The organism is Actinoallomurus liliacearum, from assembly GCF_039542035.1.
In the GTDB taxonomy this organism is placed as follows: Bacteria; Actinomycetota; Actinomycetes; order Streptosporangiales; family Streptosporangiaceae; genus Actinoallomurus; species Actinoallomurus liliacearum.
In genome coordinates this window covers 55,616-99,346 of sequence record NZ_BAABHJ010000009.1, presented here as the reverse complement: position 1 = coordinate 99,346, position 43,731 = coordinate 55,616, and the positions used below count along the sequence as shown (strand labels likewise).

Here is a 43,731-nt window from a genome sequence, read left to right as displayed (position 1 = left end):
GATGAGTTCGGTGGTGAAGGCGATCTCCTCCAGGCCCCACTCCCGTACCTTCGCAGCGCACTTGGCCCGTACCGAGGGGACCGCCGCCGCGTCGACCGGGACGTCCCACTCGGCCACGTGTGAGCGTGGGAACAACCGGGTGCGCGCCACGAGCAGCGCTACGTCATCGGCGGGGTGCGGCGGCGCGACGGAGTCGATCACCGCTTGGCACGTGTCCTCCGGACTGAGTCCCTCCGTGCGCTCCAACGTCCGGCGCAGTTCCTCCAGGCCGGCGTCGATGTCGCGGGTGCGGTCCTCGATGAGCCCGTCGGTGTACAGCACCAGTCGTGAGCCCTCCGGCAGGTGCAGCTCGGTGGTCTCGAAGGGGTAGCCGCCGAGTCCGAGCGGAGGTGAGGCCGATACGTCCGGATAGGTGACTGTTCCGTCCTGGTACACCACCGCCGGGCCGGGGTGTCCGGCGCGGGCGAGCGTGAAGGTGCCCGCCACCGGGTCATAGATCCCGTACAGGCACGTCGCGCCCGTGACCCCGTCGCCGCCGTGACCTTCCCCGTCGCCGCCGTGACCTTCCGCGTCCTGGCCGGTGTCCTCCTCACTGTCCATCCGCGCGACCAGTTCGTCCAGGTGCCACAGGACCTCCTCCACCGGGAGGTCGAGGGTGGCGAAGTTGTGGGCGGCGGTGCGCAGTCGGCCCATCGTCACCGCGGCGTGCATCCCGTGACCGATGACGTCGCCCATCACCAGGGCCACGCGTGCCCCCGGCAGCGGGATCAGATCGAACCAGTCCCCGCCCACCCCCGCCTCGGCGGGCAGGTACCGCCAGGCCACCTCCAGCGCGTCCTGCTCCGGCTGCCGACGCGGCAGCAGACTCCGCTGCAGCGTGACCGCCATCGCGCGTTCCCGGGTGAAGCGCCGCGCGTTGTCGATGGCCACCGCCGCCCGCGCGGTCAGCTCCTCCGCCAGCAGCAGGTCGTCGTTCTCGTACGCCGGCGAATCTCCCACCCGGTAGTAGCTCACCACGCCCAGCGGGACGCCCCGCGCCTGCAACGGCACGGCCACCAGCGAGTGCAACCCGTCCTCCAGCGCCTTGTGGGCGCGTACCGGATCCTGCTCCTGCCACCCTCGGGCCTGCCGCAGGTCCGCCTGCAGCAGGCCGTGCCCCTGCTCCAGCGCTCGTATCTGCGGCGCCGCCGGTGAGAACCACACCTGCTCACCCACCGGCCACAGCGACGACGTCGAGAACCGGCCGCCGATCGCGACACGCCGCATCGGCAGCGCCTCCTCCGCCGGTTCCTTGCCCCGCAGCACCGCATCCGACAGATCCACCGTGACGATGTCGGCGAACCCGGAGGCGGCCACCTGGGCCAGCTCCTGGGCCTCACACGCCACATCCAGCGTGCTCCCGATCCGTATCCCCGCCTCGTACAGCAGCTTCAACCGCTCCCGCGTCGCCTGGGCCCGCCCCGACACCGCCGCCAGTTCCGTGGTGTCCCGCAACGTCACCACGCTGCCCGTCTGCGCCCTGCCCGGGAACGTCGGCCGCTTGTTCACCGCCAGCAACCGGTCCTGCGCCAGGTGGACCTCATCGGTCACGCAGTCTCCCGACAGGAGCAGAGTCGTCATCTGCTGTGGCAGCCCCAGTTCTCCCACGGGCCGCCCCTCCGCGTCGTCCGGCAGGCCCAGCAGCCGGCGCGCCTCGTCGTTGGCCACCAGCAGTCGCCCGTCGGCGCTGGTGATCAGCACCCCTTCCCGTACCGAGTGCAGGACCGCGTCATGGTGCTCGTACATCCGCGTCATCTCCGCGGGGCCCAGTCCGTGCGTCTGCCGTCGCAGCCGCCGGGACACCAGCGCCGTCCCGGCCGCGCCCAGCGCCAGCGCGGCCACTCCACTCCCGAGGGTGATCGGGAGCTGCGGCGTCCAAGCTCTCGCCACGTTCTTCACCGTGATCCCGGCGGCGACCACGCCGACCACGGCGCCATGGTCGTCGGTCACCGGGACCAGCGCCCGAACGTCCGTTCCGGTGCCCGCCGGCAGGGGCGGCCCGCCTCCCTCCTGGATGACGGCGCGGCCTTCCAGCGCCGGTCGGATGTCAGTGCTGAACTTTCGCCCGATGTACTTCTTGTAGGGGTACGTATAGCGGATGCCGTGGGTGTTCAGGACGACGATGTAGTCCACGCCCGCTCTCTTGCGGGCCGCTTCGGCGCGCGGCTGCAGCACCGCCGTGGGGTTCGGGCCGCGCAGCGCCTGCACCACCCCGGGGGCGTTCGCGAACGCCTCGGCGGCCACGAGCGACTCTCGGCCCCCCTGCCGCATAGCTTCATGCGCCGCCTGGAACACCTCGACCGCCACCCATGCCGCGATCAGCAGGGCCACGATCACGACCTGCAGGAGGAACATCTGCCCGGCGACACTGCGCAGGCTCAGCAAAGACACCCGCCGATCGGGCGGGCCCCCGGCGGGCGGATGGCGGGAACGCTTCCGCTGCCGCCGGAAAAATGTTTCCATACCATATTAATAACACCACCCTGTGTGTCCAATCGGATTCGCCCGGTGCCGCCGTTCCCGGCTTCGGCTCGCCCTATCGGAGACAGAGCTCCAGACGCCCACCAGGTCGGACGAAGTGCCGTTCGTCTCGGATCCGAGACGGTTCGTGGAAAAGGGTTCTTGCGGGACACAGGGCGTGGGCGTGAGGGTGCGCACATGGCAAAACAGGAGGTCAGCGGCGGCTCGCGAGTCGCCGGCGGACAGGCGGAGGGCGGTGCGCTCGGGGTCGAGCGGCGATCGATCGACTTCGTCCCGCCCGAGGAGCGGCACGGGTCGGTGCGGAGCCTGTTCACCGTGTGGTTCGGCGCGAACATGCAGGTGACCACGGCGGTCACCGGTGCGCTGGGAGTGATCCTCGGGCTGCCCCTGCCCTGGGCGATCGTCGCCCTGGTCCTCGGGAACCTGCTCGGCGCGATCTTCATGGCCCTGCACTCGGCGCAGGGGCCGAAGCTCGGCATCCCGCAGATGATCCAGAGCCGGGCGCAGTTCGGGTTCTACGGGGCGATCGTTCCGCTGCTGCTCGTCGTGCTGATGTACGTCGGGTTCTTCGCGACCAGCGCGGTGCTCGGCGGGTCGGCGCTGGCCGGCTGGTGGGGGATCGGCCGGACGCCCGCCACGATCATCGTGTCGGCCCTCTGCACGGTCCTCGCCGCGTACGGCTACCGGCTCATCCACCAGTACGAGCGATGGATCAGCCTCATCGCCGCCATCGGGTTCCTGTACCTGACGTACCGGCTGCTGACCGACCACCACGTGGGCCGCGTCTGGCACTCCGGGCACGTCGGGGCGGGCACGTTCCTCCTGGTCGTGGCGATCGCGGCGACCTGGCAGATCACGTACGCGCCGTACGTCGCCGACTACTCCCGCTACCTGCCGGAGTCGACCTCGGTACGGGCGGCGTTCTGGTGGACGTACGCCGGCAGCGTGATCGGCACCGTCTGGATGATGGCGTTCGGCAGCGTCTGCGCCGCCGTGGCGGCCAAGTCGTTCGAGGGCGGGTCGGTGTCGTTCGTGGTCGGCCTGGGCGGCCCGCACTGGGCGTTCTCGCTGATCATCGTGTTGGGCATCATCGCGGTGAACGTGCTGAACCTCTACGGCATGTTCATGTCGGCGACGACGACGCTGACGGCGCTGCGCCCGATGCGGATGAACGGCGGGGTCCGGCTCGGGTTCATCATCGTGGCCGCCGTCGTCGGCACGGTCGTCGCGCTCGCCGCCAGCGCCGACTTCCTGCACAACTTCGAGAACTTCATCCTGTTCCTGGCGTACTTCCTGATCCCGTGGACGGCGATCAACCTCGTCGACTTCTACTTCGTCCGCAAGGAGCGGTACGACATCGACGCGATCTTCCGTCCGGACGGCGTGTACGGCGGGGTCAACTGGCGGACCATCGGCGCGTACGCGATCGGCGTCCTGGTGGAGGTGCCGTTCGTCAGCTCGACGTTCTACACCGGTCCGTTCGTGAAGCACCTCGGCGGCGCCGACATCTCCTGGATCATCGGGCTGGTCGTCGCGTCGGTGCTCTACTACGTCTGGATGCGCCCGGTCGCCCGCGCGACGTCGGCCTGAAAGGCGAAGATCACTGGCGTCCGTCGCGCTCCGCACGGCGGCAGGCGCCAGTGACCAGGCTTCGGCGCTACGCGTCGGGGTCGCGCAGGCCCACCGCGTCGTGCCGCCAGAACGTCTCCGAGTAGACCAGCGTCCCCGTCATCCACGGCTCGAACGCCGGCAGCCGGACGGCCTGGAAGGCCGCGTCGGGGATGCGCAGCGACGGCTTGCGGAAGTGCTGCTCGCCACCGGCGGTGAATCCGAAGCGGGAGTAGTAGCCGGGCGCGCCCTCGAGGAAGACGACCGGGACGGAGCGCTCGGCCAGCACGTCCAGGCCGTGCCGCACGAGCGCCGAGCCGATGCCGCGGCCCTGCTGGTCCGGCCGTACGGCCAGAGGGCTGAGCACCTGAACGTCGACGAGCCGTCGTGGAGCGTCGAGCAGGGCGGGTGTGAACATCACGTGCCCGACGACCTGGCCCGCGTGCTCCGCGACGAGCGAGAGCCGCTCGTCCGGTGCGACGGCCGCCCGCAGCGCGTCGACCAGGCCGGCCACCACCTTCCCATGGTCGCCGAACGCGCGCAGGTGGAGGTCCCGCACGGCCGGACGGTCGTCTGGTCGCTCTGAGCGGAGGGTCATGCACGGCAGAGTAGGGAGGCGCTCGGCGGCACGCATTCCATTTTCGCCTCGAGCGGCCCGGGTCAGTGGATGTGCGTCCCGCCGTCGACGTCGACGGCACCGCGAAAAGTCGCGGGCGGGGTGGCCCCGGACACTCCGCCCGCACGATCTACAGCCTGAGGGTCAGGACGCGGCACGCTCCGCGAACAGGCCCGGCGCCTCGCCGCGGGCGGCGGCCGCGGCGGCGTCGTCCACCTGGCGGCGGGCGTGCCGCTCGGCCTCGACCTGCCGTATGTAGAGCTCGGTCTCGCGCTTGGCCGTCTCGTCGTCCCAGCCCAGCACCGGCGCCATGAGACCGGCGACCTCCACCGCGGCCGCGGCGCCCTGGTCCCACTCCTCGATCGCGGCGCGGGTGCGGCGGCGCATGACGTCCTCGACGTGCAGCGCCCCCTCGTGCGACGCCGCGTACACGACCTCGGCCCTCAGGTAGTCCTTGGCGGCGCCGAGCGGCTCGCCGAGGGAGGGGTCCTCCTCGATCAGCTCCAGCAGCTCGTGGACGCACGAGCCGTACCGCTTCAGCAGGTGCTCGACGCGGGCCACGTGCAGGCCGCTGCGTCGGGCGAGGCGGTGCCGCTCGTTCCACAGCACCTCGTACCCGACGGCCCCGATCAGCGGCAGCCGGTCGGTCACGGACGGCGGGACCGTCGTGGGCAGGTCCTCGGCGGCCGCGTCGACGGCGTCCTCGGCCATGACCCGGTAGGTCGTGAACTTGCCGCCGGCGATGACGGTGAGTCCGGGTACCGGCTGGGCGACGGTGTGCTCGCGGGACAGCTTGGTGGTGTCGTCGGCGCCGCCGGAGATCAGCGGACGCAGCCCGGCGTACACGCCCTCGATGTCCTCGGGCACCAGCGGGGTGCGCAGCACCGCGTTGACGTGCTCGAGGATGTACTCCACGTCGGCCTGGCTCGCGGCCGGCTCCTCCTTGTCCAGGTCGTACGCGGTGTCGGTGGTCCCGATGATCCAGTGCCGGCCCCACGGGATGACGAACAGCACGCTCTTCTCCGTGCGCAGGATCAGGCCGGTGTCGAGCCGGATGCGGTCGCGCGGGACGAGGAGGTGCACGCCCTTGGACGCGGTGACCCGGGGACCGCCGCGCGCGTGCGCGAGCCGGCCGGCCTCGTCGGTCCACACGCCGGTCGCGTTGATGACGTGCCGGGCCCGTACGGTCAGCTCCTCGTCGTTCTCCAGGTCGAGGATCCGCGCGCCGACGACGCGGTCCGCCTCGCGGAGGAAGCCGACGGCGCGGGCCCGCGTCAGCACGGACGCCCCGTAGGCGGCGGCCGTACGGGCCAGCGTCATCGTGAACCGCGCGTCGTCGACCTGCGCGTCGAAGTACTGGATCGCGCCGACGAACGTGTCGCCGCGCAGCGCGGGGGCGATCTTCAGGGCGCCGCGGTGGGTCAGGTGGCGGTGGCGCGGCATCGACCGGGCGCCGCCGATCGTGTCGTACAGGCCGACGCCCGCGCCGACGTAGAAGCGTTCCCACATGCGGTGGGTGAGCGGGTACAGGAACGGCACCGGGCGTACGAGGTGCGGCGCGAGCCGGTTCAGCAGGAGGCCGCGTTCGCGCAGCGCCTCCCGTACGAGACCGAAGTCGCGCTGCTCCAGGTAGCGCAGGCCGCCGTGGATCAGTTTGCTGGACCGGCTGGACGTCCCGGCCGCCCAGTCCGCGGCCTCGACCACTGCGACGGACAGGCCGCGCGACACGGCGTCGAGCGCCGCGCCGGCGCCCACGACTCCGCCGCCCACGATCAGCACGTCGAACTCGCCGCCCGCCAGGTCGCGCACGGTCTGCGCGCGGTAGGCCGGTCCGAGGGATACGGCTTTCACGTTCGGGTTCTCCTCCGAGGTCGGGCGCGGGCGGGGTGGCTCGGGGAGCCACCCCGCCCGCGGGGGGAAGGGGCGTCTGCGGGGGGTCGGGCGGCGGGCGGGCGGTGCCTCAGGGGAACGGCGCACCGCTCCGCCCGCCGCAGGGGGAAGGGGGCTAGTCGACGTCGACCCAGTCGAGGGTCCGGGAGACGGCCTTCTTCCAGCCGGCGTAACCCTTCTCGCGCTGCTCGTCGTCCCAGCGGGGCTCCCAGCGCTCGTCCTCGTTCCAGTTCTGCCGCAGTTCGTCGGTCGAGCCCCAGAACCCGACCGCGAGGCCGGCGGCGTACGCGGCGCCGAGCGCCGTGGTCTCCGCGACGACCGGCTTGGAGACCGGCACGCCGAGGATGTCGGCCTGCAGCTCCATGCACAGGCGGTTCGCGGTGATGCCGCCGTCGACGCGCAGCACGTCGAGCGCGACGCCGGAGTCCTGCCGCATCGCCTCGACGACGTCGCGGGTCTGGTAGCAGATCGACTCCAAGGTGGCGCGGGCCAGGTGCGCGTTCGTGTTGTACCGGGACAGGCCGACGATGGCGCCGCGCGCGTCGGACCGCCAGTACGGCGCGAACAGCCCGGAGAAGGCGGGGACGAAGTAGACGCCGCCGTTGTCCTCGACCTGCCGGGCCAGCGACTCGCTCTCCGAGGCGCCGGAGATGATGCCGAGCTGGTCGCGCAGCCACTGCACGGCCGATCCGGTCACCGCGATCGACCCCTCGAGCGCGTACACCGGCCGCTCGTCGCCGAGCTGGTAGCAGACCGTGGTGAGCAGGCCGTTCTTGGACCGGACCACCTCGGTACCGGTGTTGAGGAGGAGGAAGTTGCCGGTGCCGTAGGTGTTCTTGGCCTCGCCGGGGGCGAAGCAGACCTGGCCCACCGTGGCGGCCTGCTGGTCGCCGAGGTCGCCGGACAGCGGGATCTCACCGCCGAGCGGGCCGGACGCGCGCGTCATGCCGTAGAAGTCCGGGTTGGAGGAGGGCCGGATCTGCGGCAGCATCTGGCGCGGGATCTTGAAGAAGGACAGCAGCTCGTCGTCCCAGTCCAGCGTCTCCAGGTTCATCAGCATGGTGCGGCTGGCGTTGGTCGGGTCGGTGACGTGCACGCCGCCGTCGACGCCGCCGGTGAGGTTCCACAGCAGCCAGGTGTCGGTGTTGCCGAAGATGGCGTCTCCGGCCTCGGCGGCCTCGCGCACGCCGTCGACGTTCTCCAGGATCCACTGGATCTTGCCGCCGGAGAAGTACGTGGCGGGCGGCAGCCCGGCCTTCTTCCGGATGACGTCGCCGCGCCCGTCGCGGTCGAGCGCCGAGGCGATGCGGTCGGTCCGGGTGTCCTGCCAGACGATCGCGTTGTAGTACGGGCGCCCGGTGCGGCGGTTCCACACGACCGTCGTCTCGCGCTGGTTGGTGATGCCGAGCGCGGCCAGGTCGCTCGCCTCGAGGTTCGCCTTGCCCATGGCGGTCTCGATGACCGCCCGGGTGCGCTCCCAGATCTCGGTCGGGTTGTGCTCCACCCACCCGGGGTTCGGCAGGATCTGCTCGTGCTCGAGCTGGTGCTTCGCCACCTCGTTGCCGCTGTGGTCGAAGATCATGAAGCGGGTGCTCGTCGTACCCTGGTCAACCGCTCCGACGAAATCGGCCATGTCTCGCCTTTCTAGACGTTCGTCTCAGGCCGTCCGGCCGGACGTGGGGGCGTCCGGCCGGACGGGTCACGCGGATCGTTCCGCGCGGGGGGAAACCGATCAGGCCTTGCCGGCCCCGGTCAGAGCTTCTCGAGCTCGGATTCGGTGGGGACGTGGCCGGGCTCCTGCTCCTCGGCCGGCAGGAACCGCCCGATGCACACCTGATAGAGGCCCGCGCCGATGACCCCGCCGATGACCGGGCCGACGATGGGCACCCAGAAGTACAGCCCGCCGTACTGGTCGCGGAAGGCGGTGCCGTATCCGGTGAAGAACGAGGCCAGCCGCGGTCCGAGGTCACGCGCCGGGTTGATCGCGTACCCCGCGTCGGTGCCCCACGCCATGCCGATCGCCACGACGATCAGGCCGACGATGAACGGCGCGAGGTTGGCGGCGGGGGAGGAGTTGCGCAGGTCGGTGACGGCGAGGATCAGGAAGAGGAGGATGGCGGTGCCGATGATCTGGTCGCGGAGCGCTCCGCCCGTGTGCACGGGCAGCGCGCCATTGCCGGGCAGGGTCGAGAAGACGCCCTGGGTCTTGATGGTGTGGCCGGGGTCGATCTTGGCCAGCACCTCGCTGTAGTTCCAGCGCACGATCAGCGCCGCGACGAACGCGCCGACCAGCTGGGCCAGCGAGTACGGCAGGACCTTGCGCCAGGAGAATCCCTTGAACACCGCCAGCGCGACGGTCACGGCGGGATTCAGGTGCGCGCCGCTGATCCGGCCCGCGACGTACACGCCGAGCGTGACGCCGAGGCCCCAGGCCCAGGCGATGCTGTCGTGGTTGCCGATCCCGCCGGCCACGACCTGGGCCACCACGCCCACGCCGAACAGGATGAGCACCAGGGTTCCCGCGAATTCGGCGGCCAGTTCACCGGCCAGTCCGGGGAGCTTGAGTCGCTCTGCCACGTCTCCTCCTAGGGGGCGATGTCCCGGCTCGGGGACACCGTGAGACACCGTCCGCGAGGAGACTGTGAGCCCCCTCACGACTGGGGGGACGCTAAGTCGCACGGTAGACCCGGTCAACAGACACCTGCCGACATTGTCGAACACCGGCCACCCGCTAATTCTAATAAGGGGCCTGAAGTGGTGATCTACCTCACAGAACACTCCGGATCACGGGTGTATCACGGTCAACCGCGCCCTCATGAGCGTCACAGGTGCCGACATTGTCGAATAGGTGCCGACTTGGACTAGCATGGCGGAGTGCCAGGTCCGGTCCAGTCGATCGAGCGAGCCGCCGCCATCCTCCGGCTGCTCGCCCGCGGTTCCGGCCGCCTCGGAGTGAGCGAGATCGCCGCCTCTCTGGGGCTGGCCCGCGCCACCGCGCACGGGATCCTCCGGACCCTGCAGGGGGTCGGCTTCATCGAGCAGGACGAGGAGACCGGCAAGTACCAGCTCGGCGCGGCACTGCTCCACCTCGGCACGAGCTATCTGGACGTCAACGAGCTGCGGTCGCGCGCGATCAACTGGGCCGACGCCCTCGCCGCCCGCAGCGGCGAGGCGGTCCGGATCGGCACCCCTCTGGACGGCAGGGTCCTCGTCGTGCACCATGTCTTCCGGCCCGACGACACCCTGCAGGCCCTCGACGTCGGCGCACTCCTCCCGGCGCACGCCACCGCGCTGGGCAAGGTGCTGCTCGCCTTCGACGCCGGCGCCGCCGCGGTGGCGCAGGAGACCGGCCTCGAGCCCTTCTGCCGGCGGACGATCACCCAACCCCGTGAGCTCGGCCGGGCGCTGGCCCAGATCCGGGAGATGGGGTGGGCGTCCGAGGTGGAGGAGTTCACGGTCGGGGAGGCCGCCGTGGCCGCGCCGATTCGCGGTCAGGGGGGCCTGGTCGTCGGCGCGATGGGCATCTCGGGGGCCGTCGAGCGGCTGTGCGATCCGAGGGGCCGACCCAAACCGCCGCTGGTGACGTACGTGCGCGACGCCGCGCGCGCCGTCTCCCGAGATCTTGGGGCCTCCCGCTGGTGAGCACCGCCCGCGGGGCCCGGAACGGCAGGACACGATGGTAGAGCGCTATGTGATGTCCGTTGATCAGGGCACGACGTCGACGCGCTGCATCCTGTTCGACCATGGGGGGCGGCTGGTCTCGGTCACCCAGCGGGAGCACAAGCAGCACTTCCCGCGTCCCGGCTGGGTCGAGCACGACGCGATGGAGATCTGGCGGAACCTCGAGCGGATCGCCCCGGAGGCCCTCGTCCAGGCCGGGGTCACCTCGGACCAGGTGGCCGCCCTCGGGATCGCCAACCAGCGCGAGACCTCCGTGCTGTGGGACCGGCACACCGGCCGGCCCGTCGGTCGCGCCGTCGTCTGGCAGGACACCCGCACCGACGCCCTCGTCGGCGAGCTGAACGCCCGCCCGGAGGCCGACATGATTCGCGAGCGGTGCGGCCTGCCCCTGGCCAACTACTTCTCCGCGCCCCGGGTCCGCTGGCTCCTCGACAACACGCCGGGCCTTCGCGAGCGGGCCGAACGCGGCGACGTGCTGTTCGGCACGATCGAGAGCTGGCTGATCTGGAACCTCACCGGCGGTCCGGCCGGCGGCCTGCACGTCACGGACGTCACCAACGCCAGCCGCACGCTCCTGATGAACCTCACCACGCTGGCCTGGGACGACGACCTGCTGGCGTTCTTCGACGTGCCGCGCGCGATGCTGCCGGAGATCCGCCCCTCCACCGAGACGTACGGCCGCGCGACGCGCGTGCTGCCCGGCGTGCGCATCGCCGCGGCGCTCGGCGACCAGCAGGCCGCGCTGTTCGGCCAGACCTGCTTCGCCCCCGGCGAGGCCAAGTGCACGTACGGCACGGGCAGCTTCCTGCTCCTCAACACCGGCACCGAACCCGTCCGCTCCGAGCACGGGCTGCTCACGACCGTCGGCTACCAGATCGCCGACGAGCGGGCGGTGTACGCCCTCGAAGGCTCGATCGCCATCACCGGCGCGCTCGTCCAGTGGTTCCGCGACGGGCTCGGGCTGATCGCCAGCGCCCCGGAGATCGAGACTCTCGCCCGCACCGTCGAGGACAACGGCGGCTGTTACATCGTGCCGGCGTTCTCCGGGCTGTTCGCGCCGTACTGGCGCAGCGAGGCGCGCGGCATCATCGTCGGGCTCACGTCCTACATCACCAAGGGGCACCTGGCCCGCGCCGTCCTGGAGGCGACCGGCTGGCAGACCCGCGAGGTCGTCGACGCGATGAACGCCGACTCCGGGCTCGCGCTGAAGGCGCTGAAGGTCGATGGCGGCATGACCGCCGACAACCTGCTCATGCAATTCATCTCGGACGTCCTCGACGTCCCGGTCATCCGCCCGATGGCAGCCGAGACGGTCTCCCTCGGCGCCGCGTACGCCGCCGGGCTCGCCGTCGGCTACTGGGCGGATCTGGAGGGGCTGCGCCGCAACTGGCACCGGGCCGCGCAGTGGCTGCCGAGCATGGACGACGACCGCCGCGAGACCGAGTACGACAACTGGCGGCGGGCCGTCGAGCGCACCTTCGACTGGATCAAACCCGGCGGCCGGTGACCGGGCGGGCCGTCAGTACCAGTGGTGGGCCTGCCACCAGCCCCAGGCCCGGCAGGGGTCGCCGTAGCGGGAGCCGATGTAGGTCAGGCCCCAGGTGATCTGGGTGATCGCGTTGGTCCGCCAGTCCGGCGCGACCGAGCCCATCTTCGAGCCGGGCAGCGCCTGCGCGATGCCGTAGGCGCCGCTGCTCGGGTTCTCGGCGTGCTCGTTCCAGCCGCTCTCGTGGTTCCACATCGTGAGCAGCGACGGCCAGCACCGGCCCCAGCCCTTCAGGGCGTTCATCTTCTTGGCGTACTTCTGGTTGTCCGCGGCGCTGGGGTCGTGGCTCATCTTCTTCACGAACGCCTCCCACTCCCGGCGCTTCCGCTCCGCCGCGGCGCGCTTGCGCGCGTCGCGCTCGGCGGCGAGCTGCGCCTTGTAGGCGCGCTCCCGCGCGGTCGCCTGGGCCTGGGCCATCATCGGGTCCATCGTGTAGCCCTCGAGGGACCGCGCGAGGTCGTTGGTGGAGACGTCCGCCGCGGCGCCGCCGGGCGGCTTGCCCTTGCCGAAGTCGAAGTTGGCGACGACGACGACCGCGACCACGACGACGAGCGTCATGATCACGCCGGTACTGCCGAGCGTACGCCGGAGGATCCGCAGCGCGCGTGAACCCGCCGGGCGTTGGGGGGTGCGGGGCATGGATTCTAGCTTGCACCAGTCGCGACAGTGGTGGCCCCGTTTGTCCACATATTCGGCTGTGACATCTGTGACGGAGCGGAGGGTCAGATCTCGGGAGACGCCACGAGCTCCGCGCGCGTGGGCGGGTCGGCGCCCCGCCGCCCGCACGTGATCGCGGCGGCCCGCGCCGCCTCGGCGCACACCTCGGTGAACACCGACCCCGGGGCGGCCCGGAGGGCGGCGCGGCGCTCGGCGCCGAGCAGCCCGCGGTCGTACAGGCCGGCGAGGACGGCGCTCATGTACGAGTCGCCCGCGCCGACCGTGTCGACGACCTCCACCGTGCGCGCCGGCAGCTGGAGCGGCGCCAGGCGGGGCGCGGCGACCAGCGCGCCCGCCGCGCCCAGGGTCACGATCACCACGGCGCCGGTCCCCTCGACCAGCCCGGCCGCGAACCGCCGCGGGTCGGCGCCGGGCCGCAGCCACTCCAGGTCCGCGTCGCTGATCTTGACGATGTCCGCCGTACGGAGGAGCGCCTCGACGCGGGACCGGGCGTCCGGTACGGCGGACATGACGTCCGGGCGGCAGTTCGGGTCGTAGCTGATCGTCGCCGTCTCCCGCGCCCGGCGGACGAGACCGGCCAGCGCCTCGGCCCCCGGCGGCAGCACCATGGCGAGGGAGCCGACGTGGAGGGCGGCGACGTCGCCGAGCGGTACGCCGGCCAGCTCCCCGGCGGTCCACTGCCAGTCGGCGGTTCCCGCGAGCCGCAGATCGTACGACGGCGGCCCGCCTCCCTCGTGGTGCACGAACGCCACCGATGAGGGCTCCGCGGCGGGCGCCACCGCGCCGGTGCCGACGCCGTTCCGTACGAGGTGGTCCCGGAGGGTCCGGCCGAACGGATCCGCGCCGATCCGGGCGATCATCCGGGTCGGCGCGCCCAGCCGGGCGAGCCCGACGGCCACGTTCGCCGGACTGCCGCCGGGCAGCGCGAGGTACGGGCCGCCGGGCTTCTCGGCGACGAGATCGATGATCGCTTCACCGGCGACCGCGACGACGCGGGCGTCAGGGATCCGCACACACTCTCCTCGGTTCGGACCGGCGGGCCGGTCAGGTCGTCCGCCCGGACGGGCCGGTTGGACATTCTGCCGAGCCGCGGGCCGGTCAGGTCGTTTCGTTATCGTTCGCGGCGCCGTCCAGGTTGCCCGGCGCCGCTCCCGTCATGATGGCAACCGCCTCGGCCATGTCCGTCTCCGCGGGGCGTACGACGGCCACCCGCCGGCCCAGGCGCTGGATGTGGATCCGGTCGGCGACCTCGAAGACCGCGGGCATGTCGTGGCTGATCAGGATGACCGGCAGGCCGCGGTCCCGGACCTGCCGGATCAGCTCCAGCACCATGCCCGACTCCTTGACGCCGAGCGCGGCCGTCGGCTCGTCCATGATGACGACGTGCCGGGCGAACGCCGCGCTGCGCGCGACCGCGACGCCCTGCCGCTGCCCGCCCGACAACGTCTCCACCGCCTGCTTCGTCGACGTGATGCCGATCTTCAGGTCCTGCATGTGGCCGCCCGCCTCGGCCTGCATCGCCTTGTGGTCCAGCAGCCGGAACACCCGGCCGAGAACGCCCTTACGCCGCACCTCCCGCCCGAGGAACATGTTGCTCGCGATGTCCAGCGCCGGCGCCACCGCCAGATCCTGGTACACCGTCTCGATTCCGGCCCGCCGGGCGTCCGCCGGGCTGTGGAAGCGCACCGGCCGGCCGTCGAGCAGGATCCGGCCCTCGTCCGGGATGAGCGCGCCGGACAGCGCCTTGATCAGGCTGGACTTCCCCGCGCCGTTGTCGCCGATCACGGCCAGGATCTCGCCGGGCCGGAGCTCGAAGTCCGCGCCCGCCAGCGCGGTGACGTGGCCGTACCGCTTGACCAGACCGCGTGCCTCCAGCACCGGCCGCGCGCCCTCTGCGTTCTCGTTCACGCCCGCCTCCTTCGGGCCAGCTGGTCGACGCTCACCGCGAGGATGACCAGGATGCCGGTGATGAGGACCTGGTAGATGGACGGGACCCCGGTCAGCTGCAGGCCGTTGCGGATCACACCGACGATCAGCGCGCCGCACAGCGCGCCGATGATGCTGCCCCGCCCGCCGAACAGGCTGACGCCGCCCAGCACCACCGCGGTGATGCTGTCGAGGTTGTCCGTCTGCCCGGCCTGCGGGTCGCCGACGGACGTACGCCCGATCAGCAGGAGCCCGGCGAGGCCGTAGATCGCCCCGGCGACGGTGTAGACGGTGAGCAGCAGGCGGCGGTCCGGGATGCCGGTCAGGCGGGCGGCCTCGCGGTTGTCGCCGACCGCGTACACGTGCCGGCCGGCCGCCGTCTGGCGCAGGACGTACCAGGCGACCGCGAACAGCGCCAGCATGACCACCGAGCCGTACGTGACGTCGGTGTTCCCGAGGGGGAACGTCCGGCCGAGGAAGGTCAGCGATGTGGGCAGCCCGGTGATCGTCTGCTCGTTCGAGTAGACGTGGGTGAGGGCGAAGGCGATGTTCCAGGTGCCCAGCGTCACGATGAACGGCGGCAGCTTCGCCATCGTGACCAGCGTGCCGTTCAGCGCGCCGAACGCCGTGCACACGGCGACGCCGATGAGGATCGCCCAGCCGCCCGGCACTCCGCCGCCGACGGCGAGCTTGGTCATGAAGATCGTGCCGAGCGCCATCACCGCCCCGTTGGACAGGTCGATGCCGGCGGTCAGGATGACGATCGTCTGGCCGACGGCGAGGGCGCCGACCACCATGACCTGCTGGACGATCAGCGAGAGGTTCGCGCCGGTGAGGAACCGGTCGGTGCGGATGGAGAAGTAGCCGCAGGCCAGCAGGAGGGCGACGAGCGGGCCCACCGCCGGGAGAGTGAGGAGCCGCGCGGCGCGGGCCGGCAGGCCGCGCCCGCCTTCGGCCTCGGTGCGGTCGGTCGCGGTGACGGTCGACATCGGCTCAGCCCCAGCAGTTGGCCAGGCCGAACTGGACGTCCTTGGAGTCCACGCCCGGCTGCGCCTTGTTCGTGATCAGGTTGACGCCGGTGTCGGTGTAGCCGCTCGCCTTCTTGCCGTTCTCGGCGAAGCCGACGATCGCGTCGACGCCCTGCGTGGCCATCTTCAGCGGGTACTGCTGCGAGGTGGCCGCGATCTGCCCGGACTGCACGGCCCTGACGCCGGTGCAGCCGCCGTCGACCGACACGATCATGACGTTCTTCTCCTTGCCGGCCGCCTTGAGTGCGGTGTACGCGCCGAGCGCCGCCGGCTCGTTGATCGTGTAGACGAGGTTGATGTCGGGCGCCTTCTGCAGGCAGTTCTCCATCGCGGTCTGGCCCTTGGCCTGGTCGCCCTGGGTGTTCTGCGCGCAGACGACGCTCGGATCGCCGTCCTTGACGCCGAAGCCCTGCAGGAACCCGTCGTGCCGCAGGACTCCGACCGTGATGCCCGGATTCAGGTCGAGCATGGCGATCTTCGCCGGCTTGGCGCCGAAGGCCGCCTTGGCGTACCTGCCGATCAGGATGCCGGCGTTGAGGTTGTTGGTGGCGAACAGCGCGTCGGACGCGTTCTGCGGGTCGGTGGGCGTGTCGAGCGCGATCACCTCGATGCCCTTCGCGCGCGCCTTCTGGATGCTGGGCACGATGGCCTTGGTGTCGCTGGGGACGATCAGGATGCCCTTGACGCCCGCCGCGACCATGTTCTCCATGGCCGTGACCTGGCTGGCGTTGTCGCCGTCGAACTTCCCGGCCGCGGTCATCAGCTTGACGCCCTTGGCCTGGGCCTCCTTCTGCGCGCCCTCTTTCATCTTGACGAAGAACGGGTTGGTGTCGGTCTTGGTGATGAGGCCGACGGTGACCTCACCGCCGGAGCCGGAGCCCTTCGCGCCCTTGCCGCAGCCGGCCGCCGTCAGCGACAGGGCCGCGACGGCGACGATCGCGGCGGTACGGCGGCGGTTCGATGCCCAGACGTCACGCTTCATGCTTCCTCCAACCCCGCCATGGACACGCCACGGCAGGTGACCGAGCTGTTGCCCCGAGGTGCGGAAACGTTTCCAGGAAACGTTTCCGCGAATGTAAGACCCGGGCGTACGGTCTGTCCAGAGCTGCGGGCACAATCGACCGGGGGCGTGAGGGGGGAGGACCGGTGGCACCGATTCCGGGCGATGAGCAGCGGCTTCCGGGCGATGAGCGGCGGCGCGGCAGGGTCACGATGCGCGACGTCGCCGACCGGGCGGGCGTCGGGCTCGCGACCGTCTCACGCGTGATCAATGGCAAGCCCGGGGTGGCGGCCGACCTGGTCGAACGCGTCAACGGCGCGGCCCGCGACCTCGGTTACCGGCACGACGTCACGGCCAGCAGCCTGCGCCGCGCCGACCGGCGGACCGGGACGATCGCCCTGGTCCTCGAGGACGTCGCCAACCCGTTCTCCTCGCTCCTGCACCGCGCCGTCGGGGACGCGGCCCGCGCGGAGAGCGTGCTCGTGCTGACCGGCAGCAGCGACGAGCAGCCCGAGCGCGAGCGGGAGCTCATCGACACGTTCACCCTGCGCCAGGTCGACGGCCTGATCGTGGTCCCCACCGGCGGCGCCGACGCCGAGTTGGCGGCCGTGCGGCGGCAGGGCACGCCCATCGTCTGCGTGGACCGCCTCGTCGAACTCGACCAGGTCGACACCGTCACCGTCGACAACCGGGAGGGCGCCCGCGCCGCCGTCCGGCGCCTGCTCGACCTCGGTCACCGGCGCGTCGCGTTCCTCGGTGACATGGCGTCGATCTGGACCGCGCGGGAACGCCACGCGGGCTACCTCGAGGCGCACGCCGGCACGGGGGCGGCGGTCGACGAGCGGTTCGTCCGCCGGGAGATCCGCAGCGCCGACGCCGCCGAGCGCGCGATCCGCGAGATCCTCGGCGCGGACGAACCGCCGACGGCCGTCTTCGCCGCGCAGAACCTCCTGACCATCGGCGCCGTCCGGGCCCTGCAGCGCCTCGGCCTGCAGGACCGCGTCGCGCTGATCGGCTTCGACGACTTCCCGCTCGCCGACATGCTGTGCCCCGGCGTCTCGGTCGTCGCCCAGGACCCCGCCGAGATCGGCCTCATCGCCGCGCGGCTCCTCCTCGGCCGCATCGGCGACCCCGACCGCCGGCCCGCCCGGCACGTCGTCGTGCCGACGACCTACATCCCCCGCGGCTCGGGCGAGATCCCGCCCGGCCGCTGAGGGCGGCGGGCCGGGTCCCGGAACGAAGATTCGATCTACCTTGTAAAGGTGGCGGCCGGCGCGCGGCATTCGTGATCATCGGCCTGCCGGTCCCGCTTTCTTTGGATAAAGGGCCAGGAAAGGCCAATAGGAGTTCCTGGTGGGCTTTCACTGCCTAGGCTTGGGCGCATGGTTCCGCAAGGCCGCCCAATGGGCATGGACGCCACGGAAGGATATGTGCTCAACACCGAGGAGGGACGTCGGCTTCTCGCGCTGTTCGACTCATTGACGACTTTGAGTCCCTGGCGTCTGACCGGCAGGCCGTTCCCGGTGGTCGCCCTCGAGTCCGCGGACCCGCAGGCCGACGTCGGCGCCTACATCGACGCGCTGGAACAGGCGGCCTTCGAGGCGCGCATACCGCATATCAGTCCCGGACTTGAACCCGCCGCGGAAGACGCCGACCTCCGTCTTCTCGACAAAATGTCCGAACCCGGCGCCTGGCGATCGCTCCGCCGTGAGTTCGGGCGGCTCAAGTTCCCCCGTTCGGATCTGGTCAAGTCACTCGAACAGGCCATCGCACGCGCCGAGGCGAACGACACCAGCCCCGCCGACGAGTGGAACACCGCCGCGGCCTCTTTCTCTCCCGCCTTACGACCGGGCAGGGCGCCGGTCTGGTGGTGGTCGGTGGTCGGCGTCACCGCGACGGCGATGCTGGGTGGTTTCATGCAGGGGCTGGCCGACAAGGTGACGCTTCCGACCCTGCTCATCGGCGCGGCCCTGCTGGTGGTCCTGCTGGCATTCCTCGTCGTACTCCTGCGGCCGCGGTCCTGGCTGGCGATCCTCACCAGAGTGGGATTCGGCAGCCGGTACCGGTGGTTCGCCACCTCGTCCTTCTTCAGCGTGCTCGGCGGGGAGGGGTTCGACGGGCGGCTCAAACGAGTGCTCGGCCGGATGACCGCCAAACGCGGAGCCGACGAGTTCCGGCTGCAACTGAAGTGCTTCGCGTTCCTGGAGGACGTGCGGGCGGCGCACAAGAGGCTGTCGCCGAATCTGCGGGGGTTCAAGCGTCCCGGGCCGCCCGTCGTCCTCCTCAAGGGCATCACGAAGGACAACGGCGGGATCGAGCTGCTGTCGGCGATGAGCGACATCCGCAGCCGCCGCAGCGAACTGCACCCGCTGCTGGTGATCGCCTCGGTCGACCACGTGCACCGCCACGAACTCGACGATCTGGCGCCTCCGCAGCACGACATCGACGTCTCCATCGACGACCGTTACGACGACTGGGAGGCGTCCCTGGGAATCGCGCAGGCGCCCAGCCAGCAGGTGGCGCTGCCCTGGGTGCTGCGGCTGCCGATCCCGGCCAGGCGGCCGGGCCGTAACCCGCCCGCTCCGCTGCCGGTGCGGCACCGGCCCCGCTGGACGTGGGCGTGGTCCGCGCGATCCCTCATCGTGGCCCTCCTGGTGGCGGCGGTCGGAGTGCCGTACCTGCACCATCGACTGGCCACGAGGTACTGCGAGGTCGGGTTCCCCTTCGCCGCCAACACCGACTCGCGGCTGCTCGTCGATCCGGAGGGCAGCCGGGAGTGCGTCGGCATCGCGACCAGGGGAGTCCGCTTCGAACGCGGGGTGACCAGCATCGGTGTCGACGGCAACCGCATGCCGCCGCGCGAGACCGCGGACCTGGCCCTCTCCCAGGGCAGGTTCAGCCTCGCCGACCTGGAGAGCCGGATCGACCGCGAGAACAAGACGATCACGCGGTTGCGCCAGCCGTACGTGACGGTGCTGTACGCCGGGATCCTCACCGCGGCCGAGGGAAACGACCAGAGCGTGGTGAGCGGCATCCGCGCGCTGGCCGGGGCCTACCTCGCCCAGGTGGGCAACAACCGGACCGGTCAGCCCGGCGCGGTCGGGAACCGGCTGAAGATCCGGCTGCTGCCGGTCAACGTCGGTGAGGACATGAACTTCTCGCGGCAGGCGAGCGACGCCATCCTCGCGCTGGCGCGGCGCGACCCGACGGTGGTCGGGGTCGTCGGCATGGAGCGCAACACCGACGCCTCACAGGCCGCGATAACGCGACTGAGCGACGCCGGGCTGGCCGTGCTCGGCACCGTCAACTCCTCGGACCGGCTCCCGCAACTGCCCCACTACTACGGGCTCGCCTCCACGGACCATGACGAGGCGTCCCTCGCGTCCTACGCGGCCCACCAGGCGCTCGGCGGCCGGTCCTCGCTGCACGCGATGATCGTCTCGCGGGACCCCGGCGAGACGAAGGACCAGTACAGCGCCGAACTGGCCGCCGATGTCGAGCGGCAGTTGCGTTCGGCCCGCGTCTCGACCGTCCGCTACAGCGGCGCGGACGACATCGGCGGCCAGATCAGGACCGCCTGCGCCGCAGCGGACGGCGACCCTTTCGATCTGATCTATTTCGCCGGTCGCGCGGAGGACATCTACAACCTGATCAACAACCTCGGCGACGGCGGTTGCACGAAACGACCGCTGACGCTGCTGGGCGGCGACGAGGTCGCGCGAGCACGGTTCGGCAGCGGGCAGCACGACGTGATCCTGCCGCCGGGCATCAAGGTCTACTTCACCAGCGCCACCTACCCCAGCAATCTCACCGCCGGCGGCAGGGACCGTTTCACGCCCTTCTTCACCCTGGCCCGCAACAACCTCGGTGTGGGGGCGGAGAACCAGGCGCTCCTGGCGGACGGCCAGATGGCGCTGACCTATGACGCGACCTCCGTGCTGGCACAGGCCGCGCAGCAGGCGTTCACCGCCCTCGCCGTCCCGGCGAAGAGCGGATCACTGCTCCCGGGCAGCCGGACGATCACGTCGGGCAGCGTCCTGCTGGAGCTCAGGTCCCGCCGGTGGGACAACGCGGCGACCGGTGCCGTCGACTTCACCAAGGACGATCACGACCTGAACGGGCCGGGGAACCGGGGACTGACCCTCGTCCGGGTCACCGTCGACGCCGGGGGCACCCCGAGATACGAACCGGTCTGCGGACGGATGAACGGCGGCGGTAAGGTCGCCGACCTGCCGCTCTGCCCCGCGGATGAGGGGCGGCCGACCCGCTGACAGATTCTCCTGGGCGTTCTTGATCTACAACGTAAAGGAGGCTGGCCGGTGCGGTCACCGGAAGTCGCGGCTGCGGGCCATCGTGGCGACGGGCAGCCGCTGCAACCGGGTGGCGACGAGGTTGGTGGCGCCGTCCTGGCGTTCGAGGCGGCCGTGGACGAGCAGCGCCTGCGCCTGGAAGGCGACGTTGCGGTGGCGCTCCCAGATCTGCGGGCGGCACAGGACGTTGAGCATGCCGGTCTCGTCCTCGAGGTTGAAGAAGATCACGCCGTTCGCGGTCCCCGGGCGCTGCCGGTGCGTGACGACGCCGGCGACCAGGATGTTCGTGTCGCCGGGCACGTCCTTGACCGCGTTGAGGGGGACGGCCCCGCGCTCGTCGAGGGCGGCCCTGACATGGGCCATCGGGTGGTGCTCGGCCGTTCCGGTGGCCCACAGGTCGGCGATGGTCTGCTCGACCATGGTCATCGGCGGCAGCTCGGGGGCGGCGGTGCCCGGCGCGGTGCCGGGCAGGTGGCCGGGGCGGGTGTGGGCCAGCGCGCCCGCCGCCCACAGCGCCTCGCGGCGGCCGAGCCCGAAGCAGCCGAACGCGCCGGCCGTGGCCAGGGCCTCCAGCGCCGCCGTCGACATCGGCACCCGGCGCACCAGGTCCTCCAGGTCCGCGTACGGCCGGCCGGCGGCGATCCGCTTCGCGACGTCCTCGCCGAGGTTCCGTACGGACGACAGGCCCAGGCGGATCGCGGGCTGCGGCTCCGCGGGCGCGTGCGGGAGATCCCCGGCCGGCGTGTACGGGGCCTCCAGCGTCGCCTGGTCGGAACTGGCGTTCACGTCCACGCCGCGGACCCGCACACCGTGCCGGCGGGCGTCGCCGAGCAGGGTCTGCGGGCTGTAGAACCCCATCGGCTGGTTGCGCAGCAGCCCGGTGGTGAACGCCGCCGGGTAGTGCCGCTTCAGGTACGCGCTGGCGTACACGATGTGCGCGAAGCTCTGCGCGTGCGACTCGGGGAACCCGAAGCTGGCGAAGCCGAGGATCTTGTCGTACACCTCCTCGGCGATCTCGGCGGGGATGCCGCGTTCGGCCATGCCGCTCAGCAGCCGGTCGCGGAGCCGCTCGACGCGCTCGGGCGCGCGCTTGGCGCTCATCGCCTGCCGCAGCGCGTCGGACTCCGCCGGGGTGAACCCCGCGCAGTCCACGGCCAGTTGCATCATCTGCTCCTGGAACAGCGGCACGCCCATCGTGCGCTCCAGCGCGTTGCGCATCAGCGGGTGAGGCAGGTCCGGCGGCTCGTGCCCGTTCCGGCGGCGCAGGTACGGGTGGACCGAACCGCCCTGGATCGGGCCGGGCCGGATCAGCGCGACCTCCACCACCAGGTCGTAGAACGTCCGGGGCTTGAGCCGGGGGAGCGTCGCCATCTGCGCGCGGGACTCGACCTGGAACACCCCGACCGTGTCGGCGTCACACAGCATCGCGTACACGTCCAGGTCGTCCGGCGGGATCGTGTGCAGGTCATAGCGCCGCTCGTGGAACTCGCCCACCAGGTCGAACGTGTCGTGCAGCGCCGCCAGCATGCCCAGGCCGAGCAGGTCGAACTTGACCAGGCCGACGGCGGCGCAGTCGTCCTTGTCCCACTGCAGCACGCTGCGCCCCGGCATCCGCGCCCACTCGACCGGGCACACCTCGCCGATCGGCCGGTCACAGATGACCATGCCGCCCGAGTGGATGCCCAGATGCCGGGGGAGCCGCTGCATCCGATCGGCCAGCGCGGTCACCGCCTCCGGAATGCCGTCCGGCGGCAGTGGTTCGTGCGGTGAGAGTTGGCGGGACCAGGCGTCCTGCTGGCCGGGGGAGAAGCCGAGCGCGCGGGCGGCGTCCCGGACGGCCATCCGCGGCCGGTAGGTGATCACGTTGGCGACCTGGGCGGCCCGGTCACGGCCGTACCTGTCGTAGACGTGCTGGATGACCTCCTCGCGCCGGCGGTTCTCGATGTCCAGGTCGATGTCGGGCGGCCCGTCACGGCCGGGCGACAGGAACCGCTCGAACAGCAGGTTGTGCCGTACGGGGTCGACGCCGGTGATGCCCAGTGCGTAGCAGACCGCGGAGTTCACCGCCGACCCCCGGCCCTGGCACAGGATGTCGTTGTCCCGGCAGAACTCCACGATCTCGTGCACGATCAGGAAGTAGCCGGGGAAGCCGAGCTGCTCGATGACGTTCAGCTCCCGCGCGATCTGCCGGTACGCCCGCGGCGCCCGTCGCCGCGTCCCGTACCGCTCGCGCGCCCCCTCCTCGACGAGGTGCCGCAGCCAGGTCGCCTCGGTATGGCCGGGAGGCACGAGCCAGTCCGGCAGGTTCGGCGCGACCAGCTCCAGGTCGAAGACGCACGAGCGGCCCAGTTCCACCGTCCGCTCCAGCACGCCGGGGAAGCGGGCCAGCCGCGCCGCCATCTCCGCCGCCGACCGCAGGTGCGCGGTGCCGGTCGCGGGCAGCCAGGAGTCCATGTCGTCCAGGCCGCGCCGGGCCCGTACGGCGGCGAGCGCCTCGGCGAGCGGGGCGTCCCTCGGCGCGGCGTAGTGGACGTTGTTCGAGGCCACGACGCCGACGCCGACCCGCCGGGCGAGGTCGTACAGGGCGTCGTTGCGCGCGTCGTCGAGGGGCTGGTCGTGGTCGATCAGCTCGGCGAAGACGTTCTCCCGCCCGAACATCTCGGTCAGCGCGCGCAGCTCCGTCTCGGGGTCCGCGCCCGCGTGCACCGCGCCCTTGCGGCAGCCGGTGAGGATCACCCAGTGCCCGCCGTGCGCGGCGGCCAGGTCATCCAGGTCGTAGACGGGACGGCCCTTCTCGCCCCCGGCGAGCTGCGCGCGGCTGATCGCGGCGCTCAGCCGCCCGTACCCCTCGACGTCGCGGGCGAGCACCAGCAGGTGCCGGCAGCCCGGATCGGGCTCGCCCGCCGCGGCGGCGGGCAGGTCCAGGCTCAGCTCCGCGCCGAAGATCGTGCCCACGCCGGTCCCCTTGGCGGCCTCCTTGAGGCGTACGGCCCCGTACATGCCGTCGTGGTCGGTGACCGCCAGGGCCTCGACGCCGAGCCGGACCGCCTCCTCGACCAGCTCGTCCGGGCCGGAGGCGCCGTCGAGGAAGCTGTACGACGAGTGGCAGTGCAGCTCCACCCAGCCGCCTCCGCGCGACGGCAGCCGTACGGGCGGCGCGGGCCGCTCCGCCGGCGCCGCGCCCTCACCTGCGGGCGAGGACACGCCCCAGGACAGCCGCCGCTCGAACTCCCGCCACGGGATCCGCGGATTATCGAACCCCATGACGGCCCTCCGCGTTCCCGGCGGCCCACGCGGGCACCGCCCCTGAGCCTCGCTCCGACGGGCCGGGCGTGGTCGGTCTCGAGGTGCGTACGCCGCCCGTGGCGCCTGGACCTCTTGGCCTCGGTCGGTCAGGCATAGTCGGCCTCGATGTACCAGCGGCCGCCTTCGACGACGAGCAGGCGCGCGCCGCCGTCGGCGGTGACGACCTGGAACCGCGCCCGGCGGCGGAAGCGCGCCGGGTCCCACCAGCGCTCCCGGGCCGGCCACGGACCCGCCCACGCGGTCACCGGCAGGACGCGCCCGTCGACCTCGATCTGGTGGGGCGGTGCGGAGACCACGCAGCGGGCGCTGACCGTGACCGGCGCGCCGTCGGCGCCGGTCACGCGGACGGGCAGCGGGTCGGGATGGACCACCGCCGGCGCCGGGTCGGGGATCCGCCCGGGCCACCGCCCCTCCGAGGCGGCGGGTTCGGGCGGGAGGTCGCCGACGGGTACCCGGACGACGCGCTCGCCGGGCCCGCGGCCGCCCACGGGGTACGGCCGGGTGATCCCCTGGTGGCCGAGCATGGCCTGGACCCGCGCGGCCGCCCGCATGATGCGGTCGGAGACCGTGACCTGCCCCCACAGCGCCTCCTGCCGTCCCTCGTCCGGGACGAGCTGGTCGGGCAGGAGCCTCAGGAGGACGATGCCGCCGACCCCCTCCTCATCGGGCGGGGCCTCCCAGGACGACAGCTGCCAGCGGACCCGTTCGGCGACGGCGAGGGCGGACAACGCCCCCCTCTCACCTCCGTGGCTACGCCCCGCCACCCCCCCATCGTGCCGCCACAGCCGGGACTGCGTACGGCCGTGGGCGTCCGTCACCTCGACGCCGATCCGTACGCAGGTCAGGGCCTCGGCGGCGAGCGCCTCGTGCAGACGCTCGGCGAGTGTCTTGGCGGCGAAGACGACTTGTTCGGCCGCCGCGGCGGGCGGGTCGAACTCTGTCGTCACCGTCAGGTCCGTGTGCGGCGGGCGGGGCGCGGGCGGCCGGGCGTCCAGCCCCCGCGCCAGCCGGTGCGCGCGTACCTCGTCCGCGCCGAAGCGGCTCGTGACGTGCCGGGCCGGGAGTGCCGCGAACGCGCCCAGTGTGTGGATGCCGAGCCGGGGCAGCAGATCGGCGAGCTCCGGCCGGCCCAGGACGGTCACCGGGTACGGCGCGAGGAAGTCCGGCGTCCCGCCCGGCGGCACGACCGTGCCGCCGTCCGAGGTGCGGGCGGCGAGTTCGGCGGCGAACAGGCCGTCCGCGACGCCCACGCCGCAGTCGAAGCCGCGCTCGACCACCGTGTCCTGGACGTGGATCCGCAGCGACTCCTCCGCCGCCTCCCGGTCGGTGCCGCCGTGGTAGCGGGCCGCGCCGCGCACCGGGATGGCGCAGACGCCGGGGCGTACGACCTCGACCCAGGGAGTGATCGTCGAGACGGCGGCGGCGACCGTCTCGAAGAGCCGCCCCTCGGCGTCGGGGTCGCGGTCGCGGACCACCAGCCCAGGGCAGTGCCGCTGCGCGTCGCGGAGCCGCTGCCCCCGGCGTACGCCGGCGGCGCGCGCCGCCGCCGAGCACGCCTCGACCCGGGCCGAGGCGACCACCGCCGCGGGCGTGCTCGCGTCCAGACCCACCGCGGTGACCGGCCAGTCCGGGCACCACACGACGAGCACCCGCGGCGCGCTCATCGATCCACCGCCGGGGCCGGTGCATCGGGGAGTGGCGCGTGCCTCATCCGGCCACGGCCTCCAGGCGCGCCGGTCCCTCGTGCTCGGCGACGGTCACGGTGCCGTCCGGTCCCGGTAGCCACAGCCAGACCCGGCGGCCGGGGGCGGCCGCGCCGCGCCCGGAGAGCGCCACGAGCGCGCGGCGTCCGCGCAGGTGGCCGGTGCCGTCCCCGACGCCGGACCACTGGTTCGCCTCGACGCGTAGCCGCAGGGCCGCGCCCGCCCACGGCCCGGTCGTGACCAGCGCGCAGCCGTTCCGGCGCGCGATCGTGGTCAGCCGCCGGGCGACCGGCGCGGGAGGCTCTTCCGGCGGTCGTACGATCACCATCGCGCATCCGTCGGTCAGCGCGGCGACCACGTCGGCCCACCGCCGGCCCGGGTCGTCGACGAGCAGGACCCGCATCGGGTCGAGGCCGCCGTCCGCGCCGCCGAACGCCGCGGCGGCCGGGACGTACGCCTCCGGGAGGCCGACGACCGCGCACCAGCGGTCCCCGAGCCCGGCGGCCAGCGCGAGGGCCAGCGCGGTCGAGCCGTCCACGCCGGTGACCGTGCCGGGGCGCAGGCCGCCGCCGGGGATCACCGCGCGCAGCGCAGGCAGGACAGGGATCAGGCCCATGCCCGCCAGAGACGGGAAGCCCGCTGTGACCTGCGACGATAGCTCGCTCACTCGTTAATCATCGAACATTCATTCGACTGAAATCAAGTCGATCGTCACGTGCAACGGCGGTTCCGGTTGCATGATCGGAACATTCCAGTGCCCTAGATGCCATGGTCACGAGGGATACGTCAGGTGCCGTGACCGCGATCCTGTGGTTTCGGATCCCGCCTCCCGGAGGCTCGCGGGTGGTGCGGCGAGGCCGCGTACGGCGAGGCGTCCGTGGGCGGCGGGCGGCCGTACGAAACGCTCGGTAAGGGCCACCGTGACCGCCCCTCTGATGCCCGGCGCGGCGGGGCGTGTCACACGCAGACGGCGCAGTACATCATCTGGCCGGCGTCACGGGCCCGGCGGGCGAGCCCGACGAGATCGTCCATGACGGGCCGCATCTCGTCGGGCTCGAACCAGGCGACGTGGTGGAACTCCTCGATGCCCGCCCACAGGGGGGCCGCCTGGGTCAGTTCCGCTTCTGTGGCGGCGGCCAGAGTGTCCCGTGCGACCGCGCTCAACTCGACCAGCAGGCGTTCGTCCTCTTCTGAGGTGAGCGGCTCAGGGGAGGGGACGTGGTCCGTCGGGATGCCGAACATCAGCAGGAGCGGTGCTCGGGGCGTGGGGGAGGCGGACGACGAAGGTCGCGCCCTCGCCCGGCGCGGAGATGACGCCGACGGCGCCGTCGTGGGCCTCGGCGACGGCGGCGACGATGGACAGGCCCAGGCCGGCCCCGCCGTGTTCGCGGGAGCGGGAGTGGTCGGTCCGGTAGAAGCGTTCGAAGACCCGCCGGCACTGGTCCTCGGCGAGCCCGGGTCCGTGGTCGGTCACGGAGATCTCCACCTGGCCGCCGGCGACGTCGATCCGCACGGTGGCGGGGGCGCCCGCGGGCGTGTGCCGTCGTACGTTGGCGAGCAGGTTGTCGAGGACCTGGCGCAGGCGCATCGCGTCGCCGAGCACCACGGCCCCCTCCGCCGCCTCCAGATCGATGGGCCGGCCCGGCTCCACGGCGCGGGTGCCGGCCACGGCCTCCGCCGCGATCCGGGCCAGGTCCACCGGTTCGCGGTCGAGCGGGCGCCCCTGGTCGATCCGGGCCAGGAGGAGCAGCTCGTCGACGAGGGCCCCCATCCGTTCGGCCTCCGCCTCGATGCGGGCCATCGTCTTGGCCAGGTCGTCCGGGCGGTCGGCCGCGCCCCGGCGGAACAGCTCCGCGTACCCGCGGACCGTCGCCACCGGCGTGCGCAGCTCGTGGGAGGCGTCGGCGATGAACCGCCGGAGCCGCTCCTCGGACGCCTCGCGTTCGCGGAAGGCCGTCTCGATCTGGCCGAGCATGTCGTTCAGCGCCTGGCCGAGGCGTCCGACCTCGGTGCGCGGTTCGGCGGGTTCGACGCGGCGGGACAGGTCGCCGGCGCCGATCGCGCGGGCCGTGCCGCTGATCTCCTCCAGCGGGCGCAGGCCGCGGCGGATCGACCGGCGCGCGAGCAGCCCGACGGCGGCCAGCGCGATGATCGAGACGACCACCTCGACCCGTGCCAGGTGATGGATGGCGCTGTCGGCGTCCCGGGTCGGGATGCCGATCAGCAGGATCTGCCCGTTCGACAGCCGGGAGACGCGGACCCGCCACGGGTGCAGGTCGCCGATCTTGAGGATCCGCGCGCCGTCGGGGTTCCGCGCCGTGCCGGCCGAGGGAGCGGCGTGGGACGGCAGCGGTGGCGCGTCCTGCGCGGCGAACGTCTGGACGACCCGGCCGTCCGCCGTGCGGACCTGCATCAGGGACGGGACGGCGCCGCTTTCGGCCAGCACCTGGGCCAGCCACGCGCCGTGCGGGCCGACCGGGAGGGCGCCGCCGGGGCCGCTGCGGTCACCGATCGCCGTCTCCATCGCCTTGCCGACCGCGTTCAGCTGCCGGTCGGTCCGGCGGACGATGTCCGCCCGCAGCGTCGCGAAGCTGCCCGCCGCGGCGACCGCCAGACCGGCGGCGAGCAGGCCCAGCAGGGTCAGGACGAGGCGTCTGCGCAGGGACATCATGACGGCCGGGGCAGGCGCAGGACGTATCCGACGCGGGGCACCGTGTGGATCAGCGGCGGGTCCACGGTGTCGACCTTGCGGCGCAGGTAGCTGATGTAGGTCTGGACGACGCCGTCGTTGCCGCCGAAGTCGTAGTCCCAGACGTGGTCGAGGATCTGCCGCTTGGACAGCACCCGCCCGGCGTTGACGACGAGGTACCGCAGCAGCTTGAACTCGGTCGGCGTGAGCTCCAGCGGCGCGCCGCCCCGGGACACCTCGTAGGCGTCCTCGTCGATCTCCAGGTCGGCGAAGCCGAGCCGCGCGGCGTCGGTTCCGCCGGGGCGGCTCGTCCGGCGCAGTACGGCCCGGATCCGCGCGATGAGCTCCTCCAGGCTGAACGGCTTGGTCACGTAGTCGTCACCGCCGACCGTCAGCCCGGCGATCTTGTCCTCGGTGGCGTCGCGGGCCGTCAGGAAGACGACCGGCGCCTCGCACCCCTCGCGGCGCAGCCTCCGGCAGGTGTCGAGCCCGGACCCGTCCGGAAGCATCACGTCCAGCACGATGAGGTCCGGCCGCAACGCCGTGACCCGGGCGAGGGCCTCGGCGCCCGTGCCCGCCACGGCGGACTCGAACCCCTCGTAGCGCAGCGCGGTCGCGACCAGGTCGGCGAGGTAGGGCTCGTCGTCGACGACGAGGACCCGGATGGGGCGGTCGGTCACGGGGCCAGTGTCCCGCGTCGCCCTGTGAGAACGCTGTGAGAACCCTGTGACAGAGAACTCCCAGAACAGGCACACGGTGCTGGAAGAGCGGGCTGCTGTGCTGGCCCGCATGGAAGGATTCTCCCGATTCGTACTGCGGCACAAGCTCGCCGTGACGCTGGCCTGGCTCGCGCTCACGGTCGCGGGCGTGCTCGCGACGTCGCAGATCGGCGGGCGGCTCACCGCGCAGAACGCCATTCCCGGACAGCCCTCGTACGAGACGAACGCGGCCATCGCGAGGACGTACGGCACCGGCGGGCGCGGCGACCCGCTCGTCCCGGTGATCACCCTGCCCGCGGGGCGGACCGTCGACTCGCCGGGCGTCCGGGCGGGGATCGGCCGGGCGTTCGCGGTGGCCGCCACGGCCGTGCACGGCCGCGCCGTCTCCTACGCCGACACCGGCGACCGCCGCCTCGTGGGCCGCGACGCCCGTACGACCTTCGGCCTCGTCTACGGGCCGGCCGGGCAGGGCGGCGGGATGCGCGCCCCGGACCTGACCGGGCCCGTCACGGCGGCGATGCGCGCGGCGCTTCCACCGGGCGCGGCGCTGCGCCTCACCGGGATGGAGCCGCTGCAGTCCGGCGGCGGCGGATCGGGCCATGGCCCCGACGTCCTGTCCGAGACACTGGTCGGCGGACTCGGCGCGCTGGCCGTCCTGGCGTTCGTCTTCGGATCGCTGCTCGCCCTCGTCCCGCTGCTGATCGCGGCGTGCTCGATCCTCACGTCGTTCCTCGTGGTGTACGGGCTCACGACGGTCACCGACGTGAGCGTGATCGTGCAGTTCATCGTCGCGCTGATCGGCCTGGGCGTGGCGATCGACTACTCGCTGCTGCTGGTGACCCGATGGCGCGAGGAGCAGGCCGCCGGGCACGAGGGCGACGAGGCGGTACGCCGCGCGATGGCCACCGCCGGGCGCGCGATCGTCTTCAGCGGCGGGGCGGTCGCCATCGGACTGGTCGCGATGGTCGTCCTGCCGGTCCCGTTCCTGCGCAGCGTCGGCTACGGCGGCATCATCATCCCGATCGTCAGCGTGGTCGCCGTGCTCACCCTGCTGCCGGTGCTGCTGGCGAGGTTCGGATCGCGGATCGACCGGCCCCGGCTGCGCAGGGGCGGCGGCGCCGGGCGCGGCTGGTCCGCCTGGGCGCGGGGCGTCGTACGGTTCCGGTGGGCCGCGGTCGCCGCCTCCGGCGCGGTCCTCGTCGCCCTCGCGGTCGCGGCCCTCGGCCTGCACCTGGGCGACCCGGAGAGCGACGCCCTCGCCTCGTCCGGGCCCGCGTACGAGGGCCGGGCCGCCCTCGTCCACTCCGGCGTGCCGACCGGCGTCCTCACCCCGATCGACGTCCTCGTGCCCCGGGGCGGCGACCCGGCGGCGACGGCCGCGCGCCTCACCCGGCTGCCCGGCGTCGTCACCGCCGTCGCTCCGGACACGTCCGCCTGGCGTCGCGATGGCACCGCGCTGGTCGCGGTACTGCCCGCCGCCGAGGGAGGCTCCGCCGCGGGGAAGGACACGGTCCGGCGCGTCCGCGCCGCCGTGCCCGCCGGGGTCGGGGTCGGCGGCTCCGCGGCCGTCGGCGTCGACTTCGCCAAGGCCGTGTACGGGGCGTTCCCGCTGATGCTGACGCTGATCGCGGTGGCGACGTTCCTGCTGCTCGCCCGGGCGTTCCGGTCGCTGCTGCTGCCCCTGAAGGCGGTGCTGCTGAACCTCCTGTCGCTGGCCGCGATCCTCGGCGCCATGGTCCTGGTCTGGCAGGACGGCTACGGGTCCAAGCCGATCTGGGGGATCGCCGCCACCGGCTCGATCACGGAGTTCGTCCCCGTGATGGTGTTCGCGTTCCTGTACGGACTGTCCATGGACTACGAGGTCTTCATCCTGGCGCGGATGCGCGAGGAGTACGACCGGACCGGGTCGACGCGGACCGCCGTCGTCGAGGGCATCGGCCGCACCGGCCGGCTGGTGACGAGCGCGGCGCTCATCCTGTTCCTGGCGTTCGCCTCGCTGGCGTCCGCGCCGATCACGGAGCTGAAGGTGTTCGCGACCGGTCTCGGCCTCGGCGTGCTCCTGGACGCGACGGTCATCCGCGCGCTCCTGGTGCCGGCCCTCGTGTCGCTGTTCGGCCGCTGGAACTGGTGGCTGCCCCGCTGGGCCGCCTGGGCGTTGCGGGTCCGTCCCGCCCGGCTCCCGCCGGAACCGGTACCGGACCCCGTCCCGGCCGGCCGCCCTTAGGACCTGTCCGGTGGATCTTGTGGCAGTACGGAGACCAGTCTGATCACTGCCCGATAGCGGCGGGTTCGTCACCCCGGCCGGCCGAGCCGACACGCGGGACGGCTCCGGTCCGCCACCCACGGTGTACCGAATGCTCGGCGACCGCAGCCCAGGACAAGGGCAAAAGCCCCCATATCGACACCACGGGCGAGGCTTTCCCGAGCATCCGGTACGACCCCGCACGACCACCCCGAGGAGATAAAGGGCAATCTCCACAGGTCGCACACCCGGGTCGCCCGTCCGCTTCCACCGGCGTCTACTCAGCGGAGAATTTTCTCCGCTGAGTAGACACCACCAGAAACGACGCCCCACCCAGCGGGCGGACCGGCCGGCGCCGCACGCATCCCTCGCCGTCACGGATCGACCAGCACGTGATCCACCGGACAGCACACCTAGCCGGCGCGCCGGACGTCCCGCGTCCGGCGGACCCGGGTCGGCCGCTCCTGATCGGTGCACCAGAAGTCTCGCGTCCAGCGGATCCGGCCGGCCGCCTCCCGACCAGCGTGCCGGCCGGGCGGGTCACCGCGGATCCCGCCGGGACTCCGGACCGCCGCCCGTGACGGGCGGATCGGCGAATCCGCCGAACGGCACGGGGCGCGACCGCGATCGAGGAGGGCCGTCCCCGAGCGCGCGGGTGGGTCAGCGCAGCGGCGGCACCGCACCGCAGGGTGCCCACGCGACGGTGACGCCGCGCAGCGTCGAGGCCCAGGGCGCGGCGATCGCGGCGAGCCGGACGGCGTCCGGCGGCGTGCGGCCCAGCCCCACCGCGAAGCGCGTCGCCGCCGGTCCCGTCTCGAACGGACGGGGCCAGGCGTGCGCGTCCGCGATCCCGGCCTCCTCCAGCCCGGACAGCAGGGCCCGAATCCGGCCGCGGGCCCGGCCGAGGGTCATGCCGAACTCCTCCACCGGCGTCTCCCGCACCGTGATGACGGCCCACGCGGCGTGCCGCCGGTGCATCGGCGGGGGCGACAGGAGACCGGCCACAGGGTCGCGTCCGGTCCCGGTCTCCTCCAGGACCTCCCACGCGCGGTAGAGCTCCTGCGTGAGGAGGTCCCGTACGCCGGGCCCGACCTGGTCGGAGCAGGACCGGACCGGGGCGGTCGGGGTAATGATGCGTACGGCCGGCGCCGGTGCCGCCGGATCGAGCGCGGCGCCGCCGGAGACGGAGAGCTCCGGTGCGGGGCGCTCCGGTGTGGAGACGCCGGAGATGGAACGCGCCGGTGCGGAGACGCCGGACGTGGAGCCCTCCGGCCGGAGCACGACCGGCCGCCGCCAGTCCCAGGCGGCCCACGTGCCGAAGAAGTGGCGGAGCAGGTCGCCGGCTGGCCGATCCCTGGCCTCGTGCACCGCACGCGCCGCCAGGATCGCCCAGGCGAGGCCGGGCAGGCCGCCGAACGGGGCCGAGTCCAGGCCGCGTGCCCCCGCCCATTCCTTGACCTGCCGGGCGAGGCGGGCGAACCGGTCGCGGCAGCCGTCGACCGCGGCCAGGACGGCGTCGGCGTCGCTGACGGCGCTCAGCGCGATCGCGGGCGCCTCGCCCAGCTCCGTACGGCGCGCCACGGCCTCGGCCGGCGCGATGTCCCCCGTGGCGACCACCATGAGATCGACGGCGAGCCCCGAGTTCCGAAACCGGAGGCCGGGCACCCGCGCGCCGGTCACCTGGCGTACGCCCGCCGCGTCCGGCAGCGCCGCCGTCACCCTCGCCCGCACCTCCGCCGGATCGGGGGTTCCCGGCAGCGCCGCCACCACGTCCAGGTCCGCGCCGGCCGGTGCGCACTCCATGCGCCGGGACCCGACGACCTCGACGACCCCCTCCACCAGGCACGCGCGGAGCCGCTCGACGACCGCCCGCGCCGTCGCGGCGTCCTCCTGGGCATGGCGCGCCGTCCGGGCTCTCGTCTCGTCGGCGTTGGCGCGCCGCGGAGTCCGCGCTGTCGCGGCGTCCTCCTGGGTACGGCGCGCCGTCTGGGCCCTCGCCTCGTCGGCGTTGGCACGCCGCGCCGTCGTGCCCTTCTCCTCGGCGCGCCGCCCGGACTCCGTCGCCGGCTCACCCGGAACACCGGCGGAGATGTCGACGGCCACGCCGTAGTGGTCGGACGCGAACAGGCCGTCCGGAGTCATCGGAGAGTCACCGGTGAGGCGCGCGGCGGTGGCGCGGAGGGTGGAGCCGCCCAGGAAGACCCGGTCGAGCCGGGACGCGCGGCCGGACAGCGACGACACGGCGGCCAGCGGATTGGCCACCGGGTCGAAGGTCGCGGTCTGATCGCCGGGGCCGTGCACCTCGGTCCAGGCGTCCCGCACCCCGAGCACGCCGGCCAGCCCGCCGTCGCCGTCGTTGAAGTCGCCGAGGAGGACGACCTCCCCCTCCACATGCGCCGGCAGTTCGGCGAGCCGCGTCAGCTCGGCCTCCCGCCGGGCGGCGCCGTTCTCGGTGTGGTCGCTGGTCAGATGGGTCGCGGCCACGACGACCGGGCCCACGGCGGACTCCACGGTGACGGCCGCGACCCCCTTGTGCGGGCCGAGGACGTGCAGGCCCGCCTCGCGCACGGGCAGGCGACTGAGCAGGAGGAGCCCGATCTCGTCGACGTCGGGCCCCGACGGGTCGGTGCTCAGCGTGTAGCCGGCGCGCACCCACGGGGCACGAAGCAGCAGGTCGAGCAGCGGGGCCTCGGCCTCCTGCAGCGCGATGACGTCCGCGTCGGCCCGCTCGAGGGCCGCCAGCAGCAGCGGCCTTCGGCGGGCGGTCTCGATGCGGTCGGCGTCGTAGCGGTCCCACAGGGTGTTCCACGTCAACACCCGGAGACGGGCCGGCGCGGACCCACCGGCTGCGCGACCGGCGGCGGCTGCGGGACCCACATCGGCTGCGGGACCCACGGCGGCCGCGGGACCGGCGGAGGCTGTGGGGCCGCTCGCGGCCGCCGCCGGTCGCGCCGACGCTCCCCGGCCGGCGACGGGGGCGGGTGGCTCGGTGGGACGCCAGCCCGCGCCGGGATCCCACGCCACCGGCGTCCTGGCGGTGAAGAACGGAGCCCGGAGCCCGCGGGCCTCCCGCACCCGCCCCGCCGGTGACGAGTCGACGCGGTCCACGCCCGACCGGCGGTCCCAGACGACCTCGCCGTCGGCCTCGACGAACAGGATCCGGTGCCACGGGATGTCGCCGCCGGGGACGAACGCGGGCAGCGGAACACGCTTGGGCGGAGCCCCTCGGACATTGATCCCCAGCAGGAACCGCGCGGCGTCGAACCGCGGATCCCAGCGGATCCGGTGGTAGATCTCCTCACTGGTCCGCATGGCCGCTCCTCGTGTCCGCCGGGATCTCGTCGTCGATGGCCCCGGCGACGTCGCCCACCTGTCCGTCCGGGCCGGCGTACCACGTGCGGTGCGCCTCACCCGGATAGGGCGGAGAGAAGCGGCGGAGCTGCGCGGAGAGCACGGCCGGCGGAACCGGATTCGCGCGCTCCGCGTTGCGCCGGGCCAGCAGGTCGCCGGGGACGAGCAGGACCGCGTGAGTGGTCAGCGCGTCGTACCGGTCGGCCACGGCGCGCACCAGCGAACGCTGGTGACGGTTCAGCGCGGTGGCGTCCCAGACGACGGTCGCGCCGTCCGCCAGGAGCGCGCCGAGCCGGTGCAGACCGTCCCGGAGGACCTGCGGGTTGGCCCGCTGGTCCGCGCGCGAGCCACGGGCCTCGCGCAGGTCGTCGAGGGAGACCACCGCGTCGACGCCGGGAAGGGCGCGCGCGAAGGTGCTCTTCCCGCTGCCCGCGGGCCCTGTCATGACGACGAGCCGGGGAAAGTCACCCGACCGCCATCGCCAGGTGAGCGTCACGGCCTCCTCCGGCGTGGCGATCCGGCCGAGCGCGTACGCCTCCCGTGCCTCCGCCCAGCAGCGGTCCGCGACGTCCCGGCCGGCGCCCGTCCCCGCGACGTCGGCGAGGGCCTGGCGCAGACCGGCCCGCAGTGGTTCCAGCGGCGACTCGGTGAGGAGCCCGGCCTCGTCGGCGTGCAGTTCGGACCAGCCGACCTGCTCGCGGGCCTCGGCGGCCTCGGCGTCGTCGCGCCCGGTCAGGACCGCGGCGGCGACGGCGTGCAGTACACCGACGTCGGCCATGGCCGCGAGCCGGGTGAGACCGACGCGCCGCGCCTCGTCCGGGAAGGGACGGTGCAGACCGGGGTGCAGGCCGACCAGGTCCGCGACCCGGCGGGCCTGCGGCACGCCGAGAGGCGCCACCAGCCGGGGCATCAGCCGGACCCGGCCGGCGCCGTGAAGAAGGGCCGCCAGCAGGCCCGTCAGCCGTTCGTCGCCGGAGCGCCCCAGCAGGTCGAGGCGGGCGGAGACCTCGGCGACGATCGCCTCGGCGCGCTCGACGGCCGTCTCGGTACGCCGGCTCGTTCCGGCGGCGTCCGCCGACGCGGCGGAGGCATCGGGCGCGGACGTATCGGGGGCGGACGTATCGGGGGCGGTCAGGTCGGCGATGGTCATCCCCACCGCGTCGAGGAGGGCCGCCGCGCCGGGGAGCGCGCCGGACCGCGCCTGCCACAGCGCGGCGGCCGGGCTCAGGCCGTTCTCGACGACGGGGCCGAGCATCCAGTGCTCGTCCGTGCGTACGTGCGCCGGCCGTACCCACTTGGCGACCCGGTGGCCGAACTCGTCGCGGGGGAAGCCGTCGACGGTCCGTACGACGTAGCCCTCCTGCCGCCGCGTGTCGAGGCGGAGCGCCCGCAGGCGGCGCTCGTCGAAGACGCCGCGCCACAGCACGGCCGGTACGGGTACGCCCAGCCGCCGGGCGAAGCGCACGGTGCGGTCCCAGTCCAGGCAGTGGTCGCCGTCCCACACGGAGAAGAGGTAGAACCAGCTCTCCAGGTCCTGGTAGGCGATCGAGTGGCGGGCGTAGAGGTTCTCCCCGCAGACCCGCACGCCCACCGGGATCCGGCGCGCGATCCGGCCGTGCAGCGCCTTGATCCAGGCGCGGGACGGGTGATGCGCGCTGTCCAGCGAGCGGGCGTGCAGCCCGTCGGGGTACATCGTCGTGTTCTCCCCGTCGAGCTTCTCGGTGACCACGACCTCCCGGCCGGCGAGCCCGGACAGGCCGGCGGCGCGCACGTCGTCCGCCCCGACTCCCGGAGACCAGGGCAGGTGGGGAGTGCGGGGATAGTGCACTCGCATGATCCACTCCTACCGGCGACCTGACGACCTCGGGGCCGCGACGACCCTAGGGGAGGCGGGTCGGCGAATCCATCGAATTAGTGGCGATCCGCGCGCTCGTCGGCGGCGTCCGGTGAGCTGGTCGATGACAACGCGCGGGCCGGATGGGGGATACCGCGTGACCCATCGGACATGTCGGGGTCGGGCCCCTCCAGTGTCCTCCGGCCCGTAGACTGCCCGGGTGTCGCTCACCCGGATCACGCTCTCCCGCGTCCCCGCGCCACTTCGCCCGCTGCTGGTCAAGCACCGTGAGCTGGTGAAGTTCGCCTTCACCGGCGGTGTCTGCTTCCTGCTGACCGCCGGGGTGAACTACGGGCTCAAGCTGACGGTCATGCGGACCAAGCCGGTGACGGCGCTCACCATCGCGATCATCGTCGCGACGATCGCGTCGTACCTGATGAACAGCGGCTGGTCGTTCCGGGCCCGCGGCGGCCGCAGGCGGCACGTCGAGGCGGTGCTGTTCTTCGTCGTGAGCGGCCTGGGCATCATTGTCAACGACATCCCGCTCTACCTGGCGCGTTACGCGTTCAACCTGCAGTACCCGAACGTCAGCCACGTCGGCCAGGAGATCTCCGACTTCCTCAGCGGCATGATCATCGGAACGCTGCTCGGCATGGTCTTCCGCTGGTGGGCGATGAAGAAGTGGGTCTTCCCGCACGAGAAGACGGCCGGCTCCGCCTCCTCGGCGGGCGTCGGGCCGGTCGCGGCCCGCGCGGACGAGGAGTCCGAGCTCGTCGCCTGAGCCGCGCGCCCGGCCATCGGGCGGGGGCGACCCCGTCCGGCGCCTCGTCCGGCGGGGCGCACCCTGGTCCGCGCCTCGTCAGGCGGGCTGGACCTCCACCGGCACTCCGTTGAGCACGGCGTTGCCGGACAGCGGGTCGAGGGCGAGCGGGTCGGTGAGGGCGTTGGCGTTGACGCCGGGGTGCGCGGCGGCGACGGCCATCCGCGTGCCGGGTCGGCCGTGACCCCAGCCGTGGGGGAGGCTGACGACGCCGGGCATGATCTCGGCGGTGACCTCCACCTCCGCCTCGATCGTGCCGCCGGCGCCCGTCACCTTCGCCGTTCCCGCGTCCGTCAGCCCGAGGCGGCCGGCGTCCTCGGGGTGGACCTGCAGCGTGCAGCGGTTCGAGCCCCGGACCAGGCCCGGCACGTTGTGCAGCCAGCTGTTGTTGGACCGTAGGTGGCGGCGGCCGATGAGGACCAGGCCGGTACGCCGCCGGGCGAGGCCGTCGCGGAGCCGTACGGCGTCCTCGGCGAGCGGCGGCGGGCACAGCTCGATCCGGCCGGACGGCGTCCGCAGCACCTCGGGCAGCCGGGGCCGCAGCGGGCCGAGGTCGACGCCGTGCGGCGCGTTCCGCAGCGCGCGCAGGGACAGGCCGTCCGGCACCGCGCCGAACCCGTCGCCGTACGCGCCGAGGCGCAGCATGAGGTCGAGGCGGCGCAGCGCCGGGGTCTCGCCGGTCAGCCGCGGCAGCAGCTCCGCCGGATCCCGGCCGTGAACGGGCGAGGACGGGTCGGCGATCGCCTTGCCGAGCAGGTGGGCGATGACCGACTCGTCGACGTCGGTGTCCTGTCCGGACACGATGCCGATGAGGCGGGACAGGATCGCGCACTCCTCGAGCTCGCCGTCCCGGAGCGGGACCGCGGGCGGGGAGTACCGCGCGGTGTTGCGCACCGCGAGGTCCCCGAACGCCAGGTCGTAGTGCGGTGACCGGCTCGGCGGGGGCGGCGGCAGGATCACGTGCGCGTGCCGCGTCGTCTCGTTCAGGTACGGGTCGACGCTGACCATGAACTCCAGGTCGTCGAGCGCGTCGCCGAGGCGCTCGCCGCCGGGCAGGGACAGCACCGGGTTGCCGGCCACCGTGATCAGGGCGCGCACCCGCCCCTCGCCGGGCGTGTGGATCTCGTCGGCCAGGGTGGTGGCGGGCAGCTCGCCGCGTACCTCGGGGAGGCCGCGGACGCGGCTGTGCCAGCGGCCGGTCCGGAACCCGCGCCCGCTGCCCATGCCGGGGCGGCGGTGCGGGGCGAGGGGGAACATCGCGCCACCGGGCCGGTCCAGGTTGCCGGTCAGGACGTTGACGACGTCGACCAGCCAGTTGGTGAGCGTGCCGAACTCGGCGGTGCAGGTGCCGATGCGGGCGTACACGGCGGCGCTCGGGGCGGCGGCCAGTTCGCGGGCGATCCGCCGGATCTCCTCGGCCGGGATCCCGCAGACGTCCGCGACGTCCTCGGGGGCGAAGTCGCGGCTCAGCCGTTCCACGTCCGCGACGCCGTCGACCCCGGGGGTGTCGGCGACCAGGCCCTCGGTGAACAGGGTGCGCACGACGCCGAAGAGCAGGTACGCGTCGGCGCCCGGCCGGATCGGCAGGTGCCGGTCGGCGAGGCGCGCGGTCCGGGTGCGGCGCGGGTCGACGACGACGAGGGTGCCGCCGCGCCGGCGCAGCGCCTTCAGCTTTCCGGGGAAGTCCGCGGCGGTGCACAGGCTGCCGTTGGACTCCAGCGGATTGGCGCCGAGGACCAGCAGGTACGAGGTGCGGTCCAGGTCCGGCACCGGGATGGCCAGGGGGTCGCCGAACAGCAGGCCGCTGGAGACGTGCTTGGGCATCTGGTCGACCGTGCTGGCGGTGTAGAGGTTCGTGCTGCCCAGCGCGCGGGCGAGCGGGCCGGCGTACAGGCCTCCCGCCAGGGTGTGGACGTTCGGGTTGCCGAGGTAGAGGGCGAGCGCCTGCCGGCCGTGGCGTCCGGTGACCTCGCCGAGGCCGCGGCGTACCGCCGCGAACGCCTCCTCCCAGCCCACCTCGCGCCAGTCGTCGCCGTCGCGGACCATGGGGGAGCGCAGCCGGTCGGGGTCGTCCTCGAGCTCGCCGATGGTCGCGCCCTTGGGGCAGACGAAGCCGTGGCTGAAGACGTCGGCGCGGTCGCCGCGGGCGCCGGTGACCCGGCCGTCCGCGATCGTCAGCTCGAGGCCGCAGGTGGCCTCGCACAGGGGACAGATCCGGTACGCGGTCGTCTCGGCCATCGACGCCTCCGGCAGCACTGAGTTGTTTCACGAAACGATAGGGCCGCGGGTCCGGTAAGGGAACCCGTGATCGCCGATCGTGGTGGCGGGCTACCGGCGCACGGCGGCGCCCGGCCGGGCCGGGCGGAGATACCTCACCTGTGGCGCCCGCCAGCGCGGATCGACCAGCCGCGCGCCCTCGGGACGGAATCCGGCGCGTTCGTAGAGCGTGCGCGCCCGGTCGTTGTCCTCGAACACCCACAGCCGGACGTCCACGCCGGGCATCGCGTCGATCGCGTGCTCGAGCAGGCCGCGCCCCACGCCCGCCCCCGAGGCGGCCGGATGGACGTAGAGGGCGGCCAGATAACCCCCGCCGGGGTGATCGGCGTCGTCGCCGTAGCGGGCGAATCCCACCGGCCGCCCGCCGGCGTCGACGGCGAGCACGGTCGTCAGACCTGAGGCGCTGAGCCCCGTGGCCAGGTCGGTCGCGACGGTGCCGGCGTCGAGGGCGTCGATCACCTCGTCCGGCACGACGCCCCGGTACCCGGCCCGCCACGCTGCCACGAACACCTCGGCCATCCCGGACAGGTCGCCGGTGACCGCCCGCCGATAGGAGATCATTTGACGCACATCCGGCGCGGCCGCACGGTCGCGGGCTCCGGCAGCCGCAGTGGCGTCGCGCCCGGTGTCAGGGATCCCAGGATCGAGCCGGTACGCGCGCCGGTCGCGGACGCGATGGTGCCCTCGAGCCCGTGCACGGAGAGGTAGCCCAGCAGGCCGAACAGGTACGCCTCCTTCGCCTGCGCCGACAGGCCGAAGTCCTCGATCGGCCGAACGCGCGCCGGCGCCGAGAGCTCGGTGATCCGCCGCATCAGGGTCGGGTTGCGCACCCCACCGCCCGCGACGACGAGTTCGGCGAGCGCGTACGTCCGGCAGGCGTCGGCCACGAGTCGTGCGGTCAGTTCCGTGAGCGTCGCGAGCAGGTCGTCGGTTCCGATGTCGAGCCCGCCGACCGCGTCACGGACGTAGTCGGCGTGGAAGAGCTCCTTGCCGGTCGACTTGGGCGGTTCGGCGCGGTAGTACGGCTCGGCGAGCAGCCGGTCGAGGAGCTCCGCGTGCACCGTTCCCCGTGCCGCCCGCGCGCCCCCGGCGTCCATTCGCTCGGCACCCGCCGTGGCGTCGGTGACGGCGCTGTCCATCAGCGCGTTCGCGGGGCCGAGGTCGTACGCGATCACGTCTCCGTCCGCGTCGCGCACGGTGATGTTGGCGATGCCGCCGAGGTTGAGGGAGCCGCGCCGTACCTCGTCCGACAGCACGAGCAGCGCGTCCAGCGTCGAGGCGAGCGGCGCGCCGTGGCCGCCCCGCGTCAGGTCGCGGGTACGCAGGTCGGAGACGGTGGTCACGCCGGTCGCCTCGGCGATCCAGGCGGCGGCCCCCAGTTGCAGCGTGCCGAGCGCGTGCGTGCCCTCGACCCAGTGGAAGACGGTCTGCCCGTGGGAGACGATCAGGTCGGCGCCACCGCCGGTGAGGCGTTCGTTGGCCGTCGTCGCGACCGAGCCGAACAGCCGGCCCAGCTCGGTGTCGAGCCGGCACACCTCTTCCATGGTGGTGGGGTGCGGTGGCAGGGCGGCCGCGATCCGGGCACGAAGCCCGTCCGGAACGGGTTCGCTGTACAGCCCGCGCGGACGGCAGACGATCTCCTCACCGGTCAGCGAGAAGTCGGCGGCGGCGGCGTCGATCGCGTCATAGGACGTGCCACACATCATGCCGATGACGGTCAGGTCCATTGGGGCCTCCTCAGGTGGGCCTCGGCGGCGGCGAGCACCCGCAGCCACATCGGTTCGGTCGCTCGGGGCGGGCCGCTCGCGTGCAGCCGGTTGGTGATCATCGCGACGGCGGCCCGGCGCTCGGGCAGGACCGCGAACGCGACTCCGGGAAAGCCGGTGTGCCCGAAGGCGGGACTCGACGGAAGGTCCCAGACCCGGAATCCCAGCGCCTGGTGAGGGTCGGCGCCGGCGGTGAGGAACCCGGCGACCGTGTCACGCCGGATCGGCCCGTCACCGTCCAGCCCGCTCAGCAGGCCCGTCGCGAACCGCAGGAGGTCGGCGGCCGTCGTGAACAGCCCGGCGTGCCCGGCGACTCCGCCGAACGCGTGGAAGGCGTTGCCGTCGTTCACCTCCCCGACCAGCACATGGTCACGCCAGCCGGCGAAGTCGGTGACGGCGCCGTCGACCGGGTACGGGACGCCGGAGGTGATCATGCCTTGTTCGATCGTGTCGCCGGTCGAGCTCGCGGCCACCGGTCCGCCGGGCGCGGGCGTGGCGTAGCGCGTTTCGGTCAGCCCGAAAGGTCGCAACACCAGGTCGTCCACGGTCGCCGCGAGGTCGCCGCCGACGCGCGCGACCAGCGCGCCGAGCAGGATGAACCCGAGGTCCGAGTAGTGCCGCCCCTCGCCCGGCCGGTAGCGGAGCGGCAGGCCGGCGGCGAGTGAGACGGCGTCGTCGCCGCGGGCGCCCTTCAGGTACAGCGGCCACCATTCCCACAGGCCGGCCCGGTGTTCGAGCAGGTCGCGGACGGTGCCGTGCCGGTCGAGTCCCGGGAGGTGACGCGCGACCGGCGCGTCCAAGGTGATCTCGCCGGCGTCCACCAGCGCCATCAGCGCGGCCGTCGTGCCGACGATCTTGCTGACCGACCCGGCGTCGGTCCTCGTGTCCCAGCCCATCTCGACCGGCGGGCCGGTCGCGTCGCGCCGTGCGACACCGCCGGCGGCGTAGCGGATCCGGCCGTCTTCGGCGACGGCGACGAGCGCCCCGGGCGGCGCGGCGCCCTCGTCGGAAGACTCGCTCAGCAGGTCGGTGACGGCGGTGACCAGCGGGTCCGCGGTGAGGTGGGTGATTTCGGACACGGGCACAGGTTAATGGTTCACCTATTGTCTGTCATCAAGGTCAACCGTTAACCTCTGCGGCAACCCGTTGCTCGGAGGAGCTCGTATGACACCCCCCAACTCTCCCGGTCGTGGCGGTATCCGGAACTGGATCACCTCCGTCGCCGTCACCGCCGCCGCCGCGACCGCCGTCGCGGCACTGGCCGCCTGCTCGCCCAGCGGTTCGCAGAACTCCTCGTCCTCATCGGGCGCCTCGACGTTCGTCGTCGCGCGAACGGGCGACATCGACAAGCTCGACCCGCACCTGGCGACGGCGTTCCAGACGCAGCAGACCCTGGGCCTCGTCTACTCCAGGTTGGTCGCGACCAGCCCCACCGGTCAGATCCAGCCGGACCTGGCGACCCAGTGGAAGATCTCGCCCGACGGGCGGACCGTCACCTTCACCCTTCGCACGGGCGTGACCTGGCAGGACGGCTCGCCGTTCACCTCCGGCGACGTCAAGGCGTCGATCGAGCGGATCCTGAACCAGAGCACCGGCGCGGTCGCCCGCTCGAACCTGACCGCCATCGAGAAGGTGGACGCCCCGGACGCCGCCACGGTGGTGCTGCACCTGTCCAAGCCGTCGGCGTCGCTCCTCTACTCGCTGGCGTCGGTGAACTCCTCGATCGAGTCGGCCAAGGACATCTCCGCCGGGACGGTCGGCAAGAAGCCCAACGGCACGGGCGCGTTCGCCTGGAACGCCTGGAACCCCGGCCAGCAGGTGGTCCTCACCGGCAACGCGAAGTACTACGGCGGCTCGCCGAAGATCAAGAAACTCGAGTTCCGGGTCATCCCGGACGAGTCGTCGATCCTGTCCGGCATGAAGGCCGGCGCGTTCCAGCTCGGCCTGCTCTCCGACCCCGGCGTCGCCCGCCAGGCCGGCAAGTCCGACAAGTACGCGCTCGCCAAGCAGCCGGCCCTGGCGTACCACGTGCTGATGCTCAACGGCCGGAAGGGCCCGCTGAAGAACCAGCAGGTGCGGCAGGCCATCAGCTGCGCCATCGACCGCAACCAGGTGGTGCAGACGGCGGCCTACGGCGACGGCACCGTGACCGGCCCCATCACGAGCCCGGCGTTCTCCTACTCGGCGACGGACGGCCTGCCCTGTACGCCGGGTGACGTGG

Annotated in this window: 30 protein-coding genes (1 of these 30 running past the window's edge); 8 read left to right on the top strand and 22 right to left on the bottom strand. The window is 72.9% G+C overall.

Annotated features, from left to right (window positions below; genetic code table 11):
* Positions 1–2,430, bottom strand: a 2,430-nt coding sequence (locus tag ABD978_RS19850; protein WP_345356228.1) for a SpoIIE family protein phosphatase, incomplete at its 3' end; no start/stop codon positions are given.
* 267 nt (positions 2,431–2,697) lie between these two features.
* Between ABD978_RS19850 and ABD978_RS19845 the strand changes: the two genes are divergently transcribed.
* Positions 2,698–4,110 (top strand): purine-cytosine permease family protein, encoded by a 1,413-nt coding sequence (locus ABD978_RS19845; protein ID WP_345356225.1) that lies wholly within the window; start codon positions 2,698–2,700, stop codon positions 4,108–4,110.
* 67 nt (positions 4,111–4,177) lie between these two features.
* Here ABD978_RS19845 and ABD978_RS19840 read toward each other — a convergent pair whose 3' ends face one another.
* The 4 genes from ABD978_RS19840 to ABD978_RS19825 all read right to left on the bottom strand — a co-directional run bounded on the left by ABD978_RS19840 (position 4,178) and on the right by ABD978_RS19825 (position 9,211).
* Positions 4,178–4,726: a GNAT family N-acetyltransferase gene (locus ABD978_RS19840; RefSeq protein WP_345356222.1), complete on the bottom strand. Its 549-nt coding sequence runs from the start codon at positions 4,724–4,726 to the stop codon at positions 4,178–4,180.
* Positions 4,727–4,888: 162 nt separating this feature from the next.
* Entirely contained in the window at positions 4,889–6,595 is a 1,707-nt protein-coding gene (locus tag ABD978_RS19835) for a glycerol-3-phosphate dehydrogenase/oxidase (protein WP_345356219.1), read from the bottom strand.
* A 154-nt stretch (positions 6,596–6,749) separates the two neighbouring features.
* The gene (glpK, locus tag ABD978_RS19830; RefSeq protein ID WP_345356216.1) at positions 6,750–8,267 is read right to left on the bottom strand and encodes a glycerol kinase GlpK; all 1,518 of its coding nucleotides are present in this window, start codon (positions 8,265–8,267) and stop codon (positions 6,750–6,752) included.
* A 119-nt stretch (positions 8,268–8,386) separates the two neighbouring features.
* The gene (locus tag ABD978_RS19825) at positions 8,387–9,211 is read right to left on the bottom strand and encodes an MIP/aquaporin family protein (RefSeq protein ID WP_345356213.1); all 825 of its coding nucleotides are present in this window, start codon (positions 9,209–9,211) and stop codon (positions 8,387–8,389) included.
* Positions 9,212–9,508: 297 nt separating this feature from the next.
* On the opposite strand from ABD978_RS19825, the gene ABD978_RS19820 reads away from it, so the two are divergent.
* Both ABD978_RS19820 and glpK (ABD978_RS19815) read left to right on the top strand, forming a co-directional pair.
* Positions 9,509–10,276, top strand: a complete 768-nt coding sequence (locus tag ABD978_RS19820) for an IclR family transcriptional regulator (protein WP_345356210.1) — start codon at positions 9,509–9,511, stop codon at positions 10,274–10,276.
* A gap of 34 nt (positions 10,277–10,310) precedes the next feature.
* Positions 10,311–11,822 carry a glycerol kinase GlpK gene (gene glpK / locus ABD978_RS19815; RefSeq protein ID WP_345356207.1) on the top strand — a complete coding sequence of 504 codons (1,512 nt, stop codon included), beginning with the start codon at positions 10,311–10,313 and terminating at the stop codon, positions 11,820–11,822.
* 12 nt (positions 11,823–11,834) lie between these two features.
* On the opposite strand, the gene ABD978_RS19810 is transcribed toward glpK (ABD978_RS19815), so the two are convergent.
* The 5 genes from ABD978_RS19810 to ABD978_RS19790 form a co-directional block, all read right to left on the bottom strand.
* The gene (locus ABD978_RS19810) at positions 11,835–12,500 is read right to left on the bottom strand and encodes an aggregation-promoting factor C-terminal-like domain-containing protein (RefSeq protein ID WP_345356204.1); all 666 of its coding nucleotides are present in this window, start codon (positions 12,498–12,500) and stop codon (positions 11,835–11,837) included.
* Positions 12,501–12,583: 83 nt separating this feature from the next.
* Complete coding sequence (locus ABD978_RS19805) at positions 12,584–13,552, bottom strand: carbohydrate kinase family protein (RefSeq protein ID WP_345356201.1); 969 nt, start codon at positions 13,550–13,552, stop codon at positions 12,584–12,586.
* A gap of 85 nt (positions 13,553–13,637) precedes the next feature.
* Positions 13,638–14,447: an ATP-binding cassette domain-containing protein gene (locus ABD978_RS19800; protein WP_345356198.1), complete on the bottom strand. Its 810-nt coding sequence runs from the start codon at positions 14,445–14,447 to the stop codon at positions 13,638–13,640.
* Positions 14,444–15,454 (bottom strand): ABC transporter permease, encoded by a 1,011-nt coding sequence (locus ABD978_RS19795; protein WP_345356195.1) that lies wholly within the window; start codon positions 15,452–15,454, stop codon positions 14,444–14,446. The genes ABD978_RS19800 and ABD978_RS19795 overlap by 4 nt, the downstream gene beginning before the upstream one ends.
* 4 nt (positions 15,455–15,458) lie before the next feature.
* Positions 15,459–16,475: a sugar ABC transporter substrate-binding protein gene (locus ABD978_RS19790; protein WP_345356192.1), complete on the bottom strand. Its 1,017-nt coding sequence runs from the start codon at positions 16,473–16,475 to the stop codon at positions 15,459–15,461.
* Positions 16,476–16,639: 164 nt separating this feature from the next.
* On the opposite strand from ABD978_RS19790, the gene ABD978_RS19785 reads away from it, so the two are divergent.
* A complete protein-coding gene (locus ABD978_RS19785) occupies positions 16,640–17,707 on the top strand; it encodes a LacI family DNA-binding transcriptional regulator (protein ID WP_345356189.1) in 1,068 nt (355 codons plus the stop codon).
* Between the two features lie 195 nt (positions 17,708–17,902).
* On the top strand, positions 17,903–20,764 hold the full coding sequence (locus ABD978_RS19780) for a type 1 periplasmic-binding domain-containing protein (RefSeq protein ID WP_345356186.1): 2,862 nt from the start codon (positions 17,903–17,905) through the stop codon (positions 20,762–20,764).
* A 54-nt stretch (positions 20,765–20,818) separates the two neighbouring features.
* On the opposite strand, the gene ABD978_RS19775 is transcribed toward ABD978_RS19780, so the two are convergent.
* From ABD978_RS19775 to ABD978_RS19750, 6 genes are all read right to left on the bottom strand, one after another.
* Positions 20,819–24,067, bottom strand: a complete 3,249-nt coding sequence (locus ABD978_RS19775; RefSeq protein WP_345356183.1) for an error-prone DNA polymerase — start codon at positions 24,065–24,067, stop codon at positions 20,819–20,821.
* Positions 24,068–24,195: 128 nt separating this feature from the next.
* Complete coding sequence (locus ABD978_RS19770) at positions 24,196–25,773, bottom strand: DNA polymerase Y family protein (protein WP_345356180.1); 1,578 nt, start codon at positions 25,771–25,773, stop codon at positions 24,196–24,198.
* 43 nt (positions 25,774–25,816) lie between these two features.
* Positions 25,817–26,479 carry a hypothetical protein gene (locus ABD978_RS19765; protein WP_345356177.1) on the bottom strand — a complete coding sequence of 221 codons (663 nt, stop codon included), beginning with the start codon at positions 26,477–26,479 and terminating at the stop codon, positions 25,817–25,819.
* A gap of 290 nt (positions 26,480–26,769) precedes the next feature.
* Positions 26,770–27,054 carry a hypothetical protein gene (locus tag ABD978_RS19760; protein WP_345356174.1) on the bottom strand — a complete coding sequence of 95 codons (285 nt, stop codon included), beginning with the start codon at positions 27,052–27,054 and terminating at the stop codon, positions 26,770–26,772.
* On the bottom strand, positions 27,017–28,483 hold the full coding sequence (locus ABD978_RS19755) for a sensor histidine kinase (RefSeq protein WP_345356170.1): 1,467 nt from the start codon (positions 28,481–28,483) through the stop codon (positions 27,017–27,019). The genes ABD978_RS19760 and ABD978_RS19755 overlap by 38 nt, the downstream gene beginning before the upstream one ends.
* Positions 28,480–29,181 carry a response regulator transcription factor gene (locus ABD978_RS19750; protein ID WP_345356167.1) on the bottom strand — a complete coding sequence of 234 codons (702 nt, stop codon included), beginning with the start codon at positions 29,179–29,181 and terminating at the stop codon, positions 28,480–28,482. Before ABD978_RS19750 ends, ABD978_RS19755 begins: the two co-directional genes overlap by 4 nt.
* 46 nt (positions 29,182–29,227) lie before the next feature.
* Between ABD978_RS19750 and ABD978_RS19745 the strand changes: the two genes are divergently transcribed.
* Positions 29,228–31,444 (top strand): MMPL family transporter, encoded by a 2,217-nt coding sequence (locus ABD978_RS19745; RefSeq protein ID WP_345356164.1) that lies wholly within the window; start codon positions 29,228–29,230, stop codon positions 31,442–31,444.
* Positions 31,445–32,122: 678 nt separating this feature from the next.
* On the opposite strand, the gene ABD978_RS19740 is transcribed toward ABD978_RS19745, so the two are convergent.
* Together ABD978_RS19740 and ABD978_RS19735 are read right to left on the bottom strand one after the other, a co-directional pair.
* A complete protein-coding gene (locus ABD978_RS19740) occupies positions 32,123–34,774 on the bottom strand; it encodes a poly(A) polymerase (RefSeq protein ID WP_345356161.1) in 2,652 nt (883 codons plus the stop codon).
* The gene (locus tag ABD978_RS19735) at positions 34,761–36,647 is read right to left on the bottom strand and encodes an RNA ligase family protein (protein WP_345356158.1); all 1,887 of its coding nucleotides are present in this window, start codon (positions 36,645–36,647) and stop codon (positions 34,761–34,763) included. The genes ABD978_RS19740 and ABD978_RS19735 overlap by 14 nt, the downstream gene beginning before the upstream one ends.
* Positions 36,648–36,867: 220 nt before the next feature.
* Here ABD978_RS19735 and ABD978_RS19730 point away from each other — a divergent pair, with 220 nt between their 5' ends.
* Positions 36,868–37,428: a GtrA family protein gene (locus ABD978_RS19730; RefSeq protein WP_345356155.1), complete on the top strand. Its 561-nt coding sequence runs from the start codon at positions 36,868–36,870 to the stop codon at positions 37,426–37,428.
* A gap of 78 nt (positions 37,429–37,506) precedes the next feature.
* On the opposite strand, the gene ABD978_RS19725 is transcribed toward ABD978_RS19730, so the two are convergent.
* The 4 genes from ABD978_RS19725 to ABD978_RS19710 all read right to left on the bottom strand — a co-directional run bounded on the left by ABD978_RS19725 (position 37,507) and on the right by ABD978_RS19710 (position 42,589).
* A complete protein-coding gene (locus ABD978_RS19725; protein WP_345356152.1) occupies positions 37,507–39,705 on the bottom strand; it encodes a molybdopterin oxidoreductase family protein in 2,199 nt (732 codons plus the stop codon).
* A gap of 90 nt (positions 39,706–39,795) precedes the next feature.
* Positions 39,796–40,305, bottom strand: coding sequence for a GNAT family N-acetyltransferase (locus tag ABD978_RS19720; RefSeq protein WP_345356150.1), 510 nt, complete (start codon positions 40,303–40,305; stop codon positions 39,796–39,798).
* Positions 40,302–41,471 (bottom strand): anhydro-N-acetylmuramic acid kinase, encoded by a 1,170-nt coding sequence (locus tag ABD978_RS19715; RefSeq protein ID WP_345356148.1) that lies wholly within the window; start codon positions 41,469–41,471, stop codon positions 40,302–40,304. Before ABD978_RS19715 ends, ABD978_RS19720 begins: the two co-directional genes overlap by 4 nt.
* Positions 41,462–42,589: a serine hydrolase domain-containing protein gene (locus tag ABD978_RS19710; protein WP_345356144.1), complete on the bottom strand. Its 1,128-nt coding sequence runs from the start codon at positions 42,587–42,589 to the stop codon at positions 41,462–41,464. The genes ABD978_RS19715 and ABD978_RS19710 overlap by 10 nt, the downstream gene beginning before the upstream one ends.
* Before the next feature lie 85 nt (positions 42,590–42,674).
* On the opposite strand from ABD978_RS19710, the gene ABD978_RS19705 reads away from it, so the two are divergent.
* Positions 42,675–43,731: the 5' portion of an ABC transporter substrate-binding protein gene (locus ABD978_RS19705; protein WP_345356141.1), read on the top strand. 518 nt of this gene lie beyond the right edge of the window; only the first 1,057 of its 1,575 coding nucleotides appear in the window; the start codon lies at positions 42,675–42,677; its stop codon lies beyond the right edge, outside the window.

Bases quoted from the DNA above. Each gene is read 5' to 3' on its own strand.
- ABD978_RS19840 (WP_345356222.1), bottom strand. From the start codon at position 4,726: ATGACCCTCCGCTCAGAGCGACCAGACGACCGTCCGGCCGTGCGGGAC.
- ABD978_RS19720 (WP_345356150.1), bottom strand. From the start codon at position 40,305: ATGATCTCCTATCGGCGGGCGGTCACCGGCGACCTGTCCGGGATGGCC.
- ABD978_RS19725 (WP_345356152.1), bottom strand. From the start codon at position 39,705: ATGGCCGAGACGACCGCGTACCGGATCTGTCCCCTGTGCGAGGCCACC.
- ABD978_RS19775 (WP_345356183.1), bottom strand. From the start codon at position 24,067: ATGGGGTTCGATAATCCGCGGATCCCGTGGCGGGAGTTCGAGCGGCGG.
- ABD978_RS19780 (WP_345356186.1), top strand. From the start codon at position 17,903: ATGGACGCCACGGAAGGATATGTGCTCAACACCGAGGAGGGACGTCGG.
- glpK (WP_345356216.1), bottom strand. From the start codon at position 8,267: ATGGCCGATTTCGTCGGAGCGGTTGACCAGGGTACGACGAGCACCCGC.
- ABD978_RS19845 (WP_345356225.1), top strand. From the start codon at position 2,698: ATGGCAAAACAGGAGGTCAGCGGCGGCTCGCGAGTCGCCGGCGGACAG.
- glpK (WP_345356207.1), top strand. From the start codon at position 10,311: ATGGTAGAGCGCTATGTGATGTCCGTTGATCAGGGCACGACGTCGACG.
- ABD978_RS19770 (WP_345356180.1), bottom strand. From the start codon at position 25,773: ATGAGCGCGCCGCGGGTGCTCGTCGTGTGGTGCCCGGACTGGCCGGTC.
- ABD978_RS19795 (WP_345356195.1), bottom strand. From the start codon at position 15,454: ATGTCGACCGTCACCGCGACCGACCGCACCGAGGCCGAAGGCGGGCGC.
- ABD978_RS19760 (WP_345356174.1), bottom strand. From the start codon at position 27,054: ATGTTCGGCATCCCGACGGACCACGTCCCCTCCCCTGAGCCGCTCACC.
- ABD978_RS19810 (WP_345356204.1), bottom strand. From the start codon at position 12,500: ATGCCCCGCACCCCCCAACGCCCGGCGGGTTCACGCGCGCTGCGGATC.
- ABD978_RS19740 (WP_345356161.1), bottom strand. From the start codon at position 34,774: ATGCGGACCAGTGAGGAGATCTACCACCGGATCCGCTGGGATCCGCGG.
- ABD978_RS19790 (WP_345356192.1), bottom strand. From the start codon at position 16,475: ATGAAGCGTGACGTCTGGGCATCGAACCGCCGCCGTACCGCCGCGATC.
- ABD978_RS19755 (WP_345356170.1), bottom strand. From the start codon at position 28,483: ATGATGTCCCTGCGCAGACGCCTCGTCCTGACCCTGCTGGGCCTGCTC.
- ABD978_RS19735 (WP_345356158.1), bottom strand. From the start codon at position 36,647: ATGCGAGTGCACTATCCCCGCACTCCCCACCTGCCCTGGTCTCCGGGA.
- ABD978_RS19715 (WP_345356148.1), bottom strand. From the start codon at position 41,471: ATGGACCTGACCGTCATCGGCATGATGTGTGGCACGTCCTATGACGCG.